Below are 55011 nucleotides of genomic sequence, written 5' to 3'. Positions count from 1 at the left end.
TAGGGATTCGGCCATCGGGAGGCGCGGGGGCGCACGTGGGTCATCGGTACGCCGCCCGCGCTTCCGCTGCCCCGGCATGGGTGCGGCCGGACGGGGTATTCGGTGGCATCCAGCCCGGGGCCGCAGGCCGGGGTCCTCGCCGTGCGCGGTGCCGCCGCGCGAGGGAATCTTGTTTTTGCCCAGGATGCGCGAGGCGGCCGTACGAGGAGGTGGTCGGCGTGTCCGACGGGCCGGCGCCGGCAGCGGAACCGGCGGCCGGCGCGACACCGGTCGCCCGGCCGGTGCTCTCGCTTGCGCTGGTCTCGATGATGCAGGAGGTGCACGCGCACTCCGGCGCGGTGTACCTGCTCAGGCCCGACGAGCCGGTCCTGGAGATGACGGTGCACGCGGGCCTGCCCCGCGCCTTCGCGGCGCCGTGGGAGCGGGTCGGTCTGAGCGCGCCGCTCCCGGTCGCCGACGCGGTGCGCGAACGGCGACTGGTGTGGGTGGGCGGCGAGGAGGCGATGGCCCGCGGCTACCCGCGCATCGCGGTGGTGCTGCCGTACCCGTTCGCGCTGGCCGCGCTGCCCGTGGCGACGGAGCAGCGGGTGTACGGTGCGGTGTTCGTGACCTGGCCGGGAGCGCATCCCCCGGAGCTGTCCGCCCGGGAACGCGACCATCTGTGGGCGGCCTGCGACCGGCTGGCACTGCGGCTGGAACGGGCCGCGGAGGAGAAGCGGCCGCTCGGGAGCGAGCCGGACCTGGTGACAGCGACGCCGGCGGCGACCGCGTCGGACACGCCGGGTTCGGTGGAGGCGGCGCGGATGGTCTCCCGGCTGCCGTACGGGCTGGTGTCGCTGGACCTGCACGGCAGGATCGCGTTCGTCAACGCGGCCGCCGCCGAGCTGCTCGGCAGGCCGGCCGGTGAGCTCCTGGGCACCCTGCCCTGGGTGTCGGTGCCCTGGCTGAACGACCCGATGTACGAGGACCGTTACCGCGGAGCCCTGCTCAGCCAGCAGGCGATGTCGTTCGTGGCGCTGCGCCCGCCGGGGCAGTGGCTGTCGTTCCGCATGTATCCGAGCACGACCGGGCTGAGCGTGCGGATCAGCCGGGCGCGGGCGGTGGCCGACATGGTGCGGGGGACGGCGCAGGCGGACCCGTCCCCGTCCCGGCTGGTGTCGATCTCCCAGGTGCTGAGCTTCGCCGGCGCGCTGACCGAGGCGGTCGGGGTGCAGGACGTGGTGCAGCTGGTCTGGGACGAGGTGGCCCCGGCCGTGGGCAGCCAGGCGATGGTGGTGCTCGGCTCGCAGGGCGGACGGCTGCACGTGCTGGGACATCGCGGGCATCCGGACCCGCACAGCGTGGAGCGCTTCCATGGGCTGCCACTGACCGAACGGACTCCGGGCACCCAGGTCCTGAACAGCGGGGTGCCCGCGTTCTTCGCCTCGCAGGAGGAGCTGGAACGGCTGTATCCGCGGCACGAGACCCCGGACGGCTTCGCGGCCTGGGCCTATCTGCCGCTGATCGCGTCCGGACGGCCGGTGGGCACCTGTGTGCTGGCGTACGCCGAGGCTCATGTCTTCCCTGCCGACGAGCGGGCCGTGCTGACGTCCCTCGGCGGGCTGATCGCCCAGGCGCTGGAGCGGGCCCAGCTCTACGACGCCAAGCACCGGCTCGCGCACGGGCTGCAGCAGGCGCTGCTGCCGCGCTCGCTGGCACCGCCGCCCGGGATCGAGGCGGCCGCCCGTTATCTGCCGGCCACCCACGGCATGGACATCGGCGGCGACTTCTACGACCTGGTGCCGACGCTGCCTCTGACGGCGGCCGTGATCGGGGATGTCCAGGGGCACAACGTGACCGCGGCGGGCCTGATGGGGCAGATCCGCACCGGGGTGCGGGCCTACACCACGGTCGGGCACGCTCCGCACGAGGTGATGAGCAGTACCAACCGGCTGGTGATCGACCTGGGCACCGAGCTGTTCGCCAGTTGTCTGTACCTGCGGCTGGACCCGGCGCGCGGGCGGGCCGTCATGGCGCGGGCGGGGCATCCGCCGCCGCTGCTGAGACGGCCGGACGGGCGGGTACGGGTGCTGGACCTGGCCGGTGGCCCGCTGCTGGGGATCGACCCGGGCGCGGTGTATCCCACCACCGAGGTGTCCCTCGCGCCCGGATCGGTGCTCGTGCTGTACACCGACGGCCTGGTGGAGGCCCCCGGTTCCGACATCGAGGACGCGCTCGTCGGCCTCGGCGAGCTGCTGTCGGAGATCGGCGACCAGCCGCTGGAACGGCTGGCGGACGAGGTCGTCCGGCACAGTGCGGCGGCGCGGCAGCGGGTGGACGACGTGGCGGTGCTGCTGCTGCGGGCCCGCGAGGGGAGCTGAGGCGGGGGAAGGAAAGACCGGCCACGACGGCGCCGCGGACGAACGACGGCGCCGTCGTGGCCGTGCCTGAGGAGCGCTCAGCGCGTGCCGGTCAGGGACGACCCGTCGTTCGCGGAGCCACTGCCGGACTGGTCGGAGCCACTGCCGGACTGGTCGGAGCCGCTGCCGGACTGGTCGCCCGACCCGGCGCCGGCCCCCGACTGGTCACCGGCCGAGGCCGAGGGGTCGGCGGAACCCGACTGGTCACCCGCACCGGACTGGTCGCCCGCCGAGGCCGAAGGGGCGGCGGAACCCGACTGGTCACCCGCACCGGACTGGTCGCCCGCCGAGGCCGAAGGGGCGGCGGAACCCGACTGGTCACCCGCGCCGTTGCCGCCGTTGCCGAGGGTCGCGCCGGTGGCCTGCAGGGCGGCGGTCACCGGCTGGAAGAAGGTCTCGCCGCCGTTGGTGCAGTCGCCGCTGCCGCCGGAGGTGAGGCCGACGGCTCCGCCGTCCTGGGTGAACAGGGAGCCGCCGCTGTCGCCGGGTTCGGCGCAGACGTTGGTCTGGATGAGACCGTTGACGGTGTCGACGCCGCCGGGGTTGGTCTCGCTCTGGAAGTTCACGGTGGCGTCGAGCCCGGTGACCTGGCCGTCGTGCAGTCCGGTGGTGGACCCCATCCGGAACACGGTCTCGCCGACGGTGGCGTCGGCGGCCTGTGTGATCTGGACGGTCTGGCCGTTGCCGGTGTTGACCTCGCTGGGTGCCTGGGTGTTCGGGTCGGTGTACTTGACGAGTGAGAAGTCGTTGCCGGGGAACTTGGCCTGGTCCACCGTGGCGATGGGCTGGCCGTTCTGCGAGTCGGACCAGTCCTTGGCGGCGACGCCGCAGTGACCGGCCGTCAGGAAGGCGGGGCTGCCGTCGGAAGCGGTGACGTTGAAGCCGAGGGAGCAGCGGACGCCGCCTTGCTGCGTCTGGGAGAAGATGGCGTCACCGCCCGAGACGAAGGTCTTGAAGGTGCCGCCGGACTTCTTGAGGGTGGCCATGCCGGAGCCGAGGCTCTGCACGGTCGACTGCAGTCTGTTCCACTTGGCGCCGGTGACGGTGGAGTCGGCGGTCACCAGGACCTTGTCGGTGCGCGGGTCCACCGACCACGAGGTGCCGGGGATCGTCGCCTTGGTCTTCAGCGTCGCGGCGGCGGCCTTGAGGTCGCTGGTGCTGTTCTGCACCTGGCGGACCACCGCGCCCGCCTTCTTCGCCTGGACGATCGTGTTGCTGTCGCCGTTGACCACGTTGACGACGAGCTGCTGCTTGCCGCTGTCGTAGTACGACCCGGCGAAGGCCTTGCCCAGGATCTTCTGCAGCTGGGCGGCGAGGTCCGAGGCCTGTGTGGCCTTCAGCGTCCTCGCGGTGCCGGCGGCGCCCTGCGCCTGGTTCTTGTCCTGGGACGCGTTGGCGTTGGGCAGCAGGAGAGCCGCCGCTCCGAGCGCCGCGACACCGCCCACCGCTATCGCGGCCTTGCGCTTGGGCATTCGCTTGTGACTCAAACTTCTCGACCTCCTGGGTACGGGGGTCTGCCGCATTCGGGCAGTTCGTATCGGGGCGCCTGGATGACCGTACGTACGCACCGGGCGCGCGGTGTGTTCAATTCCGCTTCCCAACGGCCGTGCGGGGCGGGCGAATCGGCCGTCCCCGCGTGTCGGGGCGGGCCGCCGGGAACAATCCGCCACATGACGATGACCCCGGCCGAAGCCGACAAGATCCTTTCCGCCAACTTCGCCCCCTGGGTGCTCGATCTGGGGCTGACCGTCGAGGTGGTGGGCGAGGACCGGGCCGTGCTGCTACTGCCCTGGTCGCAGCGGCTGGCCCGGGAGGGCGGGGGCCTGTCGGGGCAGGCCCTGATGGCGGCCGCCGACACGGCGACGGTGATCGCGGTGTGCGCCGCGCGGGGTGGCTTCGTGCCCATGACGACGGTTCAGCAGTCGACGTCGTTCCAGCGGGCGGTGACCGGTGCGGATGTCCGGATCGAAGCGGTCCTGACGAAGCTGGGGCGCCGGATGGCGTTCGCGGACATCGTCCTGAGCGACGCCGACTCGGGGGCGCTCGCCGCGCGGGCGAGCACGGTCTACGCGATTCTGGGCTGAGAGCGTACCGGCACGGTCAGCTACCGATCGGTGACAGTCCGTTCCCGACGCGCAAGCGGAAGCCCTGCTTCAGGGAATCTGCACATTGAATACTCAACCAAGTCACCGCCGACAGTGGATCTGCACATCTGCGCGCCCCCCGGCATTCCTTTGGCGCGGAGTGCCGGATTCGCCGCGCGGCAGGCAAGGGGCCTGACGCACCGATGCGGTGCCGCATGTGAAGGAGTGGCCGACGTAGCGTGCGCACGTCTGCACGGATGAATCCTTCCGTCCATCAATTGCCCTGGTGAGAGCCCTGGTTGATTGGAAGCGCGCCCTGCCTGCGTGCTTTGATCCATCGCACCGCGGGGGTCGCGGCGGGCTCCCGGAGACGGGCGCCCGGCGCCCGCGGTCGCGGCCGTCCGTCTGACCCCAGAGGGGGCCGCTCTCCCCCTTGTGAAATATTTATTAGGAAGGGAAGTTCCACCATGAACTCCACCCCCCAGGTCGAGACCGTCGAGATCTCGGACGCCGAGCTGGACACCGTCTCCGGCGGTCTGTCCCTGAACGCCCTCAACACCGTGACCGGTGCCGTGAACGGCGTTGCCCCGGTTGCCGGCCTGAGCAACACCGCCATCGGCACGGTCGAGGGCGTCACCGGTCTGAACGTGCAGCCGGTCACCGACCTGGTCGCCGGTCTCTGATCGCACCTCGTTGCATCGGAAGTCCCGGAGCCGTCCCTCGGCTCCGGGGCTCTCGGATGTCTGAAACACCAGCGTCTGCCCCACAGGTGAGGGAAGTTCCGTGCAGTTCCGCCAACAGGCCCTCGCCAAGCTCCAGTCCCCGGAGGAGCTGGACCTTCCGGTGCGCCTGGCCCGCCCCCAGGGCTGGCTCGCCCTGGGCGTCACCGTCGTCGTCATGGCGGCGGCCGCCGTATGGGCGGTGACCGGCTCGGTCGCCTCCACGGTGAACGCGCCTGCCATCCTCACGCACGGGCAGGGCAGTTATCTGCTGCAGAGCCCGGTGTCCGGCCAGGTCACGGCCGTCCTGGTGAAGCAGGGCGAACGGCTGCCCGCCGACGCGCCGGTTCTCAAGGTCCGTACGGGCCAGGGCGATTCGGTGGTCCGCACGGTCGCCGCGGGGCGCGTCACCACGCTCGCCGCCACCATCGGGCAGATCATCCAGACCGGCACGAACGTCGCCGCCGTGGAGAAGGTCGCCCACGCCTCCGACCCGCTGTACGCGACCGTGTACGTGCCCGCCGAGAACGCCGCCGACATACCGGCCCACGCCCCCGTCGACCTGACCGTGTCGTCGGTGCCGACGCAGACGTACGGCGTGCTGCGCGGCCGGGTGAAGGCGGTGGACCGCACCGCGCAGTCCGCCCAGTCGATCTCCGCGTTCCTCGGCGACAGCCAGCTGGGCCGGCAGTTCACCGGCAAGGGCCGTCCCGTGGCCGTACTGGTGGCACTCGACACCTCGCAGAGCACCAAGAGCGGTTACCGGTGGTCCACCACGGACGGGCCGCCGTTCCGCCTGGACTCCATGACTCTCGCCTCCGGTTCCATCAAGCTGGCCGACCAGCGTCCCGTCGATTGGCTGCTCCCGTGACCACCACGCAGGAACGCGGACGCAGACGCGCCGCCCCGGCCAAGCGGCCGGTCCCCAAGTCCCGCGGCGGGGCGGTCCGTACCCCCACCGTGCTCCAGATGGAGGCCGTCGAGTGCGGCGCCGCCTCCCTGGCGATGGTCCTCGCACACTACGGCCGACACGTCCCGCTGGAGGAGCTGCGCATCGCCTGCGGTGTCTCCCGCGACGGGTCGCGCGCCTCCAACCTGCTGAAGGCCGCACGCAGTTACGGCCTGACCGCCAAGGGCATGCAGATGGACCTGGCCGCCCTCGCCGAAGTGCGGACACCGGCCGTCCTCTTCTGGGAGTTCAACCACTACGTCGTCTACGACGGCATGGGCCGCCGCTTCGGCCGGCGCGGTGTGTTCGTCAACGACCCCGCCAAGGGCCGCCGGTTCGTGCCCCTGGAGGAGTTCGACGGCAGCTTCACCGGTGTGGTGCTGGTGATGGAGCCGGGCGACGGCTTCGCCAAGGGCGGCCGCAGGCCCGGCGTGCTCGGCGCGCTGCCGGCCCGGCTGCGCGGCACCGCCGGCACCCTGCCCGCCGCCGTCCTGGCCAGTCTGCTGCTGGTCGCGGTCGGCGCCGCCGTGCCCGCGCTCAGCCGCACCTACATCGACAAGTTCCTCATCGGCGGCCAGACCTCCCTGCTGGGCGTGCTGTTCGCCTCGATGGCCACCTGTGTGCTGCTCACCGTGGTGCTGACCTGGCTCCAGCAGACCAACCTGCTGCACGGCCGGATCATCTCCTCCACCCTCTCCAGCGCCCGCTTCCTGCGCCATCTGCTACGGCTGCCGGTGACCTTCTTCGCCCAGCGCTCCCCCGCCGACCTGGTGCAGCGCCTGCAGTCCAACGACCAGGTCGCCGAGACCCTGGCCCGCGACCTCGCCGCGGCCGGCGTGGACGCGATCGTCGTGGTGCTGTACGCCGTCCTTCTCTACACCTACGATCCGCAGCTGACGTATGTCGGCATCGGCGTGGCCCTGCTCAACGTGGTCGCCATGCGGCTGGTCGTACGGCTGCGCGCGACCCGTACGGCGAAGCTGCGCGCGGACACGGCACGGCTGACCAACACCTCGTACACCGGTCTGCAGCTGATCGAGACGATGAAGGCGACCGGCGGCGAGGACGGCTATTTCCGCAAGTGGGCCGGACAGCACGCCACCACCCTGGAGGAGCAGCAGCGGCTCGGGGTGCCGAGCGCCTGGCTCGGAGTGGTCGCGCCGACGCTCGCCACGTTCAACAGCGCGCTGATCCTGTGGATCGGCGGGCTGCGCGCGGTCGAGGGGCACATCTCGGTGGGGCTGCTGGTCGCCTTCCAGGCGCTGGTCACCCGGTTCACCGCTCCCCTGACCCGGCTCAACGGCGTGGCGGGCCGCATCCAGGACTTCGCGGCCGACGTGGCCCGGCTGAAGGACGTGGAGAACTTCAAGGCCGACCCGCTGTACGCCCGCCCGCAAGGCGCCGACTCCACACGCCGGCTGCACGGGCACGTCGAGCTGGAGAACGTCACCTTCGGCTACAGCCCGCTCGACAAGCCGCTGCTCAGCGGTTTCGACCTGACCGTGGGCCCGGGTCAGCAGGTGGCGCTGGTCGGCGGCTCCGGCAGCGGCAAGTCCACGGTGTCCCGGCTGATCTCGGGCCTGTACGCCCCGTGGGACGGGGTGATCCGCATCGACGGCCGCCGGCTGGAGGACATTCCGCGCGGCGCGCTCGCCGCCTCGGTCTCCTTCGTGGACCAGGACGTGTTCCTCTTCGAGGGCTCGGTCCGGGACAACGTGGCCCTGTGGGACCCCTCGATCCCCGACGAGGCAGTGGTGGAGGCGCTGAAGGACGCGGCCCTGTACGACGTGGTGATGCGCCGGCCCGGCGGCATCCACAGCAGGGTCGAGCAGGACGGCCACAACTTCTCCGGCGGCCAGCGCCAGCGCCTGGAGATCGCGCGGGCCCTGGTGCGCCGGCCCAGCATCCTGGTCCTCGACGAGGTGACCAGCGCGCTGGACGCGGAGACCGAGCTGGTCGTGATGGACAACCTGCGCCGGCGCGGCTGCGCCTGCGTGGTGATCGCGCACCGGCTGAGTACGGTCCGCGACAGCGACGAGATCGTCGTCCTCCAGCACGGCACGGTGGTCGAACGCGGGCGGCACGAGGAGCTGGTGGCGCACGGCGGCGCGTACGCCGAGCTGGTCAGGGAGCGATGAGATGACGACCGTGCAGGAGGGGCACGAAGGCGACCTCGTGCTCGGTGCGCTGGGGTCCATGGGAACCCGAATCGACTGCGCCGGTTTCAGCCGCCTGGACCTGGAGGGCCCGCAGGTGCTGTGGCTGGTCGCGGCCGGCGCCCTGGACCTGTTCGCGGTGGACGCCGCCCAGCAGGGCCACTGGCACCACCTGGGCCGGCTGGAGGCGGGTGCCCTGCTGCTCGGTCCGGTCGCCGGGCCCCAGCACACCCTGGTCGCCCGGCCGGTACGGGACTGCGTGGTGCACCGCGTGAACCTGCGCGAGCTGTACCAGCCCGCCAACACCCAGACCTGGTCGTACGACGAGTACGGCAACCCCCAGTACGTGCCGCCCGCCACCAGCCCGCTGGAGTACGCGGTCGCGCTCGGCGTCGGCCGCGGCCTGTCCGTCCTCTTCCAGGCCCCGATGGCCGAGGAGCGGTCCCAGGCGCCGACCGACGACGACGTGTTCTGGATGCAGGTGCCGCCGGGCAGCGTCCAGTACGGCTCGCTGTACGGCGCCGAGGCCGCCGCCGACCTGCTGATGGACCCCGCGCTGTGGCAGTCCATGGTCGACCAGCAGTACCGGCTGCTGACCGCGCTGGACCGCTGGATCGAGCAGCTGGAGCGCACCCACGAGAACCGCACGGCCGCCGGCATCAAGGCCGGCGAGGCGGTGCGCGCCCAGGCCGACCAGACTCTCCTCGCGTCCATCGGCAAGCGCTCGGCCCGCCGGACGACGGCCGCCGACGCCGACGCCGGATACGCCGCCTGCAAGCTGGTCGCCGAGGCGGCCGGGATCGAGCTGGCCGAGCCCGCGCAGAGCGGCTCCGAGAGCGAACGCCTCGACCCCGTCGAACGGGTGGCGCTCGCCTCGCGGGTGCGCGCCCGGGCCGTACGGCTGCAAGGGCGCTGGTGGCGGGAGAACGTGGGCCCGCTGGTGGGGCACCGGGCGCTGTCCGGGGCGCCGGTCGCGCTGCTGTGGCGGCGCGGCGGGTACGTGGCCGTCCATCCGGGCACCGGCCGGGAGACCCCGATCGAGAAGGCGAACGCGGAGGAGTTCGAACCGCGCGCGGTGATGTTCTACCGGCCGCTGCCGGACAAGGCGCTCTCACCGTTCGGTCTGCTGCGGTTCAGCCTGCGCGGCACGCGCGGCGATCTGCTGGGCCTGCTGCTGGCGGGCCTGGTGACGGTGGCGATCGGCGCGCTGGTGCCGGTCGCCACGGGCAAGGTGCTCGGCGAGTTCGTGCCCCGGGCGCAGCAGGGCCTGATCGTCCAGGTGTGCCTCGCGGTGATGGTCAGCGGGGTGGTCGCGGCGGCGTTCACGCTCCTGGAGAACCTGTCGATCCTGCGGCTCGAGGGCCGGATCGAGGCCGCGCTCCAACCCGCCGTCTGGGACCGTCTGCTACGGCTGCCGACGCGGTTCTTCACCCAGCGCTCCACGGGTGAGCTCGCCAGTGCCGCCCTGGGCATCAGCGCGATCCGCCGGCTGCTGGCGGGCGTCGGCCCGGTGGTCGCGCAGTCGGTGACGGTCGGTGCGATGAACCTGGGTCTGCTGTTTTGGTACAGCCCGTCGATGGCCCTTGCGGCCCTCGGCATGCTCGTCGTCATCGCGGCCGTGTTCCTCGGGCTCGGGCTGTGGCAGGTGCGCTGGCAGCGGAAGCTGACGGTGCTCGGCAACAAGCTGAACAACCAGGCCTTCCAGACCCTGCGGGGCCTGCCCAAGCTGCGGGTGGCGGCGGCCGAGAACTACGCGTACGCGGCCTGGGCCCGCGAGTTCGCGCGCAGCCGAGAGCTGCAGCAGAAGGTCGGCCGGATCAAGAACCTCACCACGGTGCTCGGCGGGGTCTACCTGCCCGTGTGCACGCTGCTGATGTTCATGCTGCTCGCGGGGCCCGCCAGGGGCGCGATGTCGGCGGCCGACTTCCTGACCTTCAACACCGCGGTGACGATGGTGCTGACCTCGGTCACCCAGCTCACCGGCTCGTTCGTGTCGGCCGTGGCCGCGCTGCCGCTGTTCGAGGAGATCAGGCCGGTCTTCGAGGCGACCCCCGAGGTGCGCACGTCCAGCACCCGTCCGGGTCCGCTCTCGGGCGCCCTCGAGGCCCGCCGGCTCTCCTTCCGCTACGCCGACGACGGCCCGCTCGTGCTCGACGACGTGTCCTTCGCCGTCCGGCCGGGCGAGTTCGTGGCGGTCGTCGGCCCGAGCGGCTGCGGCAAGTCCACCCTGCTGAGGCTCCTCATCGGCTTCGACAAGCCGGTCTCCGGCAGTGTCCTGTACGACGGCCAGGACCTCGCGGCGCTCGACCAGTCGGCCGTCCGCCGCCAGTGCGGGGTCGTACTCCAGCACGCGCAGCCGTTCACCGGCTCCATCCTGGACGTCATCTGCGGCACCGAGCCGTACACGCCGGAGGAGGCGATGGCGGCCGCCGAGATGGCGGGGCTCGCGGAGGACATCAAGCGCATGCCGATGGGCCTGCACACGATCGTGGCCGGCAACGGCGCCATCTCCGGCGGTCAGCGCCAGCGCCTGATGATCGCGCAGGCCCTGATCCGGCGCCCGCGCATCCTGTTCTTCGACGAGGCGACCAGCGCCCTGGACAACGACACCCAGCGGATCGTCATCGACAGCACCCGCAAGCTGAACGCCACCCGTGTCGTCATCGCGCACCGGCTGTCGACGGTCCTGGACGCCGACCGGGTGATCGTGATGGAGGACGGCAAGGTCGTCCAGCAGGGAGCCCCCGCCGAACTGCTCGCCGACACCGCGGGCCGGCTGCACGAACTGGTACGCCGCCAGCTGGCCTAGCGCCCGCCCTCGTCCTCCTCGTCCATGCCCTGGACGTCCGCGCCCTGTTCGTCCCCGCACGGTTCGTCCCCGCATGGTTCCGCCCCGTGGCCGGGAATCCAGTGGTGCTCGCAGAACCAGCGGCCGAACAGGGCGCCGCCGTAGGTGACGAACCCGACGCCGATCAGCCAGGACTCGACCACGAGCACGGTGCCGACCGCGCCGTAGCTGAGCGCGTTGGTGACGATGAGCGGGGTGAAGACCAGGTAGGAGAAGGCCCGCAGGCCGGCCAGGCCGATGACCGTGGCCACGGCGCCCGGGAAGAGGGTGCGCCAGCGGATCTGGCCGCCGAGCAGGAATCGCTGACCCCACCAGAAGAACAGCACGCCGCTCAGCGCGGACAGGGAGATCCGCTGGCCGCCGTGCAGGGCGCCCTTGGTGGCCACCTCCTGGTAGAGGTAGGCGGTGAGGGCCACCAGCCAGGTCGCCTGCCGCCAGACGCGGTGCCAGGGGCCGGAGGCCAGCCCCCAGATGCGTTCGTAGGCGTTCTGCACGCTGCCGCCGAAGGACACGCCGAAGACGGCCAGCAGGACGCCACCCCAGACGCTGGTCGTGCCGATGACCTTGCGCGGCGGGCTGATGACGTCGGTGATCACCTTGGCGGACCGGCCGGACAGGCCCATGCCGTCGGTGAGCCACGAGGCGAAACCGCCGCGCACCAGGGGATCGGCGGCGGCGACGACGATCAGCAGCGGCGCCAGCGTCACCAGCGCCAGCGTGGCGAACCCCATGGCCCGGTGCATCAGTTCCAGCTCACGGCCGTGCTCGAACAGGATTCCGACCCTGAGCCACTCCCAAGCGCGGTGCAGGCCGCGCCGCCACCGCCTCACGGCTCCTCCCGTGCTCGCCGCCCACACGCTCTCCTGAGCCGATTCATCCACCCCCGGGCGCTCCGGGCAACTCGCGGTGCGGCGTGTCGGCTGTCCGCGGTCCGGCGACACGGCGGCGGAGTGAACGGTTTACGGGCCGCGCCACCGGAGAATCGGACCCCGTGCGTACTCCTGCCGAGGTGCCCTCCACGGAACGGCCCACGCCGGGCGGCCGGCGGCGCCCGCTGATCCTGAGCGCGAGCATGGGGGCCGGTCACGACACCGTGGCCGCCGAACTGGCACGCCGGGCGGCCGCGAGCGGACTGACACCGCACGTGGCCGACGTCCTGCGGCTGCTGCCGTACGGTCTGGGCGGCGGTCTGCGCCGCTCCTACCAGGCGTCGGTACGCCACTTCCCGTGGGCCTACGCGGGCGTCTACGGCGCGTTCCTGCGCGGTGGCGGCGGGCCGCGTCCGAGCGGGGTGCCCCTGGCCCGGCTCGCCGGTGACCGGCTGACGGAGCTCGTGGAGCGGCTGGACGCCGACGTGGTGGTGTCCGTCTTCCATCTGGCCGCGCAGCTCACCGGTCACCTCAGGGCCCGGGGCCGGCTGCGGGTGCCGAGCGCCGTCTTCCTCGTCGACTTCGCCGTGCACCGGCAGTGGCTGCATCCCGGCAACGACCAGTATCTGTGTCTCACGGACGGGGCGGCCGGCGAAGTGCGGCGGGCCCTGTCCCTGCCCACCGTGACGACCGGCCCGGCGGTCGCACCCGGCTTCCTCGCGCAGCCGCCCGGGGCGGCCCGGTGGCGCGAGCGGTTCGCCGCGCGGGCGCCCGGCCGGCCGCCGGTCCTGCTGTCCGCGGGCGCCTGGGGCGCGGCGTCCCGCCCGGACACCACCGCACGGCTGCTGGCGGAAGCCGGATATCTGCCGGTGGTGCTGTGCGGGCGCAACGCGCGGCTGCGGGCGCGGGTGTGCCGGGTGCCCGGCGTGCTCGCCCTCGACTGGGTGGACGACATGCCCGGACTGCTCGCCGCCGCGTACGCCCTGGTGGACAACGCGGCCGGCCAGACCGCCGTACAGGCCCTGGCCGCCGGGCTGCCGGTGATCGGGTTCCGGCCGCTGCCCGGCCACGGAGTGGACGGGGTACGCCGGATGTCCCTCCTCGGCGTGTCGGAACACGCCCCGGACGGGCCCGCGTTGCTGGCGGCGCTCGGCAGGCTCACCGAGGACGGCCGGGAGCGGGCGGAACGGGCGGCCCGGGGGCGCGCGTTGTTCCGGGGCGATCCGATGGCGTACGTGGCCGGGTTGTGACGGTGTCACCCGGGGGCGAGGCCGTCCTCGGGTACGGCCGCGTGGTCGCGCAGCGGGCCGACCGAGAGGCCGGCCTCCCGGCAGTCCCGCACCAGGGCGGGCAGTGCGCCGAGGGCCGAGCGCCAGCAGCCGGGAGCGGCGAGCCCGTCCGAGTCGTGCAGCAGGACCGTGCCGCCGCCGCGCAGATCCGCCGCGACCAGGGCCCGCACGGACGCCGGCGTGGCCTCGGCCGTCCAGTCCTTGCCCCACGCCGACCACAGCACCGGCCGCAGCCCCGCCCGCCGGGCGGCCAGCCAGCGTCCCGAGGTGAGGATGCCGTACGGCGGGCGGTACCACTGGGGCCGGTGGCCGGAGAGGTCGTGCACCGCGCGGACCGTCCGGGCGACCTGCTCGGTGTCCCGGGCCGGTGCGGGCCGCCAGGGGCGGTCGTGCGTCCAGCCGTGCACCGCGAGTTCATGGCCTCGCCGGGCGGTCTCCCGGAGCAGCGCGGGATGGCGCACCACGTTCTCGCCGAGCACGAAGAACGTGGCCCGTACGCCGAGTTCGTCCAGCGCGTCGAGGAAACACGGGGTGGACCGCGGGTCCGGGCCGTCGTCGAAGGTCAGCGCGATGTGCCGGCGGCGGCCGGTGCCGGAGAGGCGGGGACACAGCAGCAGCCGTACGCCCGGGAGCCAGGTGGCCGCCGGTCCGATGTGCGCCGCGGCGACGGCGGCCGGCAGCAGGAGGGCCGCGGTACGCCAGGGACGGCCGGACATGAGGTGCATCGCTGGCCTGCCTTCCTGTCTTCTCACGGGGTGCGTGCCCGCGGTGGCGTGCTGGTGCTGTACCCGATGCGGTAGGCCCCGATGACCTCGGTCACCCGAAGCGCGCGGCGAGCCGCCGGTAGAGCCCGGGTGCGGCACCGCGTACCAGGGCGGGACACCGGAGCCAGCCGGGGACGTACACCTCGTCCTTGCCGTGCCGTACGGCGGTCCACACGGCGTCCGCCACCCGTTCCGGCGGCACCGGCCGCGGCCAGATCCTGGTGTAGGGGGCGCCCCGCCGCTCGAAGAAGGGTGTGTCGACCACACCGGGGATCACATGGGTGAGGCCCACGCCGGTGCCGCGCAGTTCGTAGCGCAGGGCGTCGGCGAAGGCGGCCAGGGCGGCCTTCGCGGCGGAGTACACGGCCTCTCCGCGCACGCCGACGCTGCCCGCGACGGACCCGATGAGCACGATACGTCCCGACCCGGCGGCGACCATGGGGGGCAGCACGGCGCGCACGAGGTGCAGGGTGGCCAGCAGGTCGACGCCGACGATCTCGTCGATGCGCGCGTGCGGCATGCCGGTGAAGTCGCCGGCCCAGCCCACCCCTGCGCTTGCGACCACCAGATCGAGACGGCCCGCGTGGTCCAGGACCAGATCCGTGAGCAGCCGGCCGGCACCCGGCCGCGTCAGGTCCGCCGGTACGGCCAGGGCGTCGATCTGGTCGGCCACCTGCTCCAGTCGGGTGGCGTCACGCCCGTTCAGCACCAGCCGCCAGCCTCCCTCGGCGGCCAGCCGACGGGCGACGCCGGCACCGATGCCCGAGGACGCGCCCGTCACCAGGGCGGTGCCGCCCGGCCCCGTCCGGTGCGGCGGTCGCGGGGCGGGACCCGCCCCGGGCACGGAGGTCGCGACCGGCCCGGCGCGTTTCGACGGTCCTGCGGGGACGGGGGCATGGGACATGGTGACGACCTCACTGCGGCTGTGTGCACGGACTCGCGAACGTCGGGGCCGAACGCTCGCGGTGTATCCAGGGCGCCACACACCGGAACAACGCGCACGCGGAGCGGGGCCGGACGCCCGCGCCGGATGGAGGGTGGGGTCCGGGTCGCCGGGTGGCGCGTGCGGGACGGTCATGGACCGCGGCACGGCCGGAGGGGTTCACCACGGTCACCTGCCGCTGCCGATCGCCCGGCCGGGCCCGGCGCGCCGTCCACGGCGCCGGCCCGGGGTTCGCGCGGTGACCGGCGCGGCCGCTCAGTCCAGGCCCGGGACGGGAGCGCCGAAGGGCACACCGGCGTCGAGGTAGCCGGCGTAGAACTCCTTCCACGACGCGCCCGGCCCGGTGTGCGGGCCCTCGAAACGCTCGTCGCGCGCCCTGGCGTCGAGGGCGGCGAGGCACACCTCCCAGCCGGCGCCGTTGCGGGCGGCGGTGTTCGCCTCGGCGAGGACGTTGGTGAGGGTGAAACGGGTGCGCTGGGGGCCGAGGGCTTCCAGGTCGAAGCGGAGTTCGTCGCCGCCCCACTCGAAGGACAGGTGCCGGGGCGGGTCCACGGCGAGCATCCGGCCGGTGAACTCGGGCACGTTCGGGTCGCCGCTGAAGCGGATGGTGGTGCCGGGGCGCAGCTCCATCTCGGCGCGGAAGGGGAACCACTGCTGGAGTTCGCCGGGATCGGTGACGAAGTGCCAGACGCGGTCCACCGGATGGTCGTAGGTGCGGCTGAACCGGACGGCGGCCCGGCCGTCGTCCAGGGTCAGGAAGGTGCCGGTGAGGTCGACGGGCATGGTGCTTCAGTCCTTCGGTGGCGGGGGGTGCGGGGTCTCGTCCGACGTCTCGTCGAGGCGCCGGCCCAGGGTGTCGAGGCTGCGGTTCCACAGCCTGCGGTAGGGCTCCAGCCAGGCGTCGAGGGCCGCGATGGGTGCCGGGTCGAGGGCGTAGACGCGGCGCTGCGCGTCCTGTCTGACCCGGACCAGGCCGGCGTCGCGGAGCACCTTCAGATGCTTGGAGGTGCCGGGCTGGCTCAGCCCGCACGCTGCGACGATCTCACCGACGGGCCGGGGCCGTTCCAGCAGGAGCGCGACGATGGCCCGTCGATGCGGGTCGGCCAGGGCGGACCAGAGCGCTGCGTCGGACATGCTGCGAATATGCCAGTGCGGTTATATGCCTGTCAAAGAATGCGCGCCGAATGTGCGCCGGGGCACCGAAAGCCCTCAGCGAAACGTTGTCGTTTCGCTGAGGGTGGTCTACTCTCGATGTGTACGAAACAGTTTCGTTTAACGGCTGTTCGCGGACGACTTCCCTGGAGTGGTTCCCCATGTCACAGAAGACCCTTGCCGAAGGCTCCCGAGCAGGAGCCGGCGCGATCGAACACGGCGGAGCGGCCTCACCGAAGCGGTGGTGGATCCTCGGGGTCATCGCCCTCGCCCAGCTGATGGTCGTGCTCGACGCCACGATCGTGAACATCGCCCTGCCGTCCGCCCAGAGCGACCTCGGCTTCTCCGACGGCAACCGGCAGTGGATCGTGACGGCGTACGCCCTCGCCTTCGCCTCCCTGCTGCTGCTCGGCGGCCGGATCGCCGACCTCTTCGGCCGCAAGCCCGCCTTCCTCGTCGGTGTCGTCGGTTTCGCCGCGGCCTCCGCGCTCGGCGGCGCCGCGAACGGCTTCACCATGCTGGTCGTCGCCCGCGCCCTGCAGGGTGCCTTCGGCGCACTGCTCGCGCCCGCCGCGCTGTCCCTGCTCAACACCACGTTCACCAACGCCCGGGAACGGGCCCGTGCCTTCAGCGTGTACGGCGCTATCGCCGGCGCCGGCGGTGCCGTGGGACTGCTGCTCGGCGGTGTGCTGACCGACGCGCTGGACTGGCGCTGGACGCTGTACGTGAACGTGGTCATCGCGGTCGCCGCCTTCGCGGGCGGCTGGATCCTGCTCGGCAACCACCGCGACGCGCAGAACGCCAAGCTGGACGTGCCGGGCACGGTCCTCGTGGCCGCCGGTCTGTTCTCCCTGGTCTACGGCTTCTCCAACGCGGAGACCCACCCTTGGGGGTCGCCGCTGACCTGGGGCTTCCTGATCGCGGGCGGTGTGCTGCTGGCGGCCTTCGCCGGGTGGCAGACCCGGGCCGCGCATCCGCTGCTGCCGCTGCGGATCCTCCTCGACCGGGACCGCGCGGCCTCCTTCCTCGCGGTGCTGATCACCGGCGCGGGGATGTTCGGCGTGTTCCTCTTCCTGACCTACTACCTCCAGCTCAACCTCGGCTTCAGCCCGACGAAGACCGGCGTGGCGTTCCTGCCGATGGTCGGCGCGCTGATGGTGACGGCACAGGTCGGCACCACGGTCCTGGTGCCCCGCCTCGGCCCCAAGGCGGTCATCCCGCTGGGCTTCGCGATCGCCACGGCCGGCATGGCCTGGCTGACCGGTATCGGCCTCGGCTCGCACTACCCGAGCGCGGTGCTGCCCCAGCTGATCGTGATCGGCGTGGGCCTGGGCCTGGTCATGCCGCCGGCCATGCAGCTGGCCACCGGCGGGGTCGCGGCCGAGGACGCGGGCGTGGCCTCCGCGACCGTCAACGCGATGCAGCAGGTGGGCGGTTCGATCGGCACGGCTCTGCTGAACACGCTCGCGGCGAGCGCCGCCACCGACTACCTGTCCGGCCGGGACGCCACCAGCAAGCTGGTACGGGCCCAGGCGACGATCGAGAGCTACACCACCGCCTTCTGGTGGTCGGCGGGTTTCTTCGCCGCCGGCGCGCTGCTCGCGTTCCTCCTCTACCGGCGCGGCGTGCCGCAGCAGGACGCCGCGGCCGCACCGGTCGTCCACATGTGACGACACCGCCCGTCCAGGCCCGAGGGGCCGCCGTCAGCAGGGAGACGGCGGCCCCTCGCCCTGTGCCGACGGAGGCACGCAGGGAGCACGGATGTGCCGGAGCGGGCCGCTCACCCGCTGCGACCGGCACCGGTGCCCCGGTCGCCGCCAGGACGAACCGCGCCGAGACCCGCGTGGGCGAGCCCGGTGGCAGGCCGGGGTGGCCGCGGTGGCCGCGGGGTGGTCCCCGGCGGGACGCTTGAGACGGCGCCGGCGGGTAACTCTGCTGATCAGGAACATGGCGGCGAAAGGAGAAGTCATGTCCGGCGAGGAAGACGAGAGGGACACGAAGGAACAGTTCGACACGGCCCTGCAGGAGGTGCTGCGGGAGGTCGAGGAGGCCGAGAAGCGTGACGAGGACACGACCGGCGACGGCAAGGCCGGGGACGCCACCACCCCGAACACCTCGGCACAGGAGCAGGCGGACGGGGAGTGAGGGGGCCGGAAGGATCACGTAGACATCGATACCTTCCCTGCGTGCGGGTACCCGAGCTCCATGAACGAGCACCCGCGAGGCCCCCGGCTGCCCCGGCCCCGAGGCCCCCTGTCGGCCGCGGTCGCCGCGTATCTGCGCGGCACCGGCACCCTCCCCCACCCCGCCGAGGCGGAGGCGGCTGATCCCTACGGCGACGACGCGCAACTCGCCCTGTACCTGTGCTACGAACTGCACTACCGGGGCTTCGCCGGCGTCGGCCCGGAGTTCGAGTGGGACCCCGATCTGCTGCGTGTCCGCGCCGCGCTGGAGCGCCGTTTCCTGTCCGCGCTGCGCGCCGACACGCCGGGCCACGACAGCCTCGACGACGCACTTGCCCCGCTCCTGGTCGAACCGGTCGAGGGGACGGGAGTCACTCACTTCCTGTCCGCCGACGGCGAGCTGTGGCATGTGCGCGAGTACGCCGCCCAGCGTTCCCTGTACCACCTGAAGGAGGCCGATCCGCACGCCTGGGTGCTGCCGAGGCTGTGGGGCCGGGCGAAGGCGGCGATGGCGGCGGTGGAGTTCGACGAGTTCGGCGGCGGCCGCCCCGAGCGGGTGCACGCCCGGCTGTTCGCCGAGCTGATGACCGACCTCGGCCTCGACACCGCCTACGGCCGCTATCTGGACGCGGCCCGCGCGGAGATGCTGGCCGTCGTCAACCTGATGTCCCTGTTCGGCCTGCACCGCGAGCTGCGCGGCGCGCTCGTGGGCCATTTCGCCGAGGTGGAGATCACCTCCTCGCCGGGTTCCCGCCGGCTGGCCCAGGCCATGCGCCGCACCGGTGCGGGACCCGCCGCGGAGTTCTTCTACGACGAGCACGTCGAGGCGGACGCGGTCCACGAACAGGTCGTACGCCATGACGTGATCGGCGGGCTGCTCGCCGAGGAACCGGAACTGGCGGCGGACGTGGCCTTCGGGATCGACGCGACGGAGTACCTGGAGGACCGGCTGGCGCGCCGGCTGCTCGCCGACTGGCGTGCCGGACGCTCGTCCCTGCGCACACCGCTGGAGCCGGAGGTGCGCGCCATACATCCTGATGGGCCGGGTACTCGCCAGGCGTGATCGCTTTGGTACTTCCGGGCGTGTACGCCCCACAGGACGACACCCAACTGCTGGCCGAGTCCCTCCGCGAGGAAGCTCTGGCGCCCGGTGCCCGCGTACTGGACGTCGGCACGGGCAGCGGGGCGCTGGCCCTTGAGGCGGCCCGGCACGGCGCCGAGGTGACCGCGGTGGACGTGTCCCGGCTGGCGGTGTGGACCGCACGGATGAACGCCTGGCTGACCCGGCTTCCGGTACGGATCCGGCGCGGCAACCTCTTCGGACCGGTCCGGGGCCACACCTACGACCTCATCCTGGCGAACCCGCCCTATGTCCCGGCGCCCGAAGCCGGACGCGGGCCGCGCGGCCGGTCCCGGGCCTGGGACGCGGGCCGTGACGGGCGGCTGCTGCTGGACCGGATCTGCCGCGACGCCCCCACGTTGCTGCGCACCGGAGGCGTACTGCTGATCGTGCACTCCTCGCTCAGCGACCCGGACCGCACGCTCGCACTACTGCGCGCCGCCGGACTGAAGGCGGCGGTGGTCCGCCGCCGCTGGGTCCCCTTCGGCCCGGTGCTGCGCTCGCGGGAGGACTGGCTGCGCCGGCGCGGTCTTCTCGCAGCGGCCGCGCACAGGGAGGAACTGGTGGTGATCCGTGCCGAACGAACCCGCTGACCGGGCCCGCCGGATCAGCGTCCGGCGACAGGGGCCGATGCTGGTCGAGGGGCCGGTGGAGGTCGAGTTGGAGGACGGCACCACGGTGTCCTCGGACCGTTTCCGCGTCGCTCTGTGTACCTGCCGGCGCAGTCGCCGCTACCCCTGGTGCGACACGAGTCACCGGCGCAAGAGCAAGGACACCGGTTGAAACCGGTTGTTTTTCGCCGCTCCCCGGGAAGGGCCCCCCACGGGCCCACCCGGGGAGCGGCTGTGTGCCCGGATACCGGCGGGCGGCCCCACTCCGCCCGTCGGCTCCGGTACGAGATCGCAGGTTCCCCGCTCCAGGGGCCGCACTCCCCGGTTGCGGACCTGTTTCCGGCGTGTGCGGAGCTCCGTGCGATCCCGGTCTCAGAAGGCGAAGACGCCGCCGCCGACGGTGTCCCGCATGCAGGTGTTGCCGAAGGTGCGCTCGTAGGAGACGCGCTTGCCCTGCCAGACGCCCTGGACGGTGACGACGACCGGGTCGTACAGCTTGGTGCACCACACGTCGCCGCTCGGTTTCAGGGCGTCGAAGTCGCCGCCGGTGCCGCGCAGTGCGGCGCAGGCCTGGACGGCGGCCGGGTGGGTGCCCGAAGCCGTGGGGGCGCAGGTCAGGGTGACGGCGCGCTCAGGGGTGGCCGTGGCCGCGTCGCTGCCGTGTCCGGTGGTGAGTACCAGCGCAGACGGGGCGTAGAGCGACGACGGGGCGGCGCCCGGTGCAGCGACGGCGGCCCCGGTCAGGGGTCCGCAAACGGCGGCGGCCGTGAGGCCGAAGGCCGCTGCCCAGCGCGCGGTGTTCCGCATTGTGTGCATCCTTCCGCTCGAATAGACGGGTGCCCGCTCCCGGCCCGGTGGGCGCCGGAGCGGCGTGCGCCACTCTGCCGACTCCGGCGTCGAAACTCACATCGAACACATGGGTTTCGGTAACATTTCGTGTTGAAGCAGTGGCGTGAAGTCACGGAATCACCACACCGCGACCCCGGAACTGTGCGGGTTCCGCACCCCACGACGCGCCAGATGGCTGAAAGACACCTCTTCGTTAATCGGCCTGAAACATTCCGGCTCTGCCCTCGGCGAACCCCTTCGTGACCCCTTGTGTTCATGAAACGATCAGCGTAATCCTCATTACATGATTACAAGTGAGCAGCAAGAGGAACTGCGCGGCTGGTTCGCCGGCCGCCTGCCGGAGGGTCTCTTCACAGAAGTGGTCGAGGTGACCGCCGACCGTGAGGAGATCACCGTGATCGGCCGCATCCCCGAGCCCCGACCGGCCGAGCGCGCCTCGGACGCCGAACGGGGGGCCGCCCTGCGCGGCAGGATCCAGGAGTTCCGGGAGCGGACCCGCGAGAGCCGGATGGAGGTGGCCCGCGAGGCCGAGCACCTGTACCGCCGGAAGGTCTCCTGGGGCGTGGAGTGCGGCCCGGAGCGCGCCCTGTTCACGCACGTGGCCGCGCCGGTGATGACCCGGCTGCGCCAGCCGGAGCGTCAGGTCCTGGACACGCTCATCGCGGGAGGTGTCGCCCGCAGCCGCAGCGACGCCCTCGCCTGGTGCGTGCGCCTGGTCCAGCGCCACACCGACGACTGGCTGACCGAGCTGCGCGAGTCACTGGAACACGTGCAGCGGGTACGGGCGCAGGGACCGGACGCGGAGGAGGTGGCCGATTCCCCGGGCGGTGACGGCGAAGCCTGATGACTCGCCGTGCGGCAGGAGCCGTTGCCGAGGGCGTACCGTCGGCAGGCCATCCCCGGCAGCCCCCCGCCGGCCCGCGCAGCACCGCACAGCGCAACACCGCACAGCGCAGCACCGCACCCGTGCAGCACCGCACTCGTGCAGCACCGCATACGTCTACGGACTGGGGCTGGACGGGCAGGCCGGCGTCGAAGACGTCGTCCGGTGCGTGCTGGCGGAGTCGGACCTGACCCTCGCCCTGTCCGGGCACACCGGCCCGGGCACGGTGACGGCGGCGGACCTGGTCGAGGACCGGACCTGACCGAGCGAGCCGGCGGAGCGGCGGCTCCCTGAGGAGCGCGGCGCTGTGCCGACAGCGGCTACCGCAGCCTGGGCGCGGACTACCGCACCCGGCTCGCAGCCGGCGGCTGCCACGCGGTCCCACGGCGGATTGCCGCACCGCCGGCGCACCCGGCCCTGGTGCTGCGACCGGAAAGGTTCACCGGCTCGCGACGCCCGGGGCACCTCGCCGCGTTGTCGCATCACCCGAGTACATCCCGTACGCGGGCGACGCTCCGCCTTGCGAGGCTCCCCCACTGCCTGAAGGGCGTGGGAGGTGCCCCCAGCACCGGACGCCGCGAGCTATGCGGCACACCTTTCCGGTCACAGCACTAGGTACGCCGTTCCGGCACCGCGGCCGGCCGGGCCGAGGACCCACCCGTGCCGGCGATGGAGAGCGAGCCGGGGCTCGCCGAGGACGCATCGGTCACCCAGCGCTGGCCGGCGGAGCGGTCCCGGACCTTGACCACGAGATCGGCGCCCGCGGTGTCGGCGGTGGCCGCGACGGCGAGCGTCCGGTCCCACCGGGGCAGCAACTCGCCCTGCACGGTGACGTCGTAGCGCACGTCGTCGCCCCGCTTCGAGCCGGCCTCGGCGCAGGTGCCGAGGATCACCACTCCGGCGTCGGCGTGCGAGTCCAGGCACAGCCCCGAGTCGGCCGCGCTGCGCAGCAGCCCGTCGGCGTCGTACATCCACTGCTGGGTGGGCGCCGAGGAGCAGACGGCGAGGACCACGCCCGCCCCGGCCTTCGGTGTGCCCTCGATGTCCAGGCACAGGCCGGCGGCGGCGTTGCGCAGTCGCACGGGGCGGCCGGCGGCGGGAAGTCCCGCGGTGCCGGGGGCCGTGCCGGCGGGCGTCGGGGACCGGCCTGCGGCGGTGCCGGGGACGGCACTGGTGGAGGCGACCGGGTCGGTGCCGTCACCGCCGTACGGCCACACGCTGATCGCGAGGACGGTCGCGAGAAGTCCCGCCGAGGCCACGCCGACTCCGGTGAGCAGGGACCGGGAGGACCAGGCGGCGCCGGGGACCCGGGCGAGCGGCCCGGGGTCGCCGCCGCGCTGCCGGCCGCGGGATCCCGGGATCCGGGTCCGCGGCTCGCCGTCGCCGCGCCGCCGGGTGCCGGACCGGCCGGTGCGGGTGAAGAGGCCGGGTTTGTCCCCGCCGCGCCGGCGTCCGCCGGAGCGGCGGGAGCGAGCGGGGCCCTGGCGGCGGCCGGGGCGCGAGTCGAGGTAGCGGCGGGCGCCCCAGCCGAGCACGGCCTCGGCGAGCAGCAGACCCAACGCGGCGTCGGTGTGGCCCAGTTGCTCGGCCGCGTGCCGGCAGTAGGCACAGCCGGACAGATGCTCCTGGACGTCGGGCAGCAGGGCGCCGCCACGGCGGATCGGAACGTCGAGCAGACGGTTGTAGTAGCGGCATTCCTTGCCGGGGGCGAGTTCCCGGTGGGCGCGTACCAGGCCCTCCCGGAATTTCTCGCGCGCCTGTTCCAACGCGACCGCCGCGCTCTCGATGTCGACACCGAGCAGTCCCGCGGGAACGGTTATCGGCTCGGCCTCGACCTCGATGTGCCACAACAGCGCCTGCTCCAGCCGGGGAAGGGCGTGAAATGAGCGGTCGGACAGGGCGCGGTTTTCCGGTATCAGGGTCTTCGCGGCGCGCATACCGCGGCCCCCGGCGGGTTTCCCGAGTCCGGGCAGCACGGCGGTGATCCGGTCGGTGCCGGACCAGTTGACGACCGTGTCCCGGACCGCCACGAGCAGCCGGGGGCGCAGCGCCTCGGCCCCCTCGCCGAGCGCGAGCCGGCCGAGGACCTGGTGGAAGGCGGAGGCGGTGACCATGTGGGCGAGCGGCCCGGACAGGGCCAGGCAGACCACGGCGTAGTCCTGCGCAGGCTGCCAGTGCCGGGACATCAGCAGGGCGGCGGACCGGGAGGCCTCCGCGTCGGAGCCGGCCCGCAGCGGGCCGGCGAGGGACTCGTCGGACTCCCCCGGGTCGCCGCCCGGCGGCGGAAAGGGAGGACGAGGAGGGTGGGGGGTGGACACTGAGCGGATTCCTTTGGTGCGGGTCATGCGTGCTGCGAGGGTGCGTACCGTTGCGGCGCGTGGGAAGGGAAATGGACCGGTGGTCGGCCGGTGACGTTCCGCAACTGCCGGAAGAACCCCGGACTTTACCCCCCGCACGGGCCTTTCAACCCTTGCACAACTTCCACACGAGCAACAAGGCACCCGCACAACATAGGCAGTTTTGAAGGAAAGTCAGAATCCGGGACCAGTGAGCTCCTCCCCCACCTCGCCTTTCGCTATTTTCATGCGCCCCGTGTGAAACGGGCGCTCACACCACGTGCCCGCGCACGCTTCCGGCGGGTGCGGTCCGGTAGTGGACTGGGGCAGGCCTCCTCGGCATGCCCCGCGAGACCGGCCGCCGGCCCCGCTCTCCCCCCTCGGCCGCCGGCCCCGTTCCTCCTGCCCCGGCCGGCGGCCCCCGGCGGCTTCCCCCGCCGGCCGGGGCGGGCCGACCGGGGAAGCGGCTCAGATCTGCCAGGACCGCAGCCGGTCGGCCGCACCGTACACGTCGGTCTTGCCGGAGATCAGATCGCGGGCGAGGTCCACGAGGGCGCCGTAGGGCGGGTCGATGCCGACGCCGCTGACGAACATGTAGGCCACGGCGGTCGCACAGGCGAAGCGGGCGTTGGCCGCGGGCAGTGGCTTGAGCAGGGCGAGGGTGTGCAGCAGGGCGGCGGCCCGCCACGCGGGATCGGAGTCCACGCCGAGCCGGGGCGGGTCCACGCGGTGCCGGGCGACGGCGGCGACCAGCGCGGAGAAGTCGTCGACCGCGGGCTGGTCGGGCAGGACCTCCTCGTGGCGCTGGAGCAGCCAGGGGACGTCGATGTGGATGACGGAGGGCATGCGTCAGGCGGCCTCGTCCTTCGCGGGGGTCTCGTCGTCGGGGAAGGCCGCCGCGAACTCCTCGGCGTGCGTGGCGAAGAACTGCCGGAAGGCTTCGGCGCCCTCCTGCAGGGCTCGGTGCCGGGCTATGTCAGCGGCCGCGGCCTCACGCACGAGGGCCTTCATCGACGTACCGCGCTCCTTGGCGATCTGCCTCAGGTCCTCGAGTTCCCGTTCGCTGAACTCCACATTGAGAGCTGGCATGCCCATCACGGTACCGCGAGGGTACTTACCCGTAAATACCGCCAGGTCAGAAGCCTTTCTCACCGGTACCAGCACGGTCGGAGAGCCATGTCCGATTCCCGCCGGTCAGCCGGCGCCCGAAGCAGCAGACTCGGCAGCACGGACGAAACCACACCAGAGGCAAGGAGCACCCGATGCACACGCGCAGCGTCCACACCGTCCACCCGAGCCCGCTCGGCGATCTGGTGCTGACCGGCTCCCTCTCACCGGCCGGCCTCCTGCTCACCTCACTCGTGATGCCGGGGCGGCGCGGCGCGGCGGCCGTCCGCGCCGAGGACCGCGACGACGCTCCGTTCGCCGAGGCGCACCGGCAGCTGGACGCCTATTTCGCGGGCCGCCGGACCCACTTCGAGCTGCCGCTCGCCGCCACCGGCACCCCCTTCCGGCGGGCGGTGTGGCAGACCCTCGAGGACGTCCCGTACGGCACGACGACCACGTACGGCGAACTGACCGACCGGCTGGGCGTGCCGCGCGCCGAACTCCGCGCCGTGGGCGCGGCCCTCGGCGCCAATCCCCTGTTGCTCGTCCGCCCCTGCCACCGGGTGATCGGCGCGGACGGCTCGATGCGCGGGGACGCGGGCGGAGTCGAGCGCAAGCTGTGGCTGCTCACGCACGAGGGCGCCCTGCAGCCGACGCTGGTGTGAAGGAGCCAGGCATGACGTTCACCCCCGCCGAGGCCCGGCGCCGGGTGGCCCGCACGGACTGGACCGCGCTCGCGGCCGAACTGGACGAGTACGGCGGCGCCTGCACCGGTCCACTGCTCTCCCCCGCCGAGTGCGCCGGTCCGGCCGCGCTGTACGACGAGCCGCACCTGTTCCGTACCACCGTCGACCTGGCCCGGCACCGGTTCGGCTCCGGCGAGTACCGCTACTTCACCCACGGCCTGCCCGCCCCGGTGGCCGCGCTGCGCGCCGCGCTCTACCCCCGTCTGCTGCCGGTCGCCCGGGACTGGGCGGCCCGTCTGGACCGCCCGGCGCCCTGGCCCCACGCCGGCAGGCGGAAGGCGAGCCGGTACCAGCCGAGGCCGCCCGGGAAGAAGCCGGTGCCGCCGGTGGTGCCGTGGTCGGTGGTGGGGGTCTGCTCGGTGATCCAGTCGTGCGGCACGGCGACCTCGCGCCAGACCGGGTCGTCGTAGCCGGGATCGGCGGCCCGCGCGTGGGCGCCGGTCGGGTCGGTGATGCCGACCCGCAGCGGCACGACGTGGCGTCCGCCGGCACCGAGGGGCGCATCGGCGGCGTCGGCGGACATCGCCGCCGTCATGCTCAGCAGCGCTCCGGCCGGGTGTGGCGGTGGCGGCGACCAGAACCGATCGGCGAGCGACCGTCCTGGCGGCTCTCCCTCATCAGGGCCCAGAAATACTCACAACTGATCGTGAACAAACGGATTCTGACGGGTGGCCACGCGCGACCGTCAAGGGTCCGGACGCCGGCGACCGTGTCGACCGCGCGCGTCGTCCGGAGTTCGTCTTTGACCGTGTCCGACCGATCGGCCAGGCGCAGGACGCACCTGGTTCGCCGGGGGTCCCGAAGCACTACGCTGGAACACGAGAGGTGCCACCTGTTCACTGTGAGTAGGCGCTTGGGAGCGGCGACGATGAGCCGGGTCTATCCGTTCGACGACGCTGCGACAGCCCGGGCTGTCATCGACGACGACGGAACGCTGGTCGAGTGGAACGAGGGCGCCCGGCGCCTGCTCGGCCACGCTGCGCAGTCCGTCCTGGGCCGCCCGGCCGCCCGGCTGCTGGCCGACGACGCCCCGCCGCTCCCGCCGACGGGCCTGCGCTGGCAGGGAACCGTCGGACTGCGCCACCGCGACGGCCGTACGGTCCCGGTGTGGCTGCTCGCCCACCGTCGGACGCCGCACGACGGACACGACGGCGGCTGGGTCGTCGTCACCCCGCTGACCGGCGCACGGTCGCCCGCCGAGGACGACCCGCTCACCGCGGCCGGCCTGGTCCAGTCGCCGTGCGCGGTGGCCGTGTACGACGCGGAACTGCGGCTGCGCCGGATGAACGACGCGATGGCCGAGGTCATCGGTCTGCCGGAGGAACGCCTGCACGGCCTGCGGCTCGTGGAGATCGGCGGCAGACCGCAGAGCGAGGAACTGGAGCAGGGCATGCTCCAGGTGCTGATCACGGGCAGCCCGCTGGACGTGCAGACCGCCATGCGCGCCTGCGCCGAGGGCCCCGCCCACGCCTGGCTCGCCCGGATGGCCCCGGTCAGGGACGCGCAGGGCCGGGTGCACGGGGTGTGTCTGGCCGCGCACGACGTCACCGACAACCACCGGGCCCGGCAGCGACTGCAGCTGGTGAACGAGGCGAGCGTGCGCGTCGGCAGCACGCTGGACGTGACCCGAACGGCCGAGGAGCTGGCGGAGGTGTGCGTGCCCGCGCTCGCCGACTTCGTCACCATCGATCTGCTGGACCCGCAGGACTACGGCGGCGAACCCCCGGCCCGCCTCACGGCCCCTGTCACCCTGCGCCGGGCCGCCCACCGGTCGGTCCTGGACGGAGTTCCGGAGGCGGTGATGACGCCCGGCCAGACCGAGGAGTATCCCGAGGGCTCGCCCCAGGCGGACTCGCTGACCGCGGGCCACACGATCATCGCCTCGGTGACCGCGGGCGACACCCAGCCCTGGCTGACCTGGAACGCCAGGCGGGGCGAGCAGGTGCGCCGGTTCGGCATCCACTCCTCTATGTCGGTGCCCATCCAGGCCCGCGGGCTGACCCTCGGGGTGGCGGTGCTCACCCGGCACCGGCGCGCGGACCCGTTCGCCGCCGACGACCGGCTGCTCGCCGAGGAGATCACCACCCGGGCCGCCGTCTGCATCGACAACGCCCGCCGCTACTCCCGCGAGCGGGAGACCGCGCTCGCGCTCCAGCGCAGCCTGCTGCCCCGCACCCTGCCGCGCACGGCCGCGCTGCAGGCCTCCTCCCGCTATCTGCCGGCCGCGCGGGCCGGGGTCGGCGGCGACTGGTTCGACGTGATCCCGCTGTCCGGGATGCGGGTCGCGATGATCGTCGGGGACGTCGTCGGGCACGGCGTCGAGGCCTCGGCCACCATGGGCCGGCTGCGCACGGCCGTTCGCACGCTCGCCGACATCGACCTCGCCCCGGACGAGCTGCTGACCCACCTGAACGACCTGGTGGTCCGGCTGTCGGAGGAGTCCGGCGTCGACGCCGGCCCCGGCGAGGTCGGCGCGACCTGCCTGTACGCCGTCTACGACCCGGTGTCGAAATGCTGCACCCTGGCCCGCGCCGGGCATCCGCCGCCCGTGGTGCTGCCCCCGGGCGGCACGCCCCGCGCGCTGGAGCTCCCCGCCGGTCCCCCGCTGGGGCTGGGCGGACTGCCCTTCGAGTCCACCGAGGTGGAACTGCCCGAGGGCACCGTCATCGCCCTGTACACGGACGGGCTGGTGTGGTCCCGGGACCGGGACCCGGACACCAGCCGTGAGCTGCTGCACCAGGCGCTCGGGGCGTACGCGGACTCCCTGGACGCGACCTGCGACCACGTCCTGCACACCCTGTTGCCGCCGGGCGGCGCGGCCGACGACGTGGCGCTGCTGCTGGCCCGCACCCAGGGCCTGCCGGCCGCCCAGGTGGCGACCTGGGACATCCCGGCCGAGCCGGCGCTGGTCGCGCCGATCCGCAAGCAGGTCGTGGAGCAACTGGACGCCTGGCGGCTGAGCGAGGCCGCGTTCACGGCGGAGCTGGTGGTCAGCGAGCTGGTCACCAACGCCATCCGGTACGGCGCACACCCCATCCGGCTGCGGCTGATCCACGACGCGACCACGCTGATCTGCGAGGTGTCCGACACCAACCCCACCGCCCCGCACCTGCGCCGGGCCAAGACCTTCGACGAGGGCGGCCGCGGCCTGCTGCTGGTCGCCCAGCTCACCCAGCGCTGGGGCAGCCGGCACACCCCGGACGGCAAGACGATCTGGGCGGAACTGCCGCTGTTCGAGGAGGACCGGTAGGACCGGCCGGGCCGCGCCGACCGGCGCGCCGTGCCGGTGACCCTCGGTGTCGGAGCCGCGGGGGTGAGCTTCGTCACCCGGAGCCACTCGTCACGGTGAAACCGCCGCTCAGGAGCCCTGGGCGGCGGTTCGCGGATCCCGTCGCCGGCGCGGCGACCGCGTCCGGCGCTCCGGATCGTCCCAGGGCGGGACGCGCCCGGCGGCTCAGCCGCCCGCCAGCCAGGGGCGTACCTGTCTGCGGGCTTCGTGCAGGCGTGACTTGAGGGTGCCGAGCGGGATGCCGACGCGCTCGGCGACCTCGGCGTAGTCCAGCTGGCAGATGTCCCGGTAGACCAGCGGCGCGACCAGGTGCGGATGCGTCCGCTCCAGCCGCTCCAGTGCCTCCAGCAGGTCCACCCGCGAGCCCGCGATGACGCTGGTGGTGCGCGGGTCCACGGCGTACGACGGCTCGATGGCGGCAGGCTGCTCGGCGGCCCGGCGCTTCAGCTCGCGGTACTTCTGCCGGGCGCAGTTGGCGACCACGGTGTACAGCCAGGTGCTGAAGCGGCTGCGGCCCTCGAAGCGGGAGATGTACCGGGCCACCTGGAGCAGCACGTCCTGGGCCGCCTCCTCGGCGTCCTCCCGGCACGGCAGGAAGCGCCCGCAGCGGCGTACGACCTCCGGCCGGATCTCGGTGAGCAGCCGGTCCAGGGCCGCGCCGTCACCTGTGGCGGCCCGCCGTGCCAGGTCTTCCACCAGCGCCTGGTCCTGCACCAAGGGTCCCCCTTCGAGTCGATCTCAGGCCAGGCATGATAGTCGTATGCACTCCCCGGGCCGGATCGGCCGCTACCGCCTCGACAGGCCGCTGGGCACCGGCGCCTTCGCCACGGTGTGGCTCGCCCATGACGACGAGCTCCAGGCTCCGGTCGCGGTGAAGGTCCTCGCCGAGAACTGGGCGCACCGGCTCGACATCAGGGACCGCTTCCTGTCCGAGGCCCGGCTGCTGCGCCGGGCCGGCTCGAACCGGGTGGTGCAGGTCTACGACATCGGTGAACTCCCCGACGGCAGGCCGTACTTCGTGATGGAGTACGCCGACGGCGGCACCCTCGCCGATCTGCTGGCGGGCGGACCGCTGCCGGTGGGACACGCGCTCGCGCTGACGGCCGAGGCCGCGCGGGCCGCCGCCGCGCTGCACGAGGCGGGGATCGTGCACCGGGACATCAAACCGACCAACGTGCTGCTGCACACCGCGCCGGACGGCACCCGGCGGGTGCTGCTGGCCGATCTGGGGCTCGCCAAGAGCCTCGCACAGGCCTCGGTGCTCACGCTGGCCGCGGGCTCGGCGGGCTATCAGCCGCCGGAGCAGGCGGAGCCCGGCGAGGGCATCGACGAGCGGGCCGACGTCTACAGCCTGGGCGCGGTCGGCTACGAGCTGGTCACCGGAAGTGTGCCGGGCCCCCCGGGCAGGGTCGTCGCGCCCCGGCGGCTGCGACCGGACCTCGGTGAGGACGTGGAGCGGGTGCTGCTGCGCGCCCTGGAGCCGGACCGGGCGCGCCGCTGGCCCGGTGCCCAGGCGTTCGCGGACCAGCTGGACCGGCTGGCGGCGGGGTCGCCGGGATTCCGGCCCGGCCGGCGCCTGGACGGCGTGCGCGGCCGGCTGAACACGGTGACGCTGTCCGTGGCCGCGGTCCTCGCCGCGGCGGCGGCCGCGGTCGCGGTGACCCTGGTGATCCAGGGCGCCGGCTCCGCGGACCAGGTGCGGGTGACGGACTCGACCGGGCGGGTGGCCGTGAAGGTGCCGGCGGCCTTCGGCCGCGAGCTGCGCGACTCGGGCTGGAACCCCGGCGCGCTGGGGCTCCCCGAGGGCCACGAGCCGGGGCTCGTGGTGGCCGACGACCTGTCCCGGTGGCCCGATCTGGGTGCGGCGGTGGACGGGGTGTTCGTCGGGGTGAGCGGGCACGGCGACGTCACCGCGAAGGTGAAGGCCCTCACGCACACCGGCTGCCGTTACTCCAGCAGCCGCAGCTTCGCCGACGCCGACTGGCACGGCCTGGTGCGGGCCTGGAGCGGCTGCCCGGACGGCGGCTCGGTGACGGAGACCGCGCTGGACCCGGCGCACGGCGCCGCCCGGCCCCAGGTGTACGTGCAGGTGCGCCAGCGGGGTGACGGTGACGCGACCGACGGGATACTTCGTTCGCTGAGCGTGACCTGACGGGTGCCTGCCGGGGGTCACGACGGGGAAAAGATACCTGCGTGTTCCGAACTTTTCCGGTGCTCGGCGCATCGGAGTGTGACGACGGCGCACCCGGCGCCGTAGGCACGCGGTCCGTCGCGTGCCGTGACCATCCAGGAGTGTTGAGCGACATGGTGTACACCCCCCGGTCCGCGCGGCACGGGGCCCTGCTCGTGGGCACGGTCGCCGTGCTGGGCCTCCTGACCGCCTGTGGCAACGGCCACGACGTGCACAGCAACCCGCCCCTGACGGCCTCCGGTACGGCCGCCCCGGCGACCGGGACCACGAACAGCCCGGCGTCCACGGGGTCCGCCCCGGCCACCACCCCCACCGGCGCGGTCTCGTCGTCGGCGCCGAGGACCACACCCTCCGCGAGCGGCGGCGGTGCGAGCGCGACGGCGCCGGCGAGCACCCGCTGCCACACCTCCGAGCTGCGCGCCTCGGTGGGCCGCAACGACCCGGGGGCCGGTCAGGAGAACTTCCCGGTCGTCCTCACCAACAAGTCCGGCCGGACCTGCACCGTGCACGGCTATCCGGGGGCGGCGTTCGTGAGCGCCTCCGGCAGCACCCTCGGCCCGGACCCCAAGCGGGGGTCGGGCTCCCCGACGACGATCACCCTGCGGCCCGGGCAGAGCGCCTGGGCCGGCCTGACCTTCTCCAACCCCGGCATCAGCGGCGCCAAGACGGCCACTCCGGCCGCGCTGCTGGTCACGCCGCCGGACGAGCGGGACTCGCTGAAGGTCGCGTGGACGGGCGGAGCGGTGCCCGTCTCCGGGAACTCCTCGTCCGTGTTCCTGTCGGTGTTCAGCCCCGGCACCGCTCCCTGACCGTCCCGCACACCCCCGGTAACCCCGCTGCCCCGCTCCCCCGGCAGCGGGGTTCGTCGTGTCCCCGCCACGAGTGTCACAGGACGGCAACAGGCGCCGAAGGCCGCGATCTTTCCCGCTGACCCCGTCATCGAACCCGTCGACCCACACCGGCGAGCAGGCCCCGCAAGGGCCGTGACAAGGAAATCGGGGAGACGATGAGCGGGATATCACGCAGGCGGGTGCTGACGGCCGGCGCGGCGGCAGGTGCCCTGGGCACGCTGGCCGCGTGCTCCTCCGGCACCGGCCTCTCGGTCGGCGGCCCGGCGGGCGGCAAGGGCACCGCCCAGGCCCGGCAGGCGAAGCCGATCGGCGACGGCTCCACGGCCGACACCGGCGCCCAGCCGCACCAGCCGACGCCCGAGCGGCTGAAGCCCGGCCAGAAGCCTCCGCAGTTCGTGGTGTTCTCCTGGGACGGCGCGGGCGAGATCAGCAATCAGCTGTTCTCCCGGTTCCGGAAGGTGGCCGCCGACCACGGCGCGAAGATGACGTTCTTCCTCAGCGGCATCTACGCGCTTCCCGAGTCCAAGAAGCACCTCTACCGCCCGCCGCAGCACCCGGTCGGCGCCTCCGCCATCGGCTACCTCGCCGACCGGCACATCCACGCCACCCTCCAGCAGGTCCGCGCGGCCTGGCTGGAGGGCCACGAGATCGGCACCCACTTCAACGGGCACTTCTGCGGCGCGACCGGCGTGCGCAACTGGTCACCGGCCGAGTGGCGCAGCGAGATCGAGCAGGCCGTCGACTTCGTGACCCACTGGAAGACCAACACCGGCTTCACCGACCTGGAGCCGCTCCCCTTCGACTACCGCAAGGAGCTGATCGGCGGGCGCACGCCGTGCCTGGAGGGCCAGTCCAATCTGCTGCCCACGGCCGCGGCCCTCGGCTGGAAGTACGACGCCAGCTCCCCCGGCGGCCTGCAGATCTGGCCGGGCAAGGTGCAGGGGGGCAAGATCTGGGACTTCCCGCTGCAGTCCATACCGTTCCCCGGGCACTCCTTCCAGGTGCTGTCGATGGACTACAACATGATGTTCAACCAGTCCGGCGGCAACCCGAACGGCGACCGCACCCAGTTCGACACCTGGCGTTCCCAGGCCCGCGACGCCTATGTCGCCGGTTTCCAGCGGGCGTACACGACCAACCGCGCCCCCTTCTTCATCGGCAACCACTTCGAGCGCTGGAACGGCGGCATCTACATGGACGCCGTGGAGGAGGCCATCGGGAAGATGGCCGCGTCCGGCGACGACGTGCGGTTCGTGTCGTTCAAGCAGCTCGTGGCCTGGCTGGAGGCCCAGGACCCGGCGGTGCTGCGCAAGCTGCGCACCCTGGTGCCCGGCCAGGCCCCGACGGGCGGCTGGGAGGAATTCCTGGGGGCGCCGGGCAGCCGGTCGTCATAAGCCGTTCCGGGCCGTCTGTTTTGATGGGCGTGGCACCACGTGATCCTTTCGGAAGGACCCGCCCTGAACACCCCACTCGCCGAGGCGCTGTCCGCGTTCCTGCTCGCCGCCGTCCTCGCCTGGGCCGTCGTCCGGCCCTTCGGATGGCCGGAAGCGGTCATGGCGGTGCCCGCCGCCGGCATCGCGGTCGGCACCGGGGCGATCTCGCTGGACCACGCCCGGGCCGAGGTGGAGCGGCTCGGCCCGGTGGTGGGATTTCTGGCGGCGGTGCTGGTGCTCGCCCACTTCTGCGACGTGGAGGGCCTGTTCCAGGCCTGCGGGGCGTGGATGGCACGGTGGGCGGCGGGCCGCCCCGTCCGCCTGCTGACGGCGGTCTTCGCGCTCGCCTCGGCCATCACGGCCGTGCTGAGCCTCGACGCCACCATCGTGCTGCTCACCCCGGTGGTCTTCGCCACGGCCGCGCGCACCGGCGTACGCCCGAAACCGCATGTGTACGCCTGCACGCACCTGTCGAACACGGCGTCGCTGCTGCTGCCGGTGTCCAATCTGACGAACCTGCTGGCATTCGCGGCGAGCGGGCTGAGCTTCACCCGGTTCGCGGCGCTGATGGCGCTGCCCTGGCTGGTGGCGATCGGTGCGGAGTACGCGGTGTTCCGGCGGTTCTTCGCCCGTGACCTCGCGGCGGCGGCCCCGGCCGGCGGGGGCGCTGGTGAGCCGCCGCGGTTGCCGCTGTTCGCGCTGGTGACCGTGGCCTGCACGCTGGCGGGCTTCGTGGCGGCGTCGGCGTTCGGCGTGGAGCCGGCCTGGGTCGCGGCGGCGGGCGCGCTGGTGCTGGCCGGTCGGGCGCTGGTGCGGCGGAAGGCGACCGCGCCGGCCGTCGTGCGCGCGGCCGCCCCGGCCTTTCTCGCGTTCGTGCTCGCGCTCGGCGTCGTGGTGCGGGCGGTCGTGGACAACGGGCTCGCGGACGTACTGGGGCATGTCATGCCGAGCGGCACCGGACTGCCCGCGCTGCTGGGCGTCGCGGCACTGGCCGCGGTGCTGGCCAACCTGATCAACAATCTCCCCGCGGTGCTGGTCCTGCTGCCGCTGGCCGCGCCGGCCGGCGCGGGCGCGGTGCTGGCCGTGCTGCTCGGCGTGAACATCGGCCCCAACCTGACCTACGCCGGATCGCTGGCGACGCTGCTGTGGCGGCGGATCGTGCACCAGCACGAGCACGGCGTGGACCTCAAGGAGTTCACCCGGCTGGGCCTGGTCGCCGTGCCGTCCTCCCTCGCGGTCGCGGTGGTGGCACTGTGGGGATCGCTGCAGGTTCTCTGACGGTTTCGCGTGTGCCGAGGAGGCCGACCCGATGCGTGTGATCGCCTGGCTCGTCGAGGGCACCTGGCCCGCCTGCGTGGACGCCGTGCGCGCCCACGCACCGGAGGGCTCCGAGGTGGTGCTGCTGCACGTCAGCGGGCCCGAGGTGCCGGACCTCGCGCACGGCGCGTTCGCCGGGCTGCTCGGCCGGGGGCATCCGCGCGGGCACCTCCCGGCCGAGAGCTGGGGGAGGGATCCTGGCGACCGGCTGGAGGAGCTCGGCGGGGGTTCGGCGGCCGAGCTGCTGGACGCCGCGGCCGGGCGGCTGGGCCGGCCCTGCCGGCGCGAGGAGCGGTCGGGCCGGGTCGAGCGGGAGGTGGTGGCCACCGCCGAGGGAGCCGACCTGCTGGTGCTCGCCCGGGACGGCGACCGGTCCCGGCTCGGGCCCCGGAGCCTCGGCCCGGCCGCCCGGTTCGTCGTCGACCACGCGCCCTGCCCGGTGCTGCTGGTGTGGCCGGAGCCGGCCCCCGGCCTGGGCACGATCCCGCCGCCACCACCGCACCGTCCCTGAGTCAGCGGCGGTGGTGCCCGTAACCCCCGTATGCCCCTCCGTCGCCGTACCCCCCGTACCCTCCGCCGCCCCCGCCGCAGTAGTAGTACGAGCAGGGGTCGGCGGTGGCGGTCGGTGCGGGGACGGTGCTGGACCCGGTCGCCGTGGGAGTCGCAGTCGGCGACGCGGCGGTCCTGGAGTCGCTGGGGGTGGGCGTCGGCGCGGGGGCCGTCCGCCGGGAGGTGGCGGCCGGCGTCGGGGTGCCGTCGCCGGCCCAGTCGACGTTCTGCATCTGCAGGTCGGGATGGGCCGTGTCGACGGCCCAGCGCTGGGCGGCGCCGGTCGCGCGGGTCTTGAGGACCAGGGCGCCCGAGCCGTCGGTGGCGGCGGGGGTGAGGGCCAGCTCCTGGTTCCAGCGGGGAATCAGGGCCCCTTGAAGGGTGAAGTCGTAGCGGATGTTCCGGCCGGCCTTGCCGGTGGCCGAGCAGGGGGCGAGGCGGACCGAGTAGCCGAGGTGGGAGTCCAGGCACAGACCGGGAGCCGCGGAGTTGCGCAGCAGCCCGTCGGTCTCGTACGTCCACTGCTGGCTCGGTGTGGCGGAGCAGGCGGTGAGTTCGGTCTCGGCGCCCTCGACGGCCTTCTTCCCGACGACACCGATGCACAGGCCCGAGGCGAGACTGCGGAGCCGGCCGTGCAGGGCGCCCTGGGCCGCCGGGTTCGCGCCGGCCCAGGAGGCGCCGGGACGGGCGCCGTCCTTGCCCGGCGCCGGGGAGGACGTGTCACCGCCGGCGGGGGCCGGTCCGTCGCCGGACCCGAGCACCGCCCACAGCACCAGGGGCAGCACGACCAGACCGCTCACGGTCACCGCGGCCAGCGCGAGATGGCGCCGCCGGGCACGGGCACGGGCGGCACGCTGGGCGGAGCGGGGGGCCGGGGCGCCGTCCGCGTGACCGGGCGGCACCGCGGCGGCGGATGCCGTGTTCGGTGCGGAACCGCCACGCCGCGCGGACCCGGCGCGGCCGGCCGTGCCACCGGAGCGCCCGGATCCGGCAGACGCCGTCGGGCCGGTGGTCTCGGCCGGACCACTGCCGCGCGGGGGCTCGCCGGTGCCGACGCCGCGCGCGGACTCCGCCCGGTCACGCCGCGCGGACTCCCGGGAAGCGCGCCGGCGCGGAGATCCGGCGGATTCCGCACAGCCGACGGAACCACCCGGTCGCACGGTCTCGGCGGCACCGGACCGGACCGCGGAGCCGCCGGCGCCGCTCCCGCCCGCGGGTTCGGCCGAGCCGCTCCGGGGCACCGGCTCGGCGGCGGAGAAGGACTCGCCGAACGGCGGCGCGAACGCCGCGGCTCCGGCGTCCGGTTCGGTCTGCTGTCCGGTGCGGGCCGCGCGGCTCTGCAGGTACTCCCCGGCGCCCCAGCCGAGCACCGCCTCGGCGAGGGCGAGCCCCAGGCCGCCGTTGAACGCGGCGAGTTGGTCGGCGGTCCGGCTGCAGTGGCCGCAACCGCCCAGGTGCTGACGCAGGTCCGGGTCGATGTCGACACCGCCGCGCCGGAACGTCACGTCGAGCATGCGCTGATAGCGCCGGCACTCGTTCTCGGGGGCGAGTTCGCGGTGGACCTGGAGGCACTCCTCACGCAGCCGTTCGCCGGCCCGGTGCAGCTCGACCCGGGCGTCCTCCTCGTCCAGCCCGAGCAGGGAAGCGGGCACGGCGAGCGGTTCGGCCTCGACCTCCGTGTGCCACAGCAGGGCACGGGAGGACTGGGGCACCCGCTGGAACGCACGGGACAACTGCCGCCGCCCGGGCGGTGGCAGCAGCCGGGCGGCGGCACGCTCACCGGTGGCGCCGGACCGCAGCGCCGGATGGAGGAGTTCGTGGCGGCCGTCGGTGTCCCACTCGGCCGCGATCCGGCGGACGGCGACCAGGACATGGGGCCGCCAGGCGGCGGTCGGCCCGGCCTGCCGCAGCGATTCCCCGAAGAGCCGGGTGAAGGCGGCGGTGGTGAGCATGCCGGCGGCACGCGTGCCGTCCGTGCACAGCCGGGCGTAGGCGAAGGCCGCCGCCCAGTGCCGGTCGAGGAGTTCACCGACGGGGTGCAGCGCCGGTGTCCCTCCCGTCCACTTCTTCAGCTCGGCACTCAGTTGCTCGTCCGACCGGCCTGCCTCATTCACGACTGCATTCCTCCAGACGTGATACGGAAATTAGTCCATACCAGGCGGTATGGACGGGTGGTGAGGCTGCTCGAACGTCCACCTGAGGGGGCTCTTTTGAAGCGTGGGGGGTGTACGGGGAGCGACCTGGCGCATACAGAGGGAATGCGATGCAACCTGCGCGCCGACAGCGCACACTTTTGCACAACCGCGCACGTCTGAACAAGAGATCTCTCGATTATCGGCGATTAGGTCCGGAACGGATCCTTATTGACGCACGGTCAAACAAATCCTTATCCCTCCGCCTATCGCCCGGCCCGGTAGGCACCGGGCGGCACTCCGTAGCGCTCCCGGAAAATGCGGCTGAAATGGAAGGGACTGGTGAATCCGGAGGCCGCCGCCACCCGCTCCACCGTCAGGTCGGTGGCCTCCAGCAGCCGGGCCGCGTGCCGCAGCCGGGCCTCGCGGAGGGCCCGCATCGGCGGCTGTCCGGTGCACAGGGTGAACAGGTGCGCGAAACGGGACGGGGACAGCGCCACGCTCTCGGCGAGCGAGCGGACGGTGTGCGGGGCGCGCGGATCGGCGGCGATCAGTTCCTCGGCGTGGCGCACCCTGGCGTCCGCATCCGCTGCGGGGGGCGGCGTCCGGGCGCCGCCCACGGCGAGGAGGACCACCTCCTCCAGTGCGCTCAGGGCGAGTTCCCGCGCCAGGCTGCAGTGCGCCACACCCACCGGGTCCGGCTCGTGCGGGGTGTCCCCGGCCGGTCCCCGGGCGTCGGCGAGCATCCGGCAGAACGCCGCCTCGATCCGGCCGTGCAGGGCGCCGGGGACGGACGCTACGGCGTAGAGGCCGTCGGACACGGCGTGGGGGGCGAGCCAGGGCGTCCAGGAGGGCCGGGCCCGGCAATGGGCCCACCAGAACCGCCAGCGCTCGGCTCCGGGCGCGACGGTGTAGCGATGGCCGGTGCCCGGAGCGAGCACCACCAGATCCCCGGCGCCGGCGCGGGCCCGGGCTCCGCCCTGCCGGAGCAGGCCGCATCCGTCCAGGGTGAAGGTGAAGAGCCAGCTCGCCGAACCGCCGGGGCGGTTGACGCCGTAGCCGGACCGCCGGTCGTAGCGGCCGGTCACCACCAGTCCGGGCGGCGGGGAGGGGTCCGCGGCAGCCCTGACGGGCAGGTCCTCAGCATGCACGGGCATCCTCCCGCCGGGCGCGTCGGCCTAGCGTGGCGGACAGGTGACCACCGGACGTCGGGAGCGGACACATGACAGCCACGGACATCGACGCCATCCTGCCCGGCACGCTCCGGCAGGACTTCGAGGAGGACGGATTCACCGTCGTGCGGGGCCTGTTCGGCCGGGCCGAGACCGAACGGCTGTGCGCGACGTTCGAGGAACTGCACGCGGCCGGCCCGATGCCAGGACACCTCGCGCCGCGCCCTTGCGACCCCGACCCCTTGCGCCGGTATCCCCGGATCATGCAGCCGCACGAATACAGCGCGCCCGCACGGCAGTTGCTCCTGGACGCCCGGCTGCGGGCGGTGCTCGAGGTGCTGTTGGGCGAGGAGGTGCTGGCCGCGCAGAGCATGTTCTACTTCAAGCCGCCGGGTGCGCGGGGGCAGGCGCTGCACCAGGACAACTTCTATCTGCGGGTCGAGCCGGGCACCTGTGTGGCGGCGTGGGTGGCCTGCGAGCCGATCGACCGGGACAACGGTGGGCTCGAGGTCGTACCGGGCACCCACCGGATGGACCTGTTCTGCCCCGAACTCGCCGACGAACGGCTGTCGTTCGCCCGCGAGTACGTTCCGCCTCCGGCGGGGCTGACACCGGTGCCGGTGGATCTGGCCCCGGGTGACGCGCTGTTCTTCAACGGCAGTTTGGTGCACGGTTCGGGGCCCAACCGCACCGCGGACCGGTTCCGGCGCTCGTTCATCGGCCACTACGTGGGACGGTCGGCCGAGCGGATCGGAGGGTACTACCGGACGCTCACGATGTCGGGTGAGCGGGTTGCGCTGCCGGAGAGCGAGGGAGCCGGTCCGTGCGGCACCGAGTTCGCACCGCACGGACCCCAGTGAGTACGCGCGCCTCGCGGGGCGCTTCAGTGGCCGCTCACGGCACGGGGAGTGTAGGGCCGCTCCAGTTCCTCGATCTCCTTCTCGGTCAGTTCCAGTTCCACGGCGGCCACCGCGTCCTCGATGTGGTGCGGCTTGGCGGCACCGACGATCGGGGCCGCCACCGTGTTCTGGTGCAGCAGCCAGGCGAGGGCCACCCGGGCGCGGGGCACACCACGGTCGTTCGCGATCCGGGTGACCGCCTCGACGATCGAGCGGTCGCTGTCCAGGTACAGCCGGCCGCCGAAGTTGTCGTTCGCGCTGCGGTCGGTGACGGTGCCCCAGTCCCGGGTGAGCCGGCCCCGGGCGAGCGGGCTCCACGGCAGCACGCCGACGCCCTGGTCCGCACAGAGCGGCAGCATCTCGCGCTCCTCCTCGCGGTAGAGCAGGTTGTAGTGGTTCTGCATGGACACGAACTTCGTCCAGCCGTGCCGCTCGGCGGTGTACTGCAGCTTGGAGAACTCCCACGCGTACATCGAACTCGCCCCGATGTAGCGCACCTTGCCGGCCTTGACCAGGTCGTGCAGCGCCTCCATCGTCTCCTCGACGGGGGTCGCGTGATCGTAGCGGTGGATCTGGTACAGGTCGACGTAGTCGGTGCCGAGGCGGCGCAGGCTGTGGTCGATCTCGGCCATGACGGCCTTGCGGGAGAGACCGGCCCCGTTGGGGCCCGGCCGCATCCGGCCGTTCAGCTTGGTGGCCAGGACGATCTCGTCGCGGTTCGCGAAGTCGCGCAGTGCCTTGCCGACGATCTCCTCGCTGGTGCCGTCGGAGTAGACGTTCGCGGTGTCGAAGAAGTTGATGCCCGCCTCCAGCGCCTGCCGGATGAGCGGGCGGGACGCCTCCTCGTCGAGGGTCCACTCGTGGACGCCGCGGTCGGGCAGGCCGTAGGTCATGCACCCCAGGCAGATCCGCGACACGTCCAGGCCCGTCGAACCGAGCTTCACGTACTGCATCGTTGCTGCTCCTGACTTCGGGACGATGGTCACCGCCGAGCCTACGACGAGGTCGGCCACCGGCTTGACGACCGGAGCGTGCGGGCGATTTGATCCTGACGCGTGCCGCGCCGCGCGGCGCGGGCAGGATGGAGCGGACTTGTCGCCCACGGGTGTGCGTCGCGCCGCGGGCTCCCGAAGGGCCGCCGGTGCTCTGGCGGTGGCCCTGCTCGTCACCCTCTCGGCCCTGGCCGGCTGCGACGCCGGCGGTTCGGCCGGTTCCGGCGGCCCCGGTCACCCGGGCGGCAAGGAGCAGCGGAAGGCGGCGCAGCCCGCCACGGTACGACTGCCGCCGCGGGGGGCCGGTTTCGACTACCAGATCGGCGGCGCCTACCCCCCGCCGAAGGGTGTGCGGATCGTCGGCCGCGACCGCTCCGACGCCCCGGCGCCGGGCCTCTACAACGTCTGCTACGTCAACGCCTTCCAGGCCCAGCCCGAAGAGCGCTCCTCCTGGCCGGCCGATCTGCTGCTGCGCGACGCGCACGGCAGGGTCGTCGTCGACGAGGACTGGAACGAGGCCCTGCTCGACATCCGTACCCCGGCCAGGCGCGCGCGGGTGGCGCGGCGCGTGAACCAGTGGACCGACGGCTGCGCGCAGAAGGGCTTCGACGCGGTCGAGCCGGACAACTACGACAGCTACACCCGCTCCCGCCACCTGCTCACCGCGGACGACGCCACCGCCTTCATGACCCTGCTGTCCCGGCACGCGCACGCCCGGCAACTGGCCGTCGCCCAGAAGAACACCGCCGAGCTCGCCGGTGTGCGGCGGCGGGCCGGGCTGGACTTCGCGGTGACGGAGGAGTGCGGGCAGTACGGCGAGTGCGGGGTGTACGCGAAGGCGTTCGCCGGCCGCGTGGTGGACGTCGAGTACACCGACGCGGGGTTCCGCTCGGCCCTCGCGGGCTGGGGCGACAGACTGAGCATCGTCCGCCGGGACCGGGACGTGTCCACGCCGAGGAGCAAGAAGTACGTGTTCGTGCGCCGGCGGTGAGTGCCACGGACGCCGTGGGGCAGGTGCGGCACCGTAGTGGCCGGCCCCGCGGTTCCCCGCTCCCCTTCGGCGCGCTTCCCTTCAGGGCGTTGTGTTGGTGCCCCCAGGTGACCGTCCGGCGTGGGGTGCGGGGCGGCGTCGTACGGTCGGCTCATCCTCGGCGCAGACGACCGGCACCCGGCCGGTCTCGGCCGCCCCGGAGGAAACTCGGTGCCGACTCGTCCCACCTCCCTCAGCATCCTGGCCGGAGCAGCGCTGCTGCCGCTGGCCCTCGTCACCCCCGCCTGTGGACAAACCGCCGCCGCACCGGCGCCGGAGACCCCGGCGACGCTGTGCGCACTCGCCGGCACGTTGCACGGTGCGCACGGTGAGCAGGCCGATGTGAGCCTGTGCGCGGACACCGGCTCCCCGAGGTTCAACATCACCGCCCCGGCCACCTGCCGGATCGGCCGCACCCGGGTCCGCTACGCTTGCCGCACCGAGGGCACCTGGAAGGCCGCCAGATCCGGCAGCACCGTGGGCACCGGCACGCTGCCCGGTTCGGGCCTGTACCCGGGTCCCGGCAGCTACGCCATCAGCGCGACCGTGCGCGTGCGGTCGGCACCCGCGGGCGTCGACCTGAAGGGCACGGTGCAGGCCACCGTGTCGCTGACCGCGCCCAAGGCGAAGCCGACGCACTCCATCACCGTCGACAACTCCGTGCTGCGCCGCAACGCCACGACCACGGTCACCTACACGATCCGCCGCGACAGCGAGGAGGGCGACGGCAACGCGCGGCTGGGGATGATCGGCGAGGAGGGCAAGGGCCTGCGCATCAGCACCCCCGACCGGCGCTGCGTCAACCCGCTCGTCGGCCGGTACCCGGCGAGGACCCGGCTGGCCCACGCCCTGGACTGCACGGTGACCGAGCTGCAGCCCGGCCACCCGGAGACGATCAAGGTCCGCTACACCGTCGGGCCGAAGTGCTCCACGGTGGTGTCGAAGCTCGGCTACTGGGTCCCGCAGGGACAGAGCATGTTCACCGGGAACATGCTGGCGGGGCCGACGCTGACCTGCCGCTAGCGCAACTCGAGCAGGTCCAGCGCACGTTCCCAGGCGAAGTCCGGCCGGCCGCCGTCCGGCCGGGCTTGGCCTGTGTATGCGTCACCGAAGCGGACGCCCATCCCGCGCAGCCGTTCCACGCTGTCCCGGTAGGCGGGATGGGTGGCCAGTGCGTCGGCGACGCAGGGCAGGACGGCGATCGGTATGCCCGCGCCCGCCGCCTCGCACAGGGTGCCCAGTGCGAGGGTGTCGGCGATGCCGGCCGCCCACTTGTTGACGGTGTTGAAGGTGGCGGGTGCCACCACGACGGCGTCCGGCGCCGGGAAGGGGCGGGGGTCGGCCGGGGTGCGCCACGCCGATCTGACGGGGCGGCCCGTCTGTGCCTGCACGGCGCCGGCGTCGAAGAAGCCGCCCATGGCGACCGGTGTGGCGATGACGCCGACCTCCCAGCGCCGTTCCTGTGCGGCGGTGATCAGCTTGCTGACGCCCGCGGCGATCCCGGCCGCGCAGACGACGACGTAGAGGAAGGGCTTCTCGGCCTGTTCGGTCATCCGCGAACCCTACTGAACGCCCCGGAGCCGTACGGGAGCTGCGGGGGCCCTACTGGAGCGGGAAGGACGTCCCGCGCTCTGCCTCGGGGCGCGGGCCGTGGATGCGGCGCGCCTTCTCCTCGATGCGTACGTCGTTGATGCTGGCCTCGCGCCGGGTCATCAGGCCGTGCTCGTCGAACTCCCAGAGCTCGTTGCCGTAGGAGCGCCACCACTGGCCGTCGGCGTCATGGCACTCGTACTGGAAGCGGACCGCGATGCGGTTGCCGTCGAAGGCCCACAGGTCCTTGCGCAGCGCGTAGTCCAGCTCGCGCTCCCACTTGGCGGTCAGGAACGCCACGATGCCGGCGCGGCCGGTGACGAAGGTGTCGCGGTTGCGCCAGACGGAGTCCTCGGAGTAGGCGAGCGCGACCTTGTGCGGGTCGCGGGTGTTCCAGGCGTCCTCGGCGGCCTGAACCTTCTGCGCGGCGGTGTCGCGGGTGAACGGCGGCAGGGGCGGACGGTCGGCCATGGTCTTCTCCTGGGCTGGGCAGCACCGGAGAACGGGCGTTCTCCAGTGGCTGCTACGGTAGGAGAACCGTCGTTCTCCGGTCAAGGAGCACGCCCCGGAGCTCAGCGAGGAGTGATGGTGTCGCCGATGGACAGCGCGGCCGCGCGGGACAGGGCGCTCGACGCCGCCGAGGAACTGTTCTACGCCCGCGGTGTGCAGTCCGTGGGCATGGACGAACTGCGCGGCGCGTCGGGCGTCTCGCTCAAGCGCCTCTACCAGCTCTTCCCCGCCAAGGAGCAGCTCGTCGCCGCCTGCTTGGCCCGGCGGGACGAGCGCTGGCGCGGGCGGCTCGCCGCGCACGTGGCGGGACAGCCGGACCCGCGGGAGCGGATCCCGGCCGTGTTCGACTGGCTGGAGGAGTGGTTCGGCGAGTCCGGCTTCCGTGGCTGCGCCTGGATCAACGCCTACGGCGAACTGGGCGGCACCTCGGCGTCGGTCGCCGAGCAGGTGCGCGCCCACAAGGAGGCGTTCCGGGACTACCTCGCCTCGCTCGTCGACGACGCCGGACTGCCCGCCGCGCTCGCCGGCCCGCTCTTCCTGCTCGCCGAGGGCGCCATGGTGACGGCGGGCATCACGGGCAGCACCCGGCCGGCGGCCGAGGCCCGCGCGGCGGCGCGGACGCTGATGGCGGCCGCCGGCCCGGGCGGGCTCAGCCGGCCGTCTCCGAGATCGTGATCGCGCTCACCGGGCAGGCCCGCACGGCCTCCCGGAGCATCGGGTCGCCCGCGCCGTCCTCGCGCCCGGGCAGCAGGGTGCTGAAGCCGTCGTCGTCCTGGGTGAAGACGCCCGGTGCGGCCAGTGCGCACTGACCGGCGCCGATACAGACGTCCTTGTCGATGTCGATATGCATGTGCAGAGCCTCTTACCAGGTCACGGGGAGTTCCAGCATCCCCTGGATCGTGTCGCCGGGCTTGAAGGGGATGTCCTGCGCCGGGACGGCCAGCCGCAGCCCCGGCAGCCGGGCCAGCAGGGAGCCCAGGGCGATCTCCAGCTCGGCACGGGCCAGGTTCTGGCCCAGGCACTGGTGGATCCCGAAGCCGAACGCCACGTGGTGGCGGGCGGGGCGATGGAAGTCGAGGGCGTCGGGGTCGGCGTAGTGGGTCGGGTCGCGGTTGATCACCGAGGTGGAGAAGAACACGCCTTCACCGGCCCGGATGGTGGTGCCCGCGATGTCGATGTCCTCCCGTGCGATGCGCGCCAGCCCGTCCGCGATGGACAGCATCCGCATCAGCTCCTCGACGGCGGCGGGCAGCAGTGCCGGGTCGGCGCGCAGCTCGGCCAGCCGGTCGGGGTGCTGGAGGAGGGTGTAGGTGCCGAGGGAGATCATGTTGGCGGTGGTCTCGTGGCCCGCTACCAGCAGGATGACGGCCAGCGAGACGACCTCGGCACGCGTCAGCGTGCCCTCGCGCAACTGGTCGTGGACGAGGTCGTCGAGGACGCCGTCGCCGGGCCGGTCCCGGGCGGCCTTGTCGTCGACGAGTCCCCCGAGGTACTCCTCCAGCCGGTCGCGGGCGTTCTGGGTGTCGGCTGCCGTCGGGCCGCGCAGCAGCCTGCGGGACTGCTCCTCGAAGAACTCGTGGTCGGCGTACGGCACGCCGAGCAGGTCGCAGATCACCATCGACGGCACGGGCAGTGCGAACGCCGAGACCAGTTCGGCGGGCGGCCCCTGCTCGATCATGCTGTCCAGCAACCCGTCCACGATCCGCTGGATGGCGGGCCGCAGCCCGGTCGCGCGCTTGAGGGTGAACGACGGGATCATCATCCGCCGCTGCCGCTGGTGCTCGGGGTCGTCCACGCCGAGCAGGGACACCCGCCGGTCCCGGACGCCCGCGAAGCGCGCCGTGGGTGCCGGGAAGTCGGAACGGCGGCGGTCGGAGGACAGGCGGGGATCGGCGAGCAGGGCGCGGGCGGTGGCGTGGCCGGTGACCAGCCAGACCTCGCGGCCGTCGTACAGGGTGACGCGGGAGAGGGATCGCCCGTCGCGCAACGGCTCGTATCCGGTGGGTGGGTGGTAGGGGCAGGTGCGGTCCTGGGGGAAGGCGACGGGGTCGGCCGGGGTCGCCGGGCCGGTGATGTCCGTCAGATCCGTCATGGAAAGACCTCGCAGACGAAGAAGTGCGTCGTGCCGATCTTCATTAGATGCCCCAGGCATCTATGGGTCGACGACAAGTTCGGCCACTTCAATGTTCCGCCCGATCTGGCCGAAGCGCACAGCTCCGAGGGGCTGGAACCGGCCATGAGCGGCCCGAAGTCGTCACCCGGCCGGCCCCACGGGAACTTCGCTACGGATGATTCGCGCGGCCGCCGGTGTTGAATGCCGGTGGCAGACAGCTGTTGGACCGAGGAAGAGGACGGATCCCATGCCTCTTGAGGGCGAGTACGAACCCAGCCCGGCGCAGTGGGTGCGCGAGCAGGTCGAGCTGTACGAGAGTTCCGGCGGGACGAAGGGCACGACGCTCATGGACACCGGGCTGCCGGTGGTCGTCCTCACCAGCCGGGGCGCGAAGAGCGGAAAGATCCGCAAGACACCGTTGATGCGGGTGGAACACGAGGGGACGTACGCGCTGGTCGCCTCGCAGGGCGGCGCGCCCAAGCATCCGGTGTGGTACTTCAACATCATGTCCGATCCGCACGTCGAGCTGCAGGACGGGCCGGTCAAGCGGGACATGAGGGCCCGTGAGGCCACCGGGGAGGAGAAGGCCGTGTGGTGGGAGCGGGCCGTCGCCGCGTTTCCGCCGTACGCCGACTATCAGAAGAAGACGTCACGGGAGATCCCGGTGTTCGTGCTGGAGCCCCTCGAAGCGAGCTGATCGCGCCGGGAGCCGGCCGGTTTCGGATAAATCCGCGCCGCTGGGGTGTGAACCCCGCGTGGGGCGGGCAGTCGAGCCTCAGGCCCCGCCGCGTTCCCCCGTCGCGGCGGGGCTTTCTCGTGCCTCGCCCGCCGGCCGGTCGGTCACGTCGAGGAAGATCTGGTCGGCCTCGGGGAACGTCCGGGCGAGAGACCGCTTGATGCGTACGGCGGCCTCCTCCACCCGCTCGCTGTCCAGGCCCGGCACGAAGTCGATGCGGGCGGCCACCAGGGTGGAGTCGAGGCCCATCCGCATGGTGAACAGCGCCTCCACGCTGTCGATCTCCGGCTGCGCGGCGAGCAGTGAGCGAATCCTGCCGCTCAACTCCGGGTCGGCCGCCTCGCCGATGAGCTGGTCGCGGGCGTCACGACCCAGCCGGTAGGCGACGTACACCAGCAGGACGCCGATCGCCAGCGAGGCCGAGGCCTCCCAGGCGACCTGATCGGTCACCATGTGCAGGGCCGTCCCGGCGAGGGCGAGCGTCACGCCGAGTACCGCCGTGCCGTCCTCGGCGATGACCGTGCGCAGCGCCGGATCGCTCAGCGCGCCGAGGCCACCGCCCTGCCGGCGCGCCTGACGCAGGGCCCGCAACAGCGAGACGCCCTCGGCGACGAGGGCCACACCCAGCACGATCAGGCCCGCCACGTAGCCGCTGAACGTCTCCTCCGTGCCCTGGCGCAGGGCCTCGAAGCCCTGGAAGAAGGAGAAACAGCCGCCCATGACGAAGATGCCGACGGCGGCGAGCAGGGACCAGAAGTAGCGTTCCTTGCCGTAGCCGAAGGGGTGCCGCGGGTCCGCGGGACGGCGGCTGCGGCGCAGCGCGGCCAGCAGGAACACCTCGTTGAGGCTGTCCGCGACGGAGTGCGCGGCCTCCGACAGCAGCGCGGGCGAGCCCGCGAAGAGGCCGCCGACGGCCTTGGCGACGGCGATCACCAGATTGGCGGCGAGCGCCACCAGGACCGTGACCTTCGTGTGCCGGTCGGCCCGGGAGCCCGTGCCGGGCCTCCCGCGGCGCCCTCGGCCGTGCTCCACGGCAGCAGGTGGGGTGGCCGTACCGCCGTCCCCGTTCATGACCGCTGCCCTTTCCCGTCCGGAGGATGTCCCGCTCACTCAAGGCCGACTGCCCCTGAGCGGGCGGATCACACCGTGCGGGCGGCGGGAAACGGGGAACGCAGGGCATCAGGGGACACCGGGCGACGAGGAGGAGACATGGACGGCGACGGCAACCGCGCCTACGGCCACAAGGCGTTCACCCGGTCCAGGAGCCATTTCGCGGACCGGATCACCGCCGACGGCCGGGACGGCTGGCCGGTGCAGGCGGGCCGCTACCGCCTGGTGGTCTCGCGCGCCTGTCCGTGGGCGAGCCGGGCGGTGGTCTCGCGCCGGCTGCTGGGCCTGGAGGACGCGCTGTCGATGGCCGTGGCCGATCCGGTCCAGGACGACCGCAGCTGGCGCTTCACCCTGGACCCGGACGGCCGGGACCCGGTGCTCGGCGTCCGGTTCCTGAGCGAGGCCTACGACCGGCGCGAGACCGGTTACCCGGGCGGGGTCAGCGTGCCCGCGGTCGTGGACGTCCCCAGCGGACGGCTGGTCACCAACGACTACCAGCAGCTCACCCTGGACCTGGCCACCGAGTGGACGGCCCTGCACCGTCCCGGCGCCCCCGACCTCTACCCGGACGGCCGGCGCGCGGAGATCGACGAGGTGATGGCCGAGGTGTACGAAGACGTGAACAACGGCGTGTACCGGGCCGGGTTCGCCACGCACCAGAACGAGTACGACGAGGCGTGCGCGGGCGTCTTCCGGCGGCTGGAACTGCTCGCCGGCCGGCTGGCCGGGCAGCGGTATCTGGTCGGCGACACCCTCACGGAAGCGGACATCCGGCTGTTCACCACGCTCGTCCGGTTCGACGCCGTCTACCACGGCCACTTCAAGTGCAACCGCTGGAAGCTGACGGAGAATCCGGTGCTCTGGGCGTACGCCCGGGACCTGTTCCAGACACCCGGGTTCGGCGACACCGTCGACTTCGACCACATCAAGCGGCACTACTACCAGGTGCACACCGGCATCAACCCCACCGGCATCGTGCCGCTCGGCCCCGACCTGGCCGGCTGGCTGACTCCGCACCACCGCGAGGAGCTGGGCGGGCGGCCGTTCGGGGACGGCACGCCGCCGGGACCGGTGCCTCCCGGCGAACGGGTGGCCGCCCCAGGGCGGCCCGCATGACCGTCCTGTGACGAGGAAGGAGTCACACATGGCCAAGAAGAAGAAAAAGCTCCCCTTCGTGTACCAGCCGATCGGTTTCGTGCTCAGCTGGGCGGGCGGCGCGCTGGCCGGCATGGCCTTCCAGCAGGCGTGGAAGGCGATCCGGCACGAGGACGACGCGCCCGACGCCCTGGACCCGGACCGCGGCTGGGGCGAGATCCTGCTCGCGGCGGCGGTGCAGGGCGCGATCTTCGCCGTGGTGCGCAGCGCGGTGGACCGTGGCGGTGCGAAGGCCATCGCGCGGTCGACGGGTCAGTGGCCCGTGGCGGACAAGGGCGGCCGGGACTGACGCGCGCCCGGCCGGCTCCGGAGCCGGGAGCGGCAGCACCGCAGGGGTGTGGGCCGCTCCCGGCCGCGGGTGCGTCGCGGTTGATCGCACCGGGGCGGCGGAGCCGCGCGTCGGCACAGCCCCGCGCCCCTTCAGCAGGGCGCCTGCGCTCAGCCCTGTTTCGGGGCCACCGTGGGCACCAGGCGCAGGGTGAAGGAGTGACCGGCAGGGTCGGCGTACCCGCGTTCCTCGTACGGCCCCGCCGCGTCCCTGGTGGCGATCGGCCGGCCGCCGAGCGCCACCACCCGCCGCTCCGCCTCGTCCAAGTCCTCGACCAGGAAGTCGAGATGAGCTTGCAGGGAGTTCTCCGGGCGCGGCCAGCTCGGCGGGGTGGCGTTCACATCGCGGCGGAAGGCCAGCCGCACGCCGTCGGCGCCCCGGATCTCCACCAGGTTCGCCGAGGCGTCCGTCTGTTCACCGTCCAGCAACTCCCTGTAGAACTCGGCGAGTTTCTCGGGCTCGGCGCAGTCCAGCACCACCACGCCCGCTTTCACCAGTGCCATGCTTCCTCCCGGGGGTGTCCTCTTGCTGCGGATATCCCGGGCCACCGCATTCAGTCGGCGAGCAGCCACCGTCCTTTCCGCATCAACTCCCGCCCGCTCAGCTCGTTCTCCTCGCGCCAGGCCTGGACGCGTTGCGGGAGGATCCTGAAGTACAGGTAGCGGGCGGAGAGCCGGCGGGGGTCGAAGCCGGTCTGGCCGGCGAAGACCTCGGCGTCCTCCTCGGGGAGGTCCTCCGGGGTGACCGCCTGGGCGGTGCCCTCGATCATGACGACGTCCCGGGTCGGCCCGAGACCGAGACGGGCCCGGCCCGTGGCCACGAGGTTGCGGCCGGTGGGGCTGTCGGCCGGGGTGGCGATCAGGAGCGTGGCGCCGTCCCACACGAAGGACAGCGGCACGAGATGGGGAGCGCCGCCGTCGGGGCCGGCGGTGGCGACCCAGACGTCGACATCGTGCTCCAGCCGGTGCAGGGTGTCCTTCTTGCGCTCTGCGAACGTGCGGGCGGGCGGTGGGGTCATGGCGTGCTGCCTCCTCGGGTGCGAGTCCCGTCCAGTGTGGCCGTCACTCCCGGATCCCCGCACGCATGTGATCAAGGCGTGTCCGGGCGGCCGACAGGAAGAGGTCGAGGGCGGCCGGGTAGGAGCTGGAGCGCATGGTGGCGACGAGATGGGGGGCCGTGGCCGCGATGTGCGGGTGGGTGCCGGCCGGCAGCCGGCCGTAGGTGCTGCGCCACACCTCGGCCTCGGCCTCGCGCGCGGCCCGGGGCAGGGCGGTGCCCGCGGAGTCGAGGGCGCCGAAGGCGAGGGCCTGGTCGACGAAGGCGTGGTAGATCCGCACCGCCTCCGGGTCCGGGAAGCCGGCCCGGCGCAGCACGCCGAGGATGCTCTCCACGGCCTGGATCTCCTGGGCGCGCCCGGTGACGCGGTGGGCGCTGAGCATCGCCGCCCGGGGGTGTGCGAGGGCTCCGGCGTGCATGCGCAGGCCCAGCTCGCGCAGGTCGGCCGCCCAGTCCCCGGTCGGCCGCCAGGTCCGCAGGGTGCGGCCGATCAGCTCGTCGGCGATGGCCAGCATCAGCTCGTCGGTGTGCCGGAAGTACCGGTAGAGCGAGCTGGGATCGGCGCCGAGCGCCCGGCCGAGGCGGCGCACCGAGAGCGCGTCGGCGCCGTGCTCCTCGATCAGCCGGAGCGCGGTCTCCACGATGAGCCGTTCGGAGAGCACCACGCCCTGTTTGGTGGGGCGGCGGCGCCGGCGGGCGGCGGGCGGGACGACACGGTCGGTCATGGGGTCTCCCTGGGGTGTGCCCGGCACCTTATGACAACACCGTTGACCTGTTAAGCGCCCCGGCAGTTTCATGTCCGGTCACCGGGGCCGTTCGGGGCCCCGCGGTGCGAGCGGAGAGCCGGCCATGAGCGACAGACCCTTCGGAGTCGATCCCCCTGCGCGGCCCGAGCTGCGCAAGTCCCTGAGCGTGGTCGACGGCGTCGCCGTAGCCGCCTCCAGTACGGCCGCCACCACCAGCATCGGCATCGGGCTGGGGGTGACCGCGGCGGTGGTGGGCCCGCATCTGCCCGCCATCATGCTGCTGGCGTTCCTGCCGGTCCTCGGGATCGCCGGGTCCTACTCGCGGCTGAACCGGGTGGAGCCGAACGCCGGCAACGGCTATGTGTGGGTGGGCCGTTCGCTGAGCCCCTGGCTCGGGTTCATGGTGGGCTGGGTGAACTTCGTGGCGAGCGTGGCCTTCCTCGCCTACACCACGGCCGTCACCGGTTCGGCCCTGCTGCAGCTGGCCGGGGAGGCGGGCCTGCACCGGATCGGCTCGCTCGGGCTCGACCCGGACTCCACGGCGCAGACGACCGCGGTGGGGATCGTCGTCCTGGTCGCGGTCACCCTGACCGCCGTGACCGGTGTCCGCACAGCGGCCCGGCTGCAGACCGGCCTGCTGGTCTTCGAGTACGCGGTCCTGCTGGGGTTCTGCGGCTACGGCATCGTCACCGGACCGCACTCCTTCAGCCTCTCCTGGTTCGATCCGTTCGCGATCCCCTCGGCGACCGCGCTGGCACAGGGTCTGCTGCTGTCGGTGTTCTGCTACTGGGGTTTCGAGGCGGCGTTCACCGTCAACGAGGAGGTCCGGGACCCCCGGGACGCCTCCCGGGCCGGGACCATCACCCTGGTGACGATGCTCGGGCTGTTCCTGCTCGGTTCCGTCGCCTTCCAAAGGGTGCTCTCCCCGTCGGAGTTGGCGGGCCACGGGGCACAGGGGCTCGCGTACTACGGGGATCGGCTGGCCGACCAGCCGCTGGCCGCGCTGCCGCTCGTGGCGCTGATGTTCTCGGCGGTGGCCTCGCTGCAGGCGGGGGTCATCCCGACGGCGCGCGGGATGTTCGCGATGAGCCGGGACCGCACCCTCGGACCGGTGTGGTCCCGGGTCAGCGCCCGGTACGGCACACCGGCGGCCGGAACGCTGCTGATCGGGGCGCTGGCCGTCGTGGTGGCGGGGGGCGCGCTGGTCATCCCGCGCCTCGCCGACATGATCGACGCGGTCGTGAACGCCGTAGGCATCGTCGTCGCCCTGTCCTACGCGCTCACCGCGCTCGCGGCCGCCGCGCGCTTCCGCTCCCTGCTGCGGACCGACCGGCGCCAGGGGGTGCGGGCGGTGCTGCTGCCCGCGCTGAGCGCGCTGGCCCTGCTGGGCCTCGGCGGTTATCTCGGCTGGTCGTTCTACACCTCCGCCGACCACCTCGCACTCCGTGCGGACAACGGCTGGTTCCTGCTGCTCATGCCGGTCGCCATGATCGCGTCCGGGTTCGCGGTGGCCGCCTGGGCCAAGTGGGTGCGCAGATCGCCGTACTTCCGCACCGGCGCGGGCACGGACGCCGAGTCGCCCGAGCTGCTCACCACCTCCAACTGACCGACCAGGAAAGGCATCATGCACGCTGATCTGCTCTTCACCGGTGGCCCCGTCCTCACTCCCGAGGGCCGTACCGCGACCGCCGTCGCCGTCACCGGCGACCGGGTCACCGCCGTCGGCGGCCACGAGCTGCGAGATCTGGCCGGCCCGCGCACGGAGGCGGTCGACCTCGCCGGACGGCTGCTGCTGCCCGGCTTCCAGGACGCCCACGTCCATCCGGTGCCGGCCGGGCTGGAGCTGACCCAGTGCGATCTGACCGGCACGACGACGGCCGAGGAGACCGTGGCCGCCGTACGGGCATACGCCGACGCGCACCCGGAGCGGGAGTGGATCCTGGGCGGCGGCTGGTCGATGGAGGCGTTCGCGGGCGGCACTCCGGCCAAGGAGCTGCTGGACGCGGTCGTACCGGACCGGCCGGTGTACCTGCCCAACCGGGACCACCACGGTGCCTGGGTCAACAGCCGGGCCCTCGAGCTGGCCGGCATCGACCGGGACACGCCCGACCCCGCGGACGGGCGGATCGAGCGGGACGCCTCCGGCGAGCCCGGCGGCACGCTCCAGGAGGGTGCCATGCAGCTGGTCGGCCGACTCGCCCCGCCCGCCACACCGGCCGACCGGCTGGCCGCGCTGCTGCACGCGCAGCGGCATCTGCACGCGCTCGGCATCACCGCCTGGCAGGACGCGCTGGTCGGTGACTTCCTCGGCATGGACGACCCGGCCGAGGCGTACCTCACGGCGGCGCGGGACGGCTCGCTCACCGCGCGGGTGCGGGGCGCGCTGTGGTGGGACCGGGAGCGGGGGGCCGAGCAGCTCCCCGAACTCGTGGAGAAGCGGGCGGTGTTGAGCCACGGCAGGTTCCGGGCGGGCACGGTGAAGCTGATGCTGGACGGGGTCGCCGAGAACCACACGGCCGCGCTGCTGGACCCCTATCTGGACCGGTGCGGGTGCGCGAGCGCCAACCGCGGCAAGAGCTTCATCGACCCGGCACACCTGCCCGAGTACGTCGTCGAGTTGGACGCTCTGGGCTTCCAGTGCCATTTCCACGCGCTGGGCGACCGGGCCGTACGCGACGCACTGGACGCCGTCGAGGCGGCCCGGGCCGCGAACGGGCCGAGCGACACCCGGCCGCACCTCGCCCACCTCCAGGTCGTGCACCCGGACGACGTGCCCCGCTTCGCCCGGCTCGGGGCCACCGCGAACATCCAGCCGCTGTGGGCCGCGCACGAGCCGCAGATGGACGAGCTGACGATCCCCTTCCTCGGGCCCGAACGTGCCGCCCGGCAGTATCCGTTCGGCGGGCTGCTGCGCTCGGGGGCGCGGCTCGCGGCGGGCAGCGACTGGCCGGTGAGCAGCCCCGATCCGCTCCAGGGCATCCATGTCGCGGTCAACCGGATCGAACCGGGCGGCACCGGACCGGTGTTCCTGCCCGGGGAACGGCTCGGACTCACGGACGCGCTGACGGCGTACACGGCCGGATCGGCGTACGTGAATCATCTGGACGACACCGGCCGGGTCGCCGTCGGGGCGCTCGCCGACCTGGTGGTGCTGGACCGCGATCCGTTCGCCGGGCCGCCGGAGGCGATCGCGGAGACGGCCGTGACCCTGACCTATGTGGGCGGGGAGCGCGTGTACGGCGCCGGCTGAGCGGGCACCGGCCAGTCGCAGCCGGCACCGTGCTCCGGCCGTGGCCGGGCCTCGACGCCGCCGGGGTGCGGACCTCGACGCCGCCGGGGTGCGGACCTACACCGTCGGCCGATCGGCGGTGAGCCACAACCGCCGGTCGTGGCGGTGGTATCCGCTGTCGTGGGCGCGTGCGGGCATGCGGACGTGGGCACGGTACGGCGCGGTGAGCAGGGCCGCGCCGGACACGCCGTCGGGGTCGCGGGCGTATGGCGCACCGAGCAGGTCGAGGAAGTGGGCGGCGGACCGCCCACCGCGGGGTTCCGGGCCGGTGGAGCTGCTGAGCCGGCTCACCGGCACCCGCCTGCCGTGCCGGTCCGTCCACACCTCCCAGCCCTGGGCGGCCGCGAACGCGGCGGGGAATTCGGCGGGCTCGCAGGAGGCGTTCGTCTCCGGGCCCCGAACGGGCCACCCCTTCTGGTCCTTGGCGACCACGACGGCCGCCTTCGTCCGGCCGCCGACGTCGCAGGAGTACAACACCCGGTCCGCGGCCCGGCGTTCGCCACGCCGGCCGCGGCC

51 protein-coding genes and 4 pseudogenes are annotated in these 55011 nt (G+C 73.1%); 31 read left to right on the top strand and 24 right to left on the bottom strand.

The window, feature by feature from the left end; genetic code table 11:
• Positions 1-218 precede the first annotated feature (218 nt).
• The gene (locus ABZ919_RS33575; protein ID WP_361255354.1) at positions 219-2360 is read left to right on the top strand and encodes a SpoIIE family protein phosphatase; all 2142 of its coding nucleotides are present in this window, start codon (positions 219-221) and stop codon (positions 2358-2360) included.
• Between the two features lie 77 nt (positions 2361-2437).
• On the opposite strand, the gene ABZ919_RS33570 is transcribed toward ABZ919_RS33575, so the two are convergent.
• Entirely contained in the window at positions 2438-3871 is a 1434-nt protein-coding gene (locus tag ABZ919_RS33570; protein WP_361255428.1) for a S1 family peptidase, read from the bottom strand.
• A 198-nt stretch (positions 3872-4069) separates the two neighbouring features.
• Between ABZ919_RS33570 and ABZ919_RS33565 the strand changes: the two genes are divergently transcribed.
• From ABZ919_RS33565 to ABZ919_RS33545, 5 genes are all read left to right on the top strand, one after another.
• Positions 4070-4483 carry a PaaI family thioesterase gene (locus tag ABZ919_RS33565; RefSeq protein WP_361255351.1) on the top strand — a complete coding sequence of 138 codons (414 nt, stop codon included), beginning with the start codon at positions 4070-4072 and terminating at the stop codon, positions 4481-4483.
• Positions 4484-4950: 467 nt separating this feature from the next.
• Positions 4951-5166: a type A2 lantipeptide gene (locus ABZ919_RS33560; protein WP_361255348.1), complete on the top strand. Its 216-nt coding sequence runs from the start codon at positions 4951-4953 to the stop codon at positions 5164-5166.
• 100 nt (positions 5167-5266) lie between these two features.
• The gene (locus ABZ919_RS33555) at positions 5267-6073 is read left to right on the top strand and encodes an HlyD family efflux transporter periplasmic adaptor subunit (protein WP_361255346.1); all 807 of its coding nucleotides are present in this window, start codon (positions 5267-5269) and stop codon (positions 6071-6073) included.
• On the top strand, positions 6070-8289 hold the full coding sequence (locus ABZ919_RS33550) for an NHLP family bacteriocin export ABC transporter peptidase/permease/ATPase subunit (protein ID WP_361255343.1): 2220 nt from the start codon (positions 6070-6072) through the stop codon (positions 8287-8289). Before ABZ919_RS33555 ends, ABZ919_RS33550 begins: the two co-directional genes overlap by 4 nt.
• A gap of 1 nt (position 8290) precedes the next feature.
• Entirely contained in the window at positions 8291-11116 is a 2826-nt protein-coding gene (locus tag ABZ919_RS33545) for an NHLP bacteriocin export ABC transporter permease/ATPase subunit (protein ID WP_361255340.1), read from the top strand.
• Here ABZ919_RS33545 and ABZ919_RS33540 read toward each other — a convergent pair.
• On the bottom strand, positions 11113-11964 hold the full coding sequence (locus ABZ919_RS33540; RefSeq protein ID WP_361255425.1) for a ribonuclease BN: 852 nt from the start codon (positions 11962-11964) through the stop codon (positions 11113-11115). The genes ABZ919_RS33545 and ABZ919_RS33540 overlap by 4 nt on opposite strands.
• 200 nt (positions 11965-12164) lie before the next feature.
• On the opposite strand from ABZ919_RS33540, the gene ABZ919_RS33535 reads away from it, so the two are divergent.
• A complete protein-coding gene (locus tag ABZ919_RS33535) occupies positions 12165-13274 on the top strand; it encodes a galactosyldiacylglycerol synthase (RefSeq protein ID WP_361255422.1) in 1110 nt (369 codons plus the stop codon).
• Between the two features lie 5 nt (positions 13275-13279).
• On the opposite strand, the gene ABZ919_RS33530 is transcribed toward ABZ919_RS33535, so the two are convergent.
• The 4 genes from ABZ919_RS33530 to ABZ919_RS33515 all read right to left on the bottom strand — a co-directional run bounded on the left by ABZ919_RS33530 (position 13280) and on the right by ABZ919_RS33515 (position 16154).
• Positions 13280-14038, bottom strand: a complete 759-nt coding sequence (locus tag ABZ919_RS33530) for a polysaccharide deacetylase family protein (RefSeq protein ID WP_361255337.1) — start codon at positions 14036-14038, stop codon at positions 13280-13282.
• A 91-nt stretch (positions 14039-14129) separates the two neighbouring features.
• On the bottom strand, positions 14130-14981 hold the full coding sequence (locus tag ABZ919_RS33525; protein ID WP_361255335.1) for an SDR family NAD(P)-dependent oxidoreductase: 852 nt from the start codon (positions 14979-14981) through the stop codon (positions 14130-14132).
• Between the two features lie 294 nt (positions 14982-15275).
• Positions 15276-15803 (bottom strand): SRPBCC family protein, encoded by a 528-nt coding sequence (locus ABZ919_RS33520; protein WP_361255332.1) that lies wholly within the window; start codon positions 15801-15803, stop codon positions 15276-15278.
• Between the two features lie 6 nt (positions 15804-15809).
• Positions 15810-16154: a metalloregulator ArsR/SmtB family transcription factor gene (locus tag ABZ919_RS33515; protein WP_361255330.1), complete on the bottom strand. Its 345-nt coding sequence runs from the start codon at positions 16152-16154 to the stop codon at positions 15810-15812.
• Between the two features lie 179 nt (positions 16155-16333).
• Here ABZ919_RS33515 and ABZ919_RS33510 point away from each other — a divergent pair, with 179 nt between their 5' ends.
• From ABZ919_RS33510 to ABZ919_RS33490, 5 genes are all read left to right on the top strand, one after another.
• Positions 16334-17842 (top strand): MFS transporter, encoded by a 1509-nt coding sequence (locus tag ABZ919_RS33510; RefSeq protein WP_361255327.1) that lies wholly within the window; start codon positions 16334-16336, stop codon positions 17840-17842.
• A 298-nt stretch (positions 17843-18140) separates the two neighbouring features.
• Entirely contained in the window at positions 18141-18317 is a 177-nt protein-coding gene (locus ABZ919_RS33505; RefSeq protein WP_361255325.1) for a hypothetical protein, read from the top strand.
• 60 nt (positions 18318-18377) lie between these two features.
• On the top strand, positions 18378-19418 hold the full coding sequence (locus ABZ919_RS33500) for an iron-containing redox enzyme family protein (RefSeq protein WP_361255322.1): 1041 nt from the start codon (positions 18378-18380) through the stop codon (positions 19416-19418).
• Positions 19415-20068: a HemK2/MTQ2 family protein methyltransferase gene (locus ABZ919_RS33495; RefSeq protein ID WP_361255319.1), complete on the top strand. Its 654-nt coding sequence runs from the start codon at positions 19415-19417 to the stop codon at positions 20066-20068. Before ABZ919_RS33500 ends, ABZ919_RS33495 begins: the two co-directional genes overlap by 4 nt.
• Positions 20049-20258 (top strand): CDGSH iron-sulfur domain-containing protein, encoded by a 210-nt coding sequence (locus ABZ919_RS33490; protein ID WP_361255317.1) that lies wholly within the window; start codon positions 20049-20051, stop codon positions 20256-20258. Before ABZ919_RS33495 ends, ABZ919_RS33490 begins: the two co-directional genes overlap by 20 nt.
• A gap of 200 nt (positions 20259-20458) precedes the next feature.
• Here the strand turns inward: ABZ919_RS33490 and ABZ919_RS33485 are convergent, their stop codons facing one another.
• Positions 20459-20893 (bottom strand): subtilase-type protease inhibitor, encoded by a 435-nt coding sequence (locus ABZ919_RS33485; RefSeq protein WP_361255314.1) that lies wholly within the window; start codon positions 20891-20893, stop codon positions 20459-20461.
• A 325-nt stretch (positions 20894-21218) separates the two neighbouring features.
• Here ABZ919_RS33485 and ABZ919_RS33480 point away from each other — a divergent pair, with 325 nt between their 5' ends.
• Both ABZ919_RS33480 and ABZ919_RS33475 read left to right on the top strand, forming a co-directional pair.
• Positions 21219-21779 (top strand): hypothetical protein, encoded by a 561-nt coding sequence (locus tag ABZ919_RS33480; RefSeq protein WP_361255311.1) that lies wholly within the window; start codon positions 21219-21221, stop codon positions 21777-21779.
• A 151-nt stretch (positions 21780-21930) separates the two neighbouring features.
• A pseudogene (locus ABZ919_RS33475) lies at positions 21931-22080 on the top strand (alpha-hydroxy-acid oxidizing protein); the annotation flags it as partial.
• A gap of 349 nt (positions 22081-22429) precedes the next feature.
• On the opposite strand, the gene ABZ919_RS33470 reads toward ABZ919_RS33475, so the two are convergent.
• The 3 genes from ABZ919_RS33470 to ABZ919_RS33460 form a co-directional block, all read right to left on the bottom strand.
• Positions 22430-24136 carry an RICIN domain-containing protein gene (locus tag ABZ919_RS33470; protein WP_361255308.1) on the bottom strand — a complete coding sequence of 569 codons (1707 nt, stop codon included), beginning with the start codon at positions 24134-24136 and terminating at the stop codon, positions 22430-22432.
• Positions 24137-24622: 486 nt separating this feature from the next.
• Positions 24623-25000, bottom strand: a complete 378-nt coding sequence (locus ABZ919_RS33465; protein WP_142219268.1) for a toxin Doc — start codon at positions 24998-25000, stop codon at positions 24623-24625.
• A 3-nt stretch (positions 25001-25003) separates the two neighbouring features.
• On the bottom strand, positions 25004-25243 hold the full coding sequence (locus ABZ919_RS33460) for a hypothetical protein (RefSeq protein WP_361255303.1): 240 nt from the start codon (positions 25241-25243) through the stop codon (positions 25004-25006).
• A gap of 173 nt (positions 25244-25416) precedes the next feature.
• Between ABZ919_RS33460 and ABZ919_RS33455 the strand changes: the two genes are divergently transcribed.
• Together ABZ919_RS33455 and ABZ919_RS33450 are read left to right on the top strand one after the other, a co-directional pair.
• Positions 25417-25926 carry a methylated-DNA--[protein]-cysteine S-methyltransferase gene (locus tag ABZ919_RS33455; protein ID WP_361255301.1) on the top strand — a complete coding sequence of 170 codons (510 nt, stop codon included), beginning with the start codon at positions 25417-25419 and terminating at the stop codon, positions 25924-25926.
• A gap of 11 nt (positions 25927-25937) precedes the next feature.
• A pseudogene (locus ABZ919_RS33450) lies at positions 25938-26267 on the top strand (2OG-Fe(II) oxygenase); the annotation flags it as partial.
• Positions 26268-26272: 5 nt separating this feature from the next.
• On the opposite strand, the pseudogene ABZ919_RS33445 reads toward ABZ919_RS33450, so the two are convergent.
• Positions 26273-26585: pseudogene (locus tag ABZ919_RS33445) on the bottom strand (beta-galactosidase); the annotation flags it as partial.
• A 290-nt stretch (positions 26586-26875) separates the two neighbouring features.
• On the opposite strand from ABZ919_RS33445, the gene ABZ919_RS33440 reads away from it, so the two are divergent.
• Positions 26876-29257, top strand: a complete 2382-nt coding sequence (locus tag ABZ919_RS33440; protein ID WP_361255298.1) for a SpoIIE family protein phosphatase — start codon at positions 26876-26878, stop codon at positions 29255-29257.
• Positions 29258-29461: 204 nt separating this feature from the next.
• On the opposite strand, the gene ABZ919_RS33435 is transcribed toward ABZ919_RS33440, so the two are convergent.
• Positions 29462-30010, bottom strand: coding sequence for an RNA polymerase sigma factor (locus ABZ919_RS33435; RefSeq protein ID WP_361255419.1), 549 nt, complete (start codon positions 30008-30010; stop codon positions 29462-29464).
• Between the two features lie 46 nt (positions 30011-30056).
• Between ABZ919_RS33435 and ABZ919_RS33430 the strand changes: the two genes are divergently transcribed.
• From ABZ919_RS33430 to ABZ919_RS33410, 5 genes are all read left to right on the top strand, one after another.
• Positions 30057-31448: a serine/threonine-protein kinase gene (locus ABZ919_RS33430; protein WP_361255295.1), complete on the top strand. Its 1392-nt coding sequence runs from the start codon at positions 30057-30059 to the stop codon at positions 31446-31448.
• Between the two features lie 152 nt (positions 31449-31600).
• Positions 31601-32296 carry a DUF4232 domain-containing protein gene (locus tag ABZ919_RS33425; RefSeq protein WP_361255292.1) on the top strand — a complete coding sequence of 232 codons (696 nt, stop codon included), beginning with the start codon at positions 31601-31603 and terminating at the stop codon, positions 32294-32296.
• A 197-nt stretch (positions 32297-32493) separates the two neighbouring features.
• Positions 32494-33732 carry a hypothetical protein gene (locus tag ABZ919_RS33420; protein WP_361255289.1) on the top strand — a complete coding sequence of 413 codons (1239 nt, stop codon included), beginning with the start codon at positions 32494-32496 and terminating at the stop codon, positions 33730-33732.
• Positions 33733-33771: 39 nt separating this feature from the next.
• A complete protein-coding gene (locus ABZ919_RS33415; protein WP_361255287.1) occupies positions 33772-35049 on the top strand; it encodes an SLC13 family permease in 1278 nt (425 codons plus the stop codon).
• Between the two features lie 31 nt (positions 35050-35080).
• The gene (locus ABZ919_RS33410) at positions 35081-35599 is read left to right on the top strand and encodes a universal stress protein (RefSeq protein ID WP_361255284.1); all 519 of its coding nucleotides are present in this window, start codon (positions 35081-35083) and stop codon (positions 35597-35599) included.
• Between the two features lies 1 nt (position 35600).
• Here the strand turns inward: ABZ919_RS33410 and ABZ919_RS33405 are convergent, their stop codons facing one another.
• Together ABZ919_RS33405 and ABZ919_RS33400 are read right to left on the bottom strand one after the other, a co-directional pair.
• Positions 35601-37751 (bottom strand): ricin-type beta-trefoil lectin domain protein, encoded by a 2151-nt coding sequence (locus tag ABZ919_RS33405; RefSeq protein WP_361255281.1) that lies wholly within the window; start codon positions 37749-37751, stop codon positions 35601-35603.
• Between the two features lie 284 nt (positions 37752-38035).
• Positions 38036-38926, bottom strand: coding sequence for a helix-turn-helix domain-containing protein (locus tag ABZ919_RS33400; RefSeq protein WP_361255278.1), 891 nt, complete (start codon positions 38924-38926; stop codon positions 38036-38038).
• Positions 38927-38991: 65 nt separating this feature from the next.
• Here ABZ919_RS33400 and ABZ919_RS33395 point away from each other — a divergent pair, with 65 nt between their 5' ends.
• Positions 38992-39801 carry a phytanoyl-CoA dioxygenase family protein gene (locus ABZ919_RS33395; protein ID WP_361255277.1) on the top strand — a complete coding sequence of 270 codons (810 nt, stop codon included), beginning with the start codon at positions 38992-38994 and terminating at the stop codon, positions 39799-39801.
• 23 nt (positions 39802-39824) lie between these two features.
• On the opposite strand, the gene ABZ919_RS33390 is transcribed toward ABZ919_RS33395, so the two are convergent.
• Positions 39825-40793, bottom strand: a complete 969-nt coding sequence (locus ABZ919_RS33390; protein WP_361255274.1) for an aldo/keto reductase — start codon at positions 40791-40793, stop codon at positions 39825-39827.
• Positions 40794-40932: 139 nt separating this feature from the next.
• On the opposite strand from ABZ919_RS33390, the gene ABZ919_RS33385 reads away from it, so the two are divergent.
• Together ABZ919_RS33385 and ABZ919_RS33380 are read left to right on the top strand one after the other, a co-directional pair.
• Positions 40933-41823: an endo alpha-1,4 polygalactosaminidase gene (locus ABZ919_RS33385; protein WP_361255271.1), complete on the top strand. Its 891-nt coding sequence runs from the start codon at positions 40933-40935 to the stop codon at positions 41821-41823.
• A gap of 210 nt (positions 41824-42033) precedes the next feature.
• The gene (locus ABZ919_RS33380) at positions 42034-42885 is read left to right on the top strand and encodes a hypothetical protein (protein WP_361255268.1); all 852 of its coding nucleotides are present in this window, start codon (positions 42034-42036) and stop codon (positions 42883-42885) included.
• Here ABZ919_RS33380 and ABZ919_RS33375 read toward each other — a convergent pair.
• A complete protein-coding gene (locus ABZ919_RS33375; protein ID WP_361255265.1) occupies positions 42882-43415 on the bottom strand; it encodes a flavoprotein in 534 nt (177 codons plus the stop codon). The genes ABZ919_RS33380 and ABZ919_RS33375 overlap by 4 nt on opposite strands.
• A 49-nt stretch (positions 43416-43464) precedes the next feature.
• Positions 43465-43923: a nuclear transport factor 2 family protein gene (locus tag ABZ919_RS33370; RefSeq protein WP_361255262.1), complete on the bottom strand. Its 459-nt coding sequence runs from the start codon at positions 43921-43923 to the stop codon at positions 43465-43467.
• Positions 43924-44049: 126 nt separating this feature from the next.
• Between ABZ919_RS33370 and ABZ919_RS33365 the strand changes: the two genes are divergently transcribed.
• Entirely contained in the window at positions 44050-44637 is a 588-nt protein-coding gene (locus tag ABZ919_RS33365) for a TetR/AcrR family transcriptional regulator (RefSeq protein WP_361255260.1), read from the top strand.
• Here ABZ919_RS33365 and ABZ919_RS33360 read toward each other — a convergent pair.
• Together ABZ919_RS33360 and ABZ919_RS33355 are read right to left on the bottom strand one after the other, a co-directional pair.
• Positions 44612-44812, bottom strand: a complete 201-nt coding sequence (locus tag ABZ919_RS33360) for a ferredoxin (protein WP_361255257.1) — start codon at positions 44810-44812, stop codon at positions 44612-44614. The genes ABZ919_RS33365 and ABZ919_RS33360 overlap by 26 nt on opposite strands.
• Positions 44813-44824: 12 nt before the next feature.
• Entirely contained in the window at positions 44825-46054 is a 1230-nt protein-coding gene (locus ABZ919_RS33355; RefSeq protein ID WP_361255254.1) for a cytochrome P450, read from the bottom strand.
• 268 nt (positions 46055-46322) lie between these two features.
• On the opposite strand from ABZ919_RS33355, the gene ABZ919_RS33350 reads away from it, so the two are divergent.
• Positions 46323-46772 (top strand): nitroreductase family deazaflavin-dependent oxidoreductase, encoded by a 450-nt coding sequence (locus ABZ919_RS33350; RefSeq protein ID WP_361255251.1) that lies wholly within the window; start codon positions 46323-46325, stop codon positions 46770-46772.
• 78 nt (positions 46773-46850) lie between these two features.
• Here the strand turns inward: ABZ919_RS33350 and ABZ919_RS33345 are convergent, their stop codons facing one another.
• Positions 46851-47882, bottom strand: coding sequence for a cation diffusion facilitator family transporter (locus tag ABZ919_RS33345; RefSeq protein WP_361255248.1), 1032 nt, complete (start codon positions 47880-47882; stop codon positions 46851-46853).
• Between the two features lie 138 nt (positions 47883-48020).
• On the opposite strand from ABZ919_RS33345, the gene ABZ919_RS33340 reads away from it, so the two are divergent.
• Both ABZ919_RS33340 and ABZ919_RS33335 read left to right on the top strand, forming a co-directional pair.
• Complete coding sequence (locus tag ABZ919_RS33340) at positions 48021-49037, top strand: glutathione S-transferase C-terminal domain-containing protein (protein ID WP_361255245.1); 1017 nt, start codon at positions 48021-48023, stop codon at positions 49035-49037.
• A 28-nt stretch (positions 49038-49065) separates the two neighbouring features.
• Positions 49066-49365, top strand: a complete 300-nt coding sequence (locus ABZ919_RS33335; RefSeq protein WP_361255242.1) for a DUF4235 domain-containing protein — start codon at positions 49066-49068, stop codon at positions 49363-49365.
• Positions 49366-49514: 149 nt separating this feature from the next.
• On the opposite strand, the gene ABZ919_RS33330 is transcribed toward ABZ919_RS33335, so the two are convergent.
• Genes ABZ919_RS33330 through ABZ919_RS33320 form a run of 3 tightly spaced genes read right to left on the bottom strand, consistent with a single transcriptional unit; the run spans position 49515 to position 51185 of the window.
• The gene (locus ABZ919_RS33330) at positions 49515-49907 is read right to left on the bottom strand and encodes a VOC family protein (RefSeq protein WP_361255239.1); all 393 of its coding nucleotides are present in this window, start codon (positions 49905-49907) and stop codon (positions 49515-49517) included.
• Between the two features lie 50 nt (positions 49908-49957).
• Entirely contained in the window at positions 49958-50422 is a 465-nt protein-coding gene (locus ABZ919_RS33325; protein WP_361255236.1) for a pyridoxamine 5'-phosphate oxidase family protein, read from the bottom strand.
• Between the two features lie 43 nt (positions 50423-50465).
• Positions 50466-51185 (bottom strand): TetR/AcrR family transcriptional regulator, encoded by a 720-nt coding sequence (locus ABZ919_RS33320; RefSeq protein WP_361255233.1) that lies wholly within the window; start codon positions 51183-51185, stop codon positions 50466-50468.
• 124 nt (positions 51186-51309) lie between these two features.
• On the opposite strand from ABZ919_RS33320, the gene ABZ919_RS33315 reads away from it, so the two are divergent.
• On the top strand, positions 51310-52812 hold the full coding sequence (locus ABZ919_RS33315) for an APC family permease (protein WP_361255230.1): 1503 nt from the start codon (positions 51310-51312) through the stop codon (positions 52810-52812).
• An 18-nt stretch (positions 52813-52830) separates the two neighbouring features.
• A complete protein-coding gene (locus ABZ919_RS33310) occupies positions 52831-54456 on the top strand; it encodes an amidohydrolase (RefSeq protein ID WP_361255228.1) in 1626 nt (541 codons plus the stop codon).
• Positions 54457-54552: 96 nt separating this feature from the next.
• On the opposite strand, the pseudogene ABZ919_RS33305 reads toward ABZ919_RS33310, so the two are convergent.
• A pseudogene (locus tag ABZ919_RS33305) lies at positions 54553-55011 on the bottom strand (hypothetical protein); the annotation flags it as partial.

The organism is Streptomyces sp. NPDC046759 (assembly GCF_040645475.1).
Taxonomy (GTDB): Bacteria; Actinomycetota; Actinomycetes; order Streptomycetales; family Streptomycetaceae; genus Streptomyces.
Note: the sequence above shows the minus strand (reverse complement) of the source record. Positions and strands in the feature narration are given on the sequence as shown.

Bases quoted from the DNA above. Each gene is read 5' to 3' on its own strand.
- ABZ919_RS33570 (WP_361255428.1), bottom strand. From the start codon at position 3,871: ATGCCCAAGCGCAAGGCCGCGATAGCGGTGGGCGGTGTCGCGGCGCTC.
- ABZ919_RS33565 (WP_361255351.1), top strand. From the start codon at position 4,070: ATGACGATGACCCCGGCCGAAGCCGACAAGATCCTTTCCGCCAACTTC.
- ABZ919_RS33560 (WP_361255348.1), top strand. From the start codon at position 4,951: ATGAACTCCACCCCCCAGGTCGAGACCGTCGAGATCTCGGACGCCGAG.
- ABZ919_RS33545 (WP_361255340.1), top strand. From the start codon at position 8,291: ATGACGACCGTGCAGGAGGGGCACGAAGGCGACCTCGTGCTCGGTGCG.
- ABZ919_RS33530 (WP_361255337.1), bottom strand. From the start codon at position 14,038: ATGCACCTCATGTCCGGCCGTCCCTGGCGTACCGCGGCCCTCCTGCTG.
- ABZ919_RS33525 (WP_361255335.1), bottom strand. From the start codon at position 14,981: ATGTCCCATGCCCCCGTCCCCGCAGGACCGTCGAAACGCGCCGGGCCG.
- ABZ919_RS33520 (WP_361255332.1), bottom strand. From the start codon at position 15,803: ATGCCCGTCGACCTCACCGGCACCTTCCTGACCCTGGACGACGGCCGG.
- ABZ919_RS33515 (WP_361255330.1), bottom strand. From the start codon at position 16,154: ATGTCCGACGCAGCGCTCTGGTCCGCCCTGGCCGACCCGCATCGACGG.
- ABZ919_RS33510 (WP_361255327.1), top strand. From the start codon at position 16,334: ATGTCACAGAAGACCCTTGCCGAAGGCTCCCGAGCAGGAGCCGGCGCG.
- ABZ919_RS33505 (WP_361255325.1), top strand. From the start codon at position 18,141: ATGTCCGGCGAGGAAGACGAGAGGGACACGAAGGAACAGTTCGACACG.
- ABZ919_RS33500 (WP_361255322.1), top strand. From the start codon at position 18,378: ATGAACGAGCACCCGCGAGGCCCCCGGCTGCCCCGGCCCCGAGGCCCC.
- ABZ919_RS33485 (WP_361255314.1), bottom strand. From the start codon at position 20,893: ATGCGGAACACCGCGCGCTGGGCAGCGGCCTTCGGCCTCACGGCCGCC.
- ABZ919_RS33480 (WP_361255311.1), top strand. From the start codon at position 21,219: ATGATTACAAGTGAGCAGCAAGAGGAACTGCGCGGCTGGTTCGCCGGC.
- ABZ919_RS33465 (WP_142219268.1), bottom strand. From the start codon at position 25,000: ATGCCCTCCGTCATCCACATCGACGTCCCCTGGCTGCTCCAGCGCCAC.
- ABZ919_RS33460 (WP_361255303.1), bottom strand. From the start codon at position 25,243: ATGCCAGCTCTCAATGTGGAGTTCAGCGAACGGGAACTCGAGGACCTG.
- ABZ919_RS33455 (WP_361255301.1), top strand. From the start codon at position 25,417: ATGCACACGCGCAGCGTCCACACCGTCCACCCGAGCCCGCTCGGCGAT.
- ABZ919_RS33440 (WP_361255298.1), top strand. From the start codon at position 26,876: ATGAGCCGGGTCTATCCGTTCGACGACGCTGCGACAGCCCGGGCTGTC.
- ABZ919_RS33430 (WP_361255295.1), top strand. From the start codon at position 30,057: ATGCACTCCCCGGGCCGGATCGGCCGCTACCGCCTCGACAGGCCGCTG.
- ABZ919_RS33425 (WP_361255292.1), top strand. From the start codon at position 31,601: ATGGTGTACACCCCCCGGTCCGCGCGGCACGGGGCCCTGCTCGTGGGC.
- ABZ919_RS33420 (WP_361255289.1), top strand. From the start codon at position 32,494: ATGAGCGGGATATCACGCAGGCGGGTGCTGACGGCCGGCGCGGCGGCA.
- ABZ919_RS33410 (WP_361255284.1), top strand. From the start codon at position 35,081: ATGCGTGTGATCGCCTGGCTCGTCGAGGGCACCTGGCCCGCCTGCGTG.
- ABZ919_RS33400 (WP_361255278.1), bottom strand. From the start codon at position 38,926: ATGCCCGTGCATGCTGAGGACCTGCCCGTCAGGGCTGCCGCGGACCCC.
- ABZ919_RS33395 (WP_361255277.1), top strand. From the start codon at position 38,992: ATGACAGCCACGGACATCGACGCCATCCTGCCCGGCACGCTCCGGCAG.
- ABZ919_RS33390 (WP_361255274.1), bottom strand. From the start codon at position 40,793: ATGCAGTACGTGAAGCTCGGTTCGACGGGCCTGGACGTGTCGCGGATC.
- ABZ919_RS33375 (WP_361255265.1), bottom strand. From the start codon at position 43,415: ATGACCGAACAGGCCGAGAAGCCCTTCCTCTACGTCGTCGTCTGCGCG.
- ABZ919_RS33370 (WP_361255262.1), bottom strand. From the start codon at position 43,923: ATGGCCGACCGTCCGCCCCTGCCGCCGTTCACCCGCGACACCGCCGCG.
- ABZ919_RS33365 (WP_361255260.1), top strand. From the start codon at position 44,050: ATGGACAGCGCGGCCGCGCGGGACAGGGCGCTCGACGCCGCCGAGGAA.
- ABZ919_RS33360 (WP_361255257.1), bottom strand. From the start codon at position 44,812: ATGCATATCGACATCGACAAGGACGTCTGTATCGGCGCCGGTCAGTGC.
- ABZ919_RS33355 (WP_361255254.1), bottom strand. From the start codon at position 46,054: ATGACGGATCTGACGGACATCACCGGCCCGGCGACCCCGGCCGACCCC.
- ABZ919_RS33350 (WP_361255251.1), top strand. From the start codon at position 46,323: ATGCCTCTTGAGGGCGAGTACGAACCCAGCCCGGCGCAGTGGGTGCGC.
- ABZ919_RS33345 (WP_361255248.1), bottom strand. From the start codon at position 47,882: ATGAACGGGGACGGCGGTACGGCCACCCCACCTGCTGCCGTGGAGCAC.
- ABZ919_RS33340 (WP_361255245.1), top strand. From the start codon at position 48,021: ATGGACGGCGACGGCAACCGCGCCTACGGCCACAAGGCGTTCACCCGG.
- ABZ919_RS33335 (WP_361255242.1), top strand. From the start codon at position 49,066: ATGGCCAAGAAGAAGAAAAAGCTCCCCTTCGTGTACCAGCCGATCGGT.
- ABZ919_RS33330 (WP_361255239.1), bottom strand. From the start codon at position 49,907: ATGGCACTGGTGAAAGCGGGCGTGGTGGTGCTGGACTGCGCCGAGCCC.
- ABZ919_RS33325 (WP_361255236.1), bottom strand. From the start codon at position 50,422: ATGACCCCACCGCCCGCCCGCACGTTCGCAGAGCGCAAGAAGGACACC.
- ABZ919_RS33320 (WP_361255233.1), bottom strand. From the start codon at position 51,185: ATGACCGACCGTGTCGTCCCGCCCGCCGCCCGCCGGCGCCGCCGCCCC.
- ABZ919_RS33315 (WP_361255230.1), top strand. From the start codon at position 51,310: ATGAGCGACAGACCCTTCGGAGTCGATCCCCCTGCGCGGCCCGAGCTG.
- ABZ919_RS33310 (WP_361255228.1), top strand. From the start codon at position 52,831: ATGCACGCTGATCTGCTCTTCACCGGTGGCCCCGTCCTCACTCCCGAG.